This is a genomic window from Brucella oryzae (genome assembly GCF_041929965.1).
In the GTDB taxonomy this organism is placed as follows: Bacteria; Pseudomonadota; Alphaproteobacteria; order Rhizobiales; family Rhizobiaceae; genus Brucella; species Brucella oryzae.
Genome location: NZ_JBHEEO010000007.1, coordinates 113917 through 169545 on the forward strand (window position 1 = coordinate 113917; position 55629 = coordinate 169545).

Sequence of the window (55629 nt, forward strand, 5' to 3'; positions counted from 1 at the left end):
CAGATCATAGACCTGTCCTGCCGTCTTGAGCGAGGTGGAGAACATGAAAGCCAGCGGCGTGACCATGATGAGGCCACCGATGAGCAGCAATGTCCATGTCACGATGCGACCGGGCCGCAGGTTCTGGAAAGGGAGCGGTTTGTTTTGAACGGACGCTGTCATTTCTTTTCCCTCAGAATCCAGAGCTGCAACAGCGAAACACAAAGCAGGATGGTGAACAGAACGACGGTTTGCGCAGCCGCATAACCCATCGCATAGGAGGAGAAAGCCGTCTGATAGATCATCAGCACCAGCGGCTTCGTGGAGCCGAGCGGTCCGCCGGGGTCGTTCGTGGTCATGTTGTAGACCTGATCGAAGATGCGCAGGAAGCCGATCGACGAGAAAACCACGAGGAACACCGTTGTGGGCTTCAGAAGCGGGATGGTGATCTTGCGCAGGATCGCCCACTCACCAAGGCCGTCAATGCGGGCGGCTTCATAGAAAGTGTTGGGAACAGCGCGCAGGCCCGCCATGAAAATGATGATCTGGAAGCCGAGACCGGCCCAGATGGACGTCGCCATGATCGCATAGAGACCCTGATCAACCGAGCGCAGGAAACCCTGCTGCGGAAGGCCCAGTGCATTCAGGATATTATTGATGAAGCCGATGGGGGCTGGCTGATAGAACCAGCGCCAGACCCATGCCATGGCGGCAGCCGTGGTGAGGTAAGGCAGGAAATAGAGCGCGCGGATAAAGCCGTGCATGATGCGCACGCGATCCAGGAAATAGGCGATTGTAAACGCCACCACGAGGCTTATCGGCGTACCGACCAGCAGATAGGTGAAAGTGTTCCTGAACACTTTCCAGAATTCCGGATCGGCGAACAGCTTCTGGTAATTGGCGAGGCCGATGAACTTTGGCGGATTCATCAGGTCCCAGTCGGTGAGAGACAGCCAGAAGGCCTCTATCGTCGGGTAAAAGCGGATGACCGAATAGAACAGGATCGGGAGAGCGAGGAAGCTCCACACCCAGATCAACCGTCTTGTGCGCATGGAAAGGCGATCCGTCAGGCGATTGCCCGAAGGCCCGTTCGCTCTGCCGCCTGTTTCTGCAGTCATTGTCATGTTTCAAGATCCTTCGGCTACGGATGAGCCGTGCCGCGAGAAGAGCGGCGAGGCCCTGCCCCGCCGCATTTCAAGCCTGTTACTTGGCCGCGTCGAGCACATCCTGCTCGGCCTTGGCCGCCTGGTCGAGAGATTCCTTGACCGGCTGCTTTTCGAGAATGACGCGGTTGGCCATATCGACGGCGATCTGGCGCTGCTTCAGCTCATCCACGAACATGGTCGTGTGCGCATATTCCAGACCTTTGAGGAACGGGCCATAGATCGGATCTGCAAGGTTCGCTTCCGTCAGGGCCGCTGAACGGCGCGCAGGCAGTTCACCCACATCCTTCAGCCAGATTTCCATGGCTTCCGGCGAGGAGATGTAGTTCAGGAACTTCTTGGCGGCTTCGAGTTTCTCGCCGCTTGCCTTGGCGCTGATGCCGTTGGCGAAATAGCTCGCATAGTTGGAGCGCACGCCTTCCGCATTGGCCGGAAGCTCGGTCACGCCCCATTCAAAGTCCTTGATGGTGCGGAACGAACCAAGACGGAAGGTGCCGTCGATGGTCATGGCCGCCATGCCGGCGCGGAAAGCAGCCTGACCTTCATCCATGAACTTGACTTCGCCGACCTTATGTTCGGTCTGGAGACCGGTATAGAAGGCAAGCGCCTTTTCACCGGCGGCGTCGTTATAGGCGACCTTGCGGTCATTGTCGGTATAGGGCTGACCGCCGAACTGGCGCACCAGAACCTCACGCCACCAATGCTGGTCCTGCCCCGGCATGTCGAGCGTGATGCCTTCGGCCAGAAGATTGCCGGAAGCGTCGCGCTTCGTCGTCTTCTTGGCGGCTTCGACCATTTCATCCAGCGTCTTTGGCGGATTATTCGGATCGAGGCCGGCGTCGGTGAACAGCTTCTTGTTGTAGAACAGGGCCAGCGAACGCACAGCGGTCGGCAAACCGTAATATTCATCGCCGCGCTTCATCGCCGAAACGATCGGGAAGAACTCGCTTTCGATCTTGTCATGCGGGAACGTGTCCTGCGGCAATGGCTGCAGAATGCCGCCAGCCACGAACTTGTCCAGCCAGCCATAGAAAAGCTGCATCACGTCCGGGCTCTTGCCCGCCATCTTCGCTGCGATCACGCGCGTCTGATAGTCGTCGTAAGGAAATGTGACTTGCTTGACCTTGATGTCCGGATTGGCCTTCTCGAAATTCGAGATCAGCTTGTCCATCGCCTTGACGCGCGTTTCAAAGACATACTGCCAATATTCGATTTCGACAGCCTGAGCGGCATTGATCGCAAAGGTGCTGAGCCCTGCAACCAGACCTGCCAATAACAGCTTACGCATTTAAACCTCCCTAATGCCCCGCCCACCGGTACTCGAATGCGGTCGCCAGGCACGGCTGCGGCAGTGCCTCGCACAATCCGCATATTCCACCACATGCCGCGCAGATCATGCGCAGCGCCCATTTTCACTCATGCGGAAACCCACCTCCCCGACATGAGGCCGGACGGTCTTCACCACCCTGCCTTTACGGTTCAACGTTGCGGGCATTTTGTCAATAAGATAATTTAGTTGAATTAATATATTGCTGTTAAAAGCGCCTCGCGCTATCTCTTTTGACGGGAGACAGGAGGGACCATGACATCGAAACCGGATGGGCCGTCGGAAGACGAAACCGTGGCCGCAAGAGCGAGCACACAGGCTGTCACCCTCGGCAAGAATCCCGAGCGGATCCGCGATCATAACCGGCGCGTGGTGCTTGATGTCGTGCGTCGCCACGGACCACTTGGCCGAATGCATATCGCCCGCCTGACGCATCTGACCGCACAGGCCATTGCCAATATCGTCGATGAACTGGTTTCAGAAAATCTGCTCATGCAGCTGGGGCGGCTGAAAACAGGACGCGGCCAGCCGCCGATCCAGTTTGCCGTCAATCCCGAAGGCGCGATGACCATCGGCGTCGAAATGGGTTCGACGCATATGGTGACGACAGTGCTTGATCTGTCCGGCAAGCCGCGCACGCAGCATGTGCGCCCCATTCAGGATGTCAGCCCCGACAGGCTCTCCGCACAATTGCGAACGGAAGTCGATGCCGTGAAGGCTTCGTTTCCCGCGCGCCTGCTTGGCATAGGCGTGGTTATGCCTGGCCCGTTCGACATTGAAGGCATGAGTTCGGTCGGTCCGACCACCCTGCCCGGCTGGTCCGGGATCGATGCAGCAGCGGTTCTGAGCGAAGCCTGCGGCGAATCCGTTCTGGTTGAAAACGACGCCAATGCGGCGGCTGTCGGCGAGCGCCTTTTCGGTGCAGGCCATGCGATTTCCAATTTCGCCATGATTTATTTTGGTGCCGGTATCGGGCTTGGCATGATTCAGGACGGCGCACCGTTTCGCGGCGCTTTCGGCAATGCCGGTGAAATCGGTCATATCGTCATCACGCCCAACGGGCGCAACTGTGCCTGTGGCCAGAAAGGCTGTCTTGAAACCTATGCCTCTCTTCATATCTTGCGCGAAAAACTTCACGCAGCGGGCATTGAGGACACCGATTTCGACGCGCTGGAAAAGCTGCATGAAGACCGCAACCCGGTTCTGATGGGCTGGGTGCAGGAAGCCGCCGACCATCTGGCGCCAATGATTGCCATGATTGAAAACATTCTCGATCCTGAGACGATCATTCTGGGCGGCATGTTGCCCGACGCAATCATCGACGACCTGATCTGGCATATGGGTGGCCTGCCGATTTCGGTTGCAAGCCGCCGCGCACGCGCATTACCGCGCGTCATTCGCGGGCAGACGGGACAGTTCACCGCCGCCTTGGGTGCCGCATCGCTGCCGATGTTCGAGGCCATGACGCCAAAACTCGACACGAATTCGGAAATCTGACCATGCTTACCGCCCGCCAGCGCATCGAGCGCCAGAAGTCGTCCCCTGCCCTCGTCCGTCTGCACCGAGCGCTGAGCAGGCTGCGTTCAACTGTGACGCTGATGCATACGGGCGCACATCCTGACGACGAGCAGAGCGGCCTGATGGCCTATATGCGGTTCGAGCTTGGCATGCGGGTAGTGATTGCCTGTTCGACACGCGGCGAAGGCGGGCAAAATGCGCTTGGACCCGAACGTGGCGGCGCGCTTGGCGTGATCCGCAGCCGCGAAATGGAAGAGGCAGCGCGCATTCTCGATTGCGACGTGCATTGGCTGGGCCATGGCCCTGACGATTCCGTGCACGATTTCGGCTTCTCCAAGGATGGTGACGGTACATTCGCCCATTGGGGCGAGGAGAAAACTGTCGAGCGGCTGGTCCGCGCTTATCGCACCGAGCGCCCGGATATCGTGCTGCCGACCTTTCTCGACGTTCCCGGCCAGCACGGCCACCACCGCGCCATGACACGGGCTGCGGAAATGGCCATACAGCTCGCCGCCGATCCCAACGCCTTTCCGGAACATTTTGCCGAGGGACTGACGCCATGGCAGGTGGCGAAGTTTTATCTTCCTGCCTGGTCGGGCGGCGGCGACACCTATGACGACGAGCTTCCTCCACCCGATACGACATTGATGATTCATGCCGCCGGCCGTGATCCAGCGACCGGCGCTGATTTCGACCGTATCGGCGAGTGGTCACGCGCCTGCCATGCCACGCAGGGCATGGGGCACTGGCCGGAAATGCCGAAGGTTGAGTGGCCGTTGCATCTGAAATTGCCGAACAGCCATTCAGAAACGACAATCATCGACGGGCTTCCCGATACTTTGGCCGCACTTGCGGAAATCAACGGACTGGCACTTGAGAGCCGAAAGCAGCTTCGCGATGCCCATTCTTCTATTGAGCAGGCAATGACGGCTTTTCCTGATCGCGAAGCCATTGTCAAAAATCTGGTCGAGGCTGCGAAAAGTCTGAAGGCTTTTCTGACCAGCGCGCCGGAGGATTTTCTTGTGCAGCACCGGCACAGGCTGGAACGCAAGCTGCGGGAGATCGACGCCGCCCTGATCGAAGCGACCTCCCTGTTCGAGCGAGTTTATCTGGATGAGCCGATATTGCCGAGAGGCGGCGAGACGCGCCTTGTTGTCGAATATGGTCCCGGTGCGGTGGAGATTGCAGCAACGGCGGAAGCCATATTGCCGCAAGGCTGTTCGATCACCGGCGAGCATCGGATGCCGGGGCGAGAAATTCTGGCTGTTACGCTGGCAAGGGACGCGGCACTTTCTCCGCTTTTTGAACCAGCATGGCGGTCGCTCGGTGGCAATGGACAAGCCTTTATCCGGCTGAAGGCGCAGTTTGACGGGCATCTGGCAGAGTGCAGCTTCGATCTCGAAGAGCCGCTCGCCATCGTGCCGCCTGTCTCGTTGAAGATCGCCCCGCCCGCCATCGTCATATCGGGCCAACGGGGTCCATTGCCGATCGAGCTTCTGGCCCATGGCCCGGCAAAACAGATCACCTTCGCATCGTCGAACGGCTGGGAAGTCAAGGTAGACGGATCGAATGCCTTCTTGCACGGACCTTCCGATCCGGCACCTGGCCTGACCTGTCTTCCGGCATCGGTTGATGGCATTCCGGCGTGGCAAACACACATTGCCAGCTATCCGCATATTGGCAAAAATGTCTGGCGCGAGCCTGCCGTGCTGCCGATTCTGGCGCTCGACGTGAAGCTGCCCGACGCTCGCATCGGCTATATCGGCAACGGCGCTGACAATGTCGGCCTGTGGCTGAAACGTATGGGACTTGATGTCACCGATATCGAGCCGCATCATCTAGCTGGTGACCTATCAGGGTTCACGACCATCGTGGTCGGCATATTTTCCTTTGGCGTGCGCAATGACCTTGCTGCGGCAACGGAAAAGCTTCACCGCTTTGTCGAGAATGGCGGACATCTGGTGACGCTCTATCACCGGCCGTCGGATGGCTGGCATCCAGACAGGACACCACCGCGAAGACTGACCATCGGTTCCCCGTCATTGCGCTGGCGCGTTACGAACCCATGTGCGGCGGTTACGGTCCTTGCGCCCGACCATCCTCTGCTGGTCGCCCCCAACATTATCGATAGGGATGATTGGGAAGGCTGGCACAAGGAACGCGGTCTTTACTTCGCCTCTGCATGGGATGACGCCTATCAGCCGCTTCTTTCCATGCATGATGAAGGGGAACAGCCGCTTTTCGGTGCGCTTGTTTCAGCGCAGATCGGCAAGGGCCGCCACACGCATACAAGCCTCGTTCTGCACCACCAGCTCGACAAGCTGGTCCCCGGTGCATTCCGGCTGATTGCCAATCTGGTACAACCTGCGGGATAATTTCGTGATGTCGTTTTCGTGAAATATTCATGACATTCACATCCTCCTGTGAAGAATGTATTTCCCTTATATTTCATTTCACTAATTAATTTTTCTTGAGTTTCCTTCACTGGAAATTTCGCTCTATCACAGCGTGTATTCGACTCATGGAGATAAATTGTCATGCGCAATCTGGTACGTGTTTCTTTGACCGGCCTGTTCCTTGGAGCAGGTCTTGCTGGCGCTTTCGCACAAGCCACGCCGGAACAGATGGAAATGGCCTATAATGCCGCCCGCAATCAGCTTGGCGTGCTCCAGTACTGCCAGGAAAAGGGTTATACCGATGGCGGCGCCATCGAGATCCAGACGAAGATGATTGCGCTTATCCCTGCCCCATCCGACACGTCCAAGGCCGAAGTTGCCGAAGCAACCGGCAAGCAGGGCAAGGTTTCCGCGATGGGTATGGAGCAGGATATTGCCACCAGCGCAAAAGCGCAGAACATCTCTGAGGAAAAGCTCTGCCAGACCATGGCCGATGCCGTTAAGCAGGCTGGCGCTCAGCTGCCGCAGTAAGGTGGATGACAACCACCCCAGAATAGAGCCTCGCGCAAGCGGGGCTCTTTGTTCTCTGCAACCCTGCATTCAGCAATACTCAAATGTCCTTCATGGCGAAATTTCGAATTTCATTTTGTATTCAGCACTTTATTAAGCATATAGAATACTCACCTTCCGTTTACCATGCAACTTAAGAGGGTGGACATAATTGCCGGATAGTTTGCTCGCAGGTCACAGCGACCGCTAAACAAGTAAAAATGATCTCAGGAGCAACACATGACCAAGCTTATCGCACGCTTTCGTAAAAACGAATCCGGCGCAACCGCCATCGAATACGGCCTCATCGCGGCTTTGATCGCTGTCGTCATCATTACGGCAACAACGGAACTTGGTACCGCAATAAAGACCAAGTTCACGGACATCTCCACTGCAATCTCCACTGCAAGCAAGTAAAGAGCTATACCTCTTTTACAAAGAAAACCGCCCTTTGGGGCGGTTCAGATTGATTACAAACCCCTCGATTTTTGGAAGCAGTCAAAAACGAGGGGTTTTGATTCCGATTTGTTCACGTTCTGAATCTGGGACGTTCCGTGAATCTGAGGTCATTTTGACCCTGCCGGAGGTTTGTCAGCAGCCTGAACCGCCCTTTGGGGCGGTTTTCTTTTTTGGAGAAGCCATTCGCCTCGATTAGAGGCAACTTTTAAAACCGAAGCGCGTTAATCAGATGCACTCTATTCAAATCTGATCGCCTCAGTGTGGAGTTAAAATCACAGCTAAACAAGCTAACGCTCCGCAATCTTTATTGATTATGGGTTTCGTGTAGAAACGCGCATAATCCCTCTAAATAGTGGTTCGCCGCGTGGTTGTTGCGTATTCCAGCGCTGACCCCGGCTTTTCGGGAGTAGCGAACATGTCATTGAAATCCATCTTGCTGGCGCTCGGCATCGGCGTTGCCGGTCTGACGCTCAGCGGTTGCGTGTCCGAGGGCTATTACGGCTCAGGCTATTACGATCCCTATTATGTGCGTGGCGGCTATGTCGGAACGGGCGTCGTTTACGACAGCGGTCGTCATTATCGGAATTATCCGCGCTATTATCGAGGCTCCCGCTACTATCGTGACCGCGATTATTATCGTTATCGTGACCGGGATCGTCCGAGCCGTCCACCTCAAAGCAGACCGGACCGTCCACGCCCACCGCGGCCGGATCGCCCGCCGTCAGACAATGCAGGCCGTCCAAATCCGGGCAATCCATCGGTTATCCAGCATATCAAGCGTGGCCCGCACAACTGAAGCAAAAACACCCGCCGAAATCCGGCGGGTGTTTTTATAATGCAGGAGCGGTTGTCACAGCTTGATGACGTATTCCTTGCGGGTGGTTTCAAGAACCTCCCAACTTCCCCTGAAACCGGGCCTGATGACGAAACTGTCTCCGGCCTTGACTTCTCGGGTTTTGCCTCCCTCTTCGCTGACAATAGAGCGGCCCGACAGAATGTGACAGAACTCCCATTCGTCATATTCGATCCGCCACTTGCCCGGCGTGCTCTCCCATATGCCCGCAAAAAGCGTGCCTTCGGCATTTTCCTCCAGATTCCATGTGCGGAATTCCGGAGCGCCTGAAAGAACGCGCTCCGGCAAGGGCGCGCCTTCTTCCGCTTCAATGCCGATCAGGTCGAAATCTAGAAACCGGCTCATCATCTCAAGCCTTTGCGAGCGCCTGTTCCAGATCGGCGATGATGTCGTCGGCATCCTCGATGCCGATGGAAAGACGAACCACGTCCGGCCCGGCGCCTGCGGCCACTTTCTGCTCGTCGCTCAGCTGGCGGTGCGTCGTGGAAGCAGGATGAATGACCAGCGAACGCGTGTCACCAATATTGGCGAGCAACGAGAAAAGCTCGAGGCTGTCGACGAACTTCACCCCTGCGTCGTAACCGCCCTTGAGTCCGAAGGTGAACACTGAACCGGCACCCTTCGGTGCATATTTTTGCTGCAATGCGTGATATTTATCGTGCGGCAGACCAGCATAGTTCACCCAGGACACTTTTTCATGGCCGTGCAGCCATGTGGCAACTTTCAGCGCATTGTCGCTGTGGCGCTGCATACGCAGCGGCAAGGTTTCCGCGCCGGTGAGAATCTGGAACGCATTGAAGGGCGAAATGGCCGGGCCGAAATCGCGCAGGCCCAGCACTCGGGCAGCAATGGCAAAGGAGATATTGCCGAAGGTCTTGTGCAGTTCCAGACCAGCATAATCCGGGCGCGGTTCGGTCAGAAGCGGATAGTTGCCGGACTTGGCCCAGTCGAACGTGCCGCCATCGACCAGAATGCCGCCCATGGAATTGCCATGCCCGCCAATGAACTTGGTCAGCGAATGCACGACGATATCCGCGCCGTGCTCGATCGGGCGCACCAGATAGGGCGATGCCAGCGTATTGTCCACGATCAGCGGCAGGCCATTTCTGTGCGCGATTTCGGCAATGGCCTCGATATCCACCACGATGCCGCCGGGATTGGCGAAGCTTTCGATGAAGATGGCGCGCGTCTTGTCGTCGATCTGCTTCGCGAAATCGGTCGGATTGGTGGCATCGGCCCAGCGCACCTGCCAGCCGAAGGATTTGAACGACTGGCCGAACTGGTTGATCGAACCGCCATAGAGCTGGCGTGCGGCGATGAAATTATCACCCGGCTGCAATAGCGTATGGAAGACGAGAAGCTGCGCTGCATGGCCGGATGCCGTCGCCACCGCTGCCGTTCCGCCTTCAAGTGCGGCGATGCGCTCTTCCAGAACGGCGGTCGTCGGATTGGTGATGCGCGTATAGATATTGCCGAATGCCTGAAGGCCGAACAGGGAGGCCGCGTGGTCGGCATCCTCGAACACAAACGACGTCGTCTGATAGATCGGTGTTGCGCGCGCGCCCGTCGTCGGATCGGGCCGCGCCCCTGCGTGAACAGCAAGCGTTTCAATTCCGGGAGAGCGTTTTGACATCATTTCCTCCTGTGTCCCAAACCCCAATCGTGACCGGACGTTAGGCGTTGCTGACAGGAAAGCAAAGGAGGAATTTCCACCTGATCCCGGAATCGCAGAAAATAAATCCGAAAGTGCTTATCGACCGATCAGACGCGGATAGTCGATGGCCGGACAGCGGTCCATGATGACCGTCAAGCCCGCTTCCGCGGCCTTTTTTCCCGCCTCTTCGTGCACGACACCCAGCTGTGTCCACAAGACCGTCGGCCGATGCTTCATCGCCAGAACTTCGTCCACGATGCCCGGAAGCGAATAAGGTTCGCGGAAGACATCCACCATATCGACCGACTCTTGGATATCGGCCAGACGCGCCATGACTTGCTGGCCGTGAATATGCTTCCCCGCCTGCCCCGGATTGACCGGAATCACGCGATAGGCTTTGGACAGCAGGAACTCCATCACGCCATTGCTGGGCCGTTCCGGCTTCGGCGATGCGCCGAGAAGTGCAATCGTTTTCACGGAAAGAAGAATATCGCGGATCTGATCATCGGATGGATTCTGCATCTTGTCCTCTTCAATCGCCTGAGCCAGCGCTTGCATGAAAGCCGCCGCAGCCTCTATTGAATAATAAACTTTGGGAGGAATACATGAATATCAATACCGCGCAGCCTATAAGTGTCAGCCCCGTCATGAGCATCGATGAATTGCGGGCTTTCATGCAGCGCGAGTTTCCGCAGCTTGGCGATGCTTTTGAGGTGGTGGCCGTGGATGAGGGGTCGGCTACAATGCGGCTTCATGCCGATGAACAACATCTGCGCCCCGGCGGCACGGTTTCCGGCCCGGCGCTTTTCGCGCTTGCCGACGTTACCGCCTATGCCGCCATTCTGGCCCATATCGGCCCGGTTGCTCTCGCCGTGACGACCAACCTCAATATCAACTTTCTGCGTAAACCCTCCCCCGGTACGGTCGAGGCCGTGGCGCGCCTCCTGAAACTCGGCAAACGCCTTGCGGTTCTCGATATCAGCCTGACCGATGGCACGAACGGCGAACTGGTTGCCCATGCAACAGCCACCTATTCGATCCCGCCGCGATAAAAGCGCTCAAAAAAGATGCGGTATTATAATACCAATAACGTAAGTGATTGATTTTACTTGCCTTTCAAAACAGTGCGCCGAATAAAAGGCTTGACGGCCGCCCGAACATTGTGTATCGACCCGCCGGAAGCGCGTGAAAGGTAACTTTTGCACGCCCGTTCGGGTTGGAGAATATCCAACACAAGCAACAAAAAAAGCCCTGATTTTCAGGATCGGGGATCAAGTCAAGGAAGACTTCAATGGCAACTTTCTCTCAGAAGCCGGCTGAAGTGGTGAAGAAGTGGGTGCTGATCGACGCCGAAGGTCTCGTCGTCGGCCGTCTCGCAACCATCGTCGCCAATCGCCTGCGCGGCAAGCACAAGGCAACCTTCACCCCGCATGTTGACGATGGCGACAATGTCATCATCATCAATGCCGACAAGGTTGTTCTGACCGGCAACAAATATGCCGACAAGAAATACTACTGGCACACCGGCCATCCGGGCGGCATCAAGGAGCGCACTGCTCGCCAGATTCTCGAAGGCCGTTTCCCGGAACGCGTTCTCGAGAAGGCTATTGAGCGTATGATCCCGCGTGGTCCGCTCGGCCGTCGCCAGATGAAGAACCTGCGCGTTTATGCAGGCCCGAACCATCAGCATGAAGCTCAGCAGCCGGAAGTCCTCGACGTCGCAGCGCTGAACCGCAAGAACAAAGGGAATGCATAATCATGGCTGAGCAGCTCAACTCGCTCGAAGAACTCGGCACTGTTGCCAAGACCGAAGCTGCCGCTCCGGTTCATGTCCAGAAGCTGGACGCACAGGGCCGCGCTTACGCCACTGGCAAGCGCAAGGACGCCGTTGCACGCGTATGGGTCAAGCCGGGCACCGGCAAGATCACCGTCAACGACAAGGAATTCGAAAAATATTTCGCACGTCCGGTCCTGCAGATGATCCTGCAGCAGCCGATCGTCGCTTCGAATCGCGCTGGCCAGTTCGATATCGTCGCCACCGTTGCCGGTGGCGGCCTGTCCGGTCAGGCCGGTGCCGTTCGTCACGGCATCTCCAAGGCCCTCACCTATTACGAACCGGGCCTGCGCACGGTTCTCAAGAAGGGCGGCTTCCTGACCCGCGACAGCCGCGTCGTCGAACGTAAGAAGTACGGTAAGGCCAAGGCTCGCCGTTCGTTCCAGTTCTCCAAGCGCTAATATCTATCGCTTCAGAGCGAACAAAAAAGCGGGCCTTTGGGTCCGCTTTTTTGTTATGTATTCTGCGACTCAAGCCAGCACGGAGCCAGCCTAATGTCGTCCAGTCGTTTTGCAGTTACGCCGGAGCCTCCTTATCTGATCGTCACCTTTGCTTCGCAGCGTTTTACGGGCGAGGATGACGGCTATGGCGACATGGCGGTTCGGATGGGAGAACTTGCAGCGAAGCAGCCGGGCTATCTCGGCATCGAAAGCGCGCGCGACGCGGAAGGCTTCGGCATCACCAATTCCTTCTGGGCAGACGAAGACAGCATCCGTGACTGGAAGCGCGACGTGGATCACCTGATCGCGCAGAAGCTCGGGCGCGAGAAATGGTACGAAGCCTATCGCATACGCGTTGCCCGCGTGGAACGCGCTTATGGATTTGATGCCAAGAGCGAATGAAAGCGCTATGGAAGCCAGACTGTCATCCGGGAAGCGCCATGCCTTCAAAGACCATTGACCACGCGATCACTGCCCGCAGCCTGACCAGTGCCGCGACCGACCCGACCCATGCGGGCGTACTGTCCTTCATGCGGCGCGTGTACACGAAGTCGCTCAAAGGTGCGGAAGCTGTCGTCTGGGGCGTTCCGTTTGATGCCGCCGTCTCGAACCGACCCGGCGCGCGCTTCGGCCCGCAGGCGATCCGGCGGGCGTCGGCGATCTTCGACAATGATCCGCAATATCCGTTCGAGCGCGACCTTTTCGGGAATCTCGCCGTCATCGACTATGGCGACTGCCTGCTCGACTATGGCAATCACACCAAAACCCCGGCCACCATCGAGCGTGAAGCGGCGAAAATCCTGAAATCGGATGCGTTCCTGCTGACGCTCGGCGGCGATCATTTCATCACATGGCCGCTCCTTAAAGCCCATGCCGCCAAATATGGTCCGCTGGCGCTGGTGCAGTTCGATGCGCATCAGGATACGTGGTTCGATGATGGCAAACGGATCGATCACGGCTCTTTCGTGGCCCGTGCGGTGCGCGACGGCATTATCGATCCCGACCATTCGATCCAGATCGGTATCCGCACGCACGCCCCGGAAGATTGCGGCATCAAGATCATTTATGGCCATGAGGTCGAAGATATGTCGGCGGCGGCGATTGCCGATGAAGTCCTGCGTCGCACCAATGGCAGGAAGGCCTATTTGACCTTCGATATCGACTGTCTTGATCCGGCTTTTGCGCCGGGAACCGGCACACCAGTCGCAGGCGGGCCTTCTTCCGCAAAGATGCTGTCTGTCCTGCGCAAGCTGGCGGCTCTTGACTTCGTGGGCGCCGATGTGGTCGAGGTTGCACCGGCCTATGACCATGCCGATATAACAGCAATCGCGGGAGCGACGATCGCAATGTACTATTTAGGCCTTCTGGCCGAACAGAAAGAACGACGAGACTAGAGCGGTTCCGGTTTAAATGGAATCGTCGGAACCGCTCTATCTATTTGTTTTCACGCATTATCCGACGCAAAACCGCTTCGCACTTTTGCTGGAAATGCTCTAGCTCACAAAATGATTCAAGCAGCTCGAAAACTGATTCCAAGTATTGTCGTAACTTTCTGAATTCAAAGGCAAAACGCATGAAACCGAAAATCTTCATTGATGGCGAACACGGCACCACCGGACTGCAGATCCGCACCCGTTTGGCCGAACGCGACGATCTTGAAGTGATCTCCATTCCGGAAGCCGAGCGGCGCAACAAGGATTTGCGCGCCGACTATCTGCGCGCTGCCGATATTGCGATCCTGTGCCTGCCGGATGATGCCTCCAAGGAAGCGGTTTCCCTGCTCGAAGGCCATAACGCGACCCGCATCATCGATACTTCGACGGCGCATCGGGTGCATCCCGACTGGGCCTATGGTTTCGCCGAACTGATCAAGGGGCAGCGCGAACGCATTGCCGAGGCGCGTCTCGTTGCGAATCCGGGTTGCTACCCGACCGGTGCGATTGCGCTTGTTCGCCCGCTGCGCGATGCAGGCCTGCTGCCCGCCGACTATCCGGTGAGCGTCAATGCCGTCTCCGGCTATACGGGTGGCGGCAAGCAGATGATTGCGCAGATGGAAGACAAGAACCATCCGGAGCACCTTGCTGCGAATAATTTCCTCTACGGCCTACCGCTCAGGCACAAGCATGTGCCGGAACTGCAATTGCATGGCCGTCTGGATCGCCGCCCGATCTTTTCGCCTAGCGTCGGACGCTTCCCGCAGGGAATGATCGTGCAGGTTCCTTTGTTCCTGGGCGAGCTTGAGGGATCGCCGTCGCTTGCAAAGGTCCATGCCGCGCTGACGGAGCATTATGCCGGTCAGGATATTGTCGAGGTTATGCCGCTTGAGGAAAGCGCGAAACTTCCCCGCGTCGATGCGGAAGAGCTTGCCGGCAAGGACGGTATGAAGCTTTTCGTCTTCGGCACCGAAGGCGATGGAGAGGTCAATCTGGTGGCGCTGCTCGACAATCTCGGCAAGGGCGCATCGGGTGCAGCCGTCCAGAACATGAACCTCATGCTTGGCAAAGCCTGATGATGACGACACCGATATTTCCCAGCGAATGGAATATCGGTTCGTTCGAGCCTCTGGCCGATACACATTCAAGCCTCGTCTGGAAGGTCGAACGTGCCGATCATCCGGGCGAGGTTTTTGTCGTCAAGCAGTTGAAGCCAGCCGGAATGGAAGAGCTGCGCGGCGCGCATTATCTGGACTGGCAGGACGGCCATGGTGCGGCACGATTATACAGCCTCAAAGGCACGTCGATGCTGCTCGAATATGCGGGCGACTATCACCTCGATGAGCACCTGAAACGCGGCAAGGATGCCGAATGCCTGCACATATTCGGAGAGGTTTTGACCGCGCTGCATACGCCCTCTCCCGCCCCGATACCGGCTGACTTGCAGCCGCTGGACAAGCACTTTTCCGGTCTTTTTGCGGTGTCGCATGAAAGCCCGGTCTATGCGGATGGCATGGCGGTCGCAAAGCGTCTGCTGGCGACGCCGCGTGAGGCTATTCCGCTGCATGGTGACATTCACCATGAGAACATCATCAAGGGGCCACGAGGCTGGCTCGCCATCGACCCGCACGGACTTGTCGGCGATGCCGCCTTCGATGCGGCAAATATCTTCTACAATCCGCTCGACCGGGACGATCTCTGCCTCGACCTTGAACGCGCCCGGCATATGGCCGAGCATTTCGCACCGATCATCGGGCGCGAACCGGCCTATATTCTGGATTATGCCTTCGCTTATGGCTGCCTGTCAGCAGCATGGCATCGTGAAGACGGCAACGTTACGGACGAAGCGCGGGAACTGAAGATCGCCTCCGCGCTCAGACACTTGCGCCAAAAGGCTTATACCGCGTAAGCGCCCTTTGTTGCGCGCCAGTGCGCGACCGCGAAGGCCAGCACGATCAGCGCAAAGAACTGGTGCGTCAGACCCAGATGCAGCGGAACGCTCATCAAAAGCGTCGCAATGCCGATAACGGCCTGCACCAGAACAAGGCCAACCAGAACAATGGTGCGGCGCGCATGAGTGGTGCCGGGCGCCTGCTTCCAGACCTGCAGCGAATGCAGGACGGCCAGAACCAGAACTGTATAGGCGAACATGCGGTGCACGAACTGCACAGTTTTCGGGTTTTCAAACAGGTTGCGCCACCATGGCGACTGGATGAACAGATCGGACGGGATGACGGCGCCGTCCATCAGCGGCCATGTGTTATAGGTCAGACCGGCATGAAGTCCGGCGACCAGACCGCCCAGATAAATCTGCACCAAAACCGCGAACACGATCCAGCCCGCAAAGCGCTGGATCGACCTTTCCGCCGGTCGTTCACTGTAGGTGACCAGCCCACGCGCAATATAGAATACCGCTGTTATGATGATACAGGCTGTCGTCAGATGGATTGCAAGACGGTATTGGCTGACGCTGGTAAGCACGCTGAGGCCAGACGCGACCATCCACCAGCCGATTGCGCCCTGCAGGCCACCGAGCGCAAGCAGGCCCAGCATACGATATTTAAGGCCGCCCCTGAGACGCCCCGTCACCCAGAAGAAGGCCAGCGGAACAGCAACGAGAAAGCCCACGAAGCGGGCCAGCAGGCGATGCGCCCATTCCCACCAGAAAATATACTGGAATTCTTCGAGGGACATGCCCTTGTTGATCTGCTGGTATTGGGGAATCTGGCGATATTTGTCGAATTCCTCCAGCCATTCAGCGTGATTTAACGGTGGAATGACACCATGAATGGGCTTCCATTCGGTGATGGAGAGGCCCGAACCGGTCATGCGCGTGGCGCCGCCGACCATGACGATGGCGATCAACACAACGAACACCGCATAAAGCCAGTAACGCACAAGGCGGCGGTCACGATCTTCTTTCGATGATCTGGAACCCTGCCCTACACGCTGCGCCGTTGCTGCCGTCATGCGATACACCCTTCGATAATGAGCCGAAGGATACATGCCGCATCAATCCTCGAGTTACAAGCTGGCGTCACGCGACATGCCGCCGCGTTTTTGCCCTTTCACTGGCCCTTCTCACGCGCTAGTGATGAGCCGGGGAAAAGGAGAGCTGCGCTATGCCCGTTCGGCTGAAGAAACTGATCGGCACTTTTTTGCTGGTTTCACTGGTCATCGTCTATGCGGTGTTTGCAACCATCATCGCAGTGGCGCATCTCGCTGAATCGAGCGCCTGGGTGCATCTCCTTTATTTCTTCGTGACTGGCATTCTGTGGGTTCTGCCAGCCATGGGCATCATCTGGTGGATGGCGCAGCCGCCACGCAAGAAACAACATTAATCCCATTTGAGGATGCTGCAGACGATGGCGGGCGAAGTTGCAGCGCGCATTCTGACAAATTTCAGCGAGATCAGACGTCTCTGGAACGGTGCTGCCGCCATTCACGGCGCGCCGCAATCATTTGCGTGGATCAATAACTGGCGCACAATCGTCAATGCTGACAGTTTTGTCGTGGGGCTTTTTGACGGCGATGGTCCAATCCTGCTTCTGCCGCTAGAAGTCATCAGCCAGAACGGCGCGAAAATTGCGCGCTTTCCCGGCGGAAGCCACGCCAATTGCAATTTCCCATGGCTGTTGAAAGACTGTGGTGCGAACATCGAACCTAGCACGGTCCGGCAGCTGATCGACGCAATTCGCAAAATACGGCCCGATATCGATGCGCTTTCGCTGACACGCCAGCTTTCCGAACTGCAAGGCGTCGCCAATCCGCTGCTCACTCTCGGAAAAGCACCCAATCCGAATCCGGTTCTCGCCGCTTCGCTCAGTGGCGGCTTTGATGCCGTGCTTGACCGCGCCAATCGCAAGCGAAAGCTGAAAAAACATCGCCAGCACAGCCGCCGTTACGAAGAAAGCGGGGGCTGGAGAATTGCCGGGCCGCAAAGCCGCGCGGAATCCGACAATATTCTCGATCTTTATTTTGAGATGAAGGCCCAGCGCTTCAGTAAGATGGGAATTCGTGATCCTTTCGCCGATGAGAATGTGCGCAATTTCTTCAAAGCTTTCTTGGGTGAAGGATTGGCAAAAGGTCAGAATCTGAACGAGTTACGCTTTCTCGAAGTTGGCGGCACTGTGCGCTCGATCATCGGAAAACTGTTCAGCGATACAGGTCCTACCGTCGAGTTCGCTGCCATTGCAGAAGACGAGCTGATGACAGCTAGTCCGGGTGAGTTCCTCTTCTTCGAGGATATAAGCCGCAGTTGCGACGAAGGCCGTTCGATCTACAGTTTCGGTATTGGTGATGAGCCGTACAAACGAGAATGGTGCGACATCGAGCGCACGATCTATGACACGCTGGTGCCACTTTCAGTCAAGGGCAAGTTTTTCACAGCGCTGCAATCGGCCCGTAATGCGGTTGCCGGAGGCCTCAAGCGCAATCCGCGTCTGTGGGGCCTTGCCAAGACGCTGCGCAGCAGGTTCAGAGGATATTAGCAATCTGATTCAGGAACGCAGCCTAACGCCTTGTTTCCGAATCGGTTTCGTCCATCAGAATGACGACGTCTTCATAACCGCCCTGATCAAGGTCGAGAGCAGCCAGCGCAACGCCTTTGTCATCTGGATCGACGATGCTCATCACGACGGAAGCCGGTCCATCGGCGATGCGCCTTATCTGTTCCGAAGATGACGGGCCGCATTCCACCACCACAAAATCATAGACCGTTTCCAGCGCATCAAGAATGAGCGGCAGGCGGTCGGCAGAACGCATGGCGATTTCCGGGTCGGCCTCGCCCAGCGGCACGACATGAGCCTGCGAGAACCGGTCGCTATGGATGACCTCGTTAAAGCGGCGCTCGCCGGACAGAAGCTCAGTAATGCCGGGCAGATGCGCGCCGTCCAGCATGGCAAGGCCGACAGTTCCTTGCGCAGTCATGTCCACGAGAATTGCACGTTTGCCGCGGTCAGCGAATTCACGCAGCAGACGCACCGTTCCCGCCGATGCTTTATCGCCCTCGGGTGAGACGGCCACGATGCGCTTCAGCTTTCCGCCTGCGAGCAGATCGGCAACCGCCTCAACACCGTTGGGATTGCGCGGTCTCGTCTCGCGCTGCCCGATCTCACTTAGCTTGGTCCCACCTTGCTTTATCACGGAAAACTCCTCCACGGATTTCCTTGTTTCGGAAACCGTCGGCTTTGCCGCAAACGGCATGGTCCATGAACGGCGCGGCACCGCAATTGTTTCCTCGGAAACAGCATCACTGCGTTCGCCTCCGGATGGCGGCACGGCGCCAGCTTCAACGGCAGCGGCAATAACCGGCATTTCGACTTCCTCCACGGCGGCAACCCTTTGACCATCCGCCGTCACGAAAGCACGTCCGCTGAACAATTCACGCAACAGAACAAAAATCGACAGCAAGAGCAGACCGGCAGCAAAGGTCGAACCGACAATCGGCAATATCATCGGATAATAGGGAACTGCCGGGGCTTCGGCGGAAGAGAAAACCCGCGCATCCACCGGCACATAATTGCGGTCGGTGCGCGACGCGGCTTCGCGATAGCGCGTCAGATAGGTTTCCAGAAGCTGGCGCTGTGCCGCCGCCTCGCGCTCCAATGCACGCAGTTCGACTTCCTGATCGCCTGCTTGCGCGGCTTGCGCCTTCACGCGGTTCAGTTCGCGATTGAGTTCGTCCTCGCGCAGCTTTGCCGCGGAGACTTCATTATCGAGACTTGCAACAAGCTTGCGACCTTCGGCCCTGATCTGCTGATCGAGATCGGCAAGCTGGGAACGCAACGCCTTGATGCGTGGATGGCCGTCCAGAAGTGTCGTCGAAAGATCGGCAATCTGGGCATTGAGCTGGATACGCCTTTCGGCAAGGCGCTGCATCATGCCGGAGGCCACCACATCCGGCAGGGTGTCGATGGGAGCACCGGAGGCGAGCGCCTTGCGAATGCTTTCCGCCTTTGCTTCCGCCGAAGCGCGGCTGGTGCGGACCCGCGTAAGTTCGGTGGAGACTTCCGAAAGCTGCTGTGTCGCAATCGTGCTGTTGCTTTGCCCGGTCAGAAGCCCGCGCGATGCACGGTAATCCGCAACCTTCTTTTCCGCATCGCGGACGCGGTTGCGCAGGTCATCAATTTCTGGCGCAAGCCAGCCAGTGGCATCGTCGTTCGATTGCAGCTTCGCTGCCTGCTGAAACAGGATGTATTGATTGGCAAGCGCGTTGGCGACGTCCTTGGCCGTCTCTGGGTTTGCCGACGTATATTGCACCACGATCACGCGCGAAGCGGTCACAGCGAAAGCCTGCATGTTCTTGCGAAGTTTCTGTAAAACACGCTCTTCCGGGGTCAGTTGTGCGGGATCGGTCCGCATGCCGAGCATGATGAGAACGCGGGTCCACGGCTTCACTTCCGTCGTCGTGAAGGCTTCGTTGCTAGTCAGCTTAAGTTCGTCGGAAACTTTCTTGAGGAGATCACCGGAGGAGAACACCTCCACCTGGCTCTTCACGCCTTCGGCGTCGAATATGGGGCGCTCAGCTGCTGTTTCGCCATTGGGGCGGGTGTAAATGGATTCGCGAGCCTCGATCATGATGCGCGCTTCGGCACGATAATCCGGTGTCAGAAAAAGGCAGATGGCCCAGGCCGCCGCCGCCATGATAAGCGCGCCAACGACAATGAACAGCCAGTGACGACGCAGGCTGGAGAACAGCGCGCCGATATCAATATCTGCGTCCCTTGATAACGGATCGACTTCTGCCATTCCCCATTTCTCCATGGACTTCGCGAGTGCGCTTGCGCGCGTGATCGCTCTCGCCCGCGTGGGGTAAAGCCCCCCAGAATCTGGCCGAAGAGTAAACGAACAAGGTAACCAGAGAGTTAAGTAGGATAAGTTCCCAATTACCGGCGAGACATAAAGATTTTGCGTCGAACCCTGTCTTCTTTACCAGCCATTAACCCTAATCAATCGATAACGCTTGCAACCGATGTTCGTAATCGCGCTGTCAGTACCGCGTCGATTGCGTTTGTAAGAAATATTGCTTTTCGGAAGAACCGAGGCGGAAGATGACGGCGAAGACGATCCATAACAAGCGCAAAGGTCACGCTCTGCTCGTGGCGCTAGGCCTTGCCGCCTTGACGCTTTCCGCTTGCTCCAGCTATCGCCCTGCCCCGCCTGCCTTCCACGAGGCGCTGAACCAGCCTTATATGCTGGATGCGGGCGACCGCGTGCGCATTACTGTTTTCGAGCAGCCGAGCCTCACCAACACCTATAGCGTCGATCAGGCTGGCTATATAGCTTTCCCGCTCGTCGGCAGCATTCCGGCGCGTGGCAAGACATCCAAGCAGCTTGAAGGGCTCATTGCATCCAAACTGCGCGGCGGTTATCTGCGCGATCCCGATGTCAGTGCGGAAATCGACCGTTATCGCCCGATCTTCGTGATGGGTGAAGTCGGCGCCGCTGGCCAATATTCCTATGTTCCGGGCATGACCGTTCAGAAGGCCATTGCTGCCGCTGGCGGTTACAGTCCTCGCGCCAATCAGGAGAATGTGGACATCACGCGCCAGTTTAATGGCAAGGTGCTGACCGGTCGGGTGTTGATTTCCGATCCAATTCTGCCGGGCGACACGATCTATGTACGCGAACGTCTGTTCTGATGGCGATTGATGGCTGATGACACCAATGTCTCCCCACTGCGCATCGTCCACTGTTTTCGCGAACCGACCGGCGGACTCTTCCGCCACGTTCGCGATCTCGTGGGCCTGCAGACGGAAAAAGGCCACGCAGTGGGCATCGTGTGCGACGCGACGACCGGCGGGCCGCGCGAAGACACGCTTCTGGAAGAATTACGGCCAAAGCTCACGCTCGGCCTTCATCGCATTGCCATGCAGCGCCATGTCGGACTGGGCGACGCGGCAGCTGCGTACAAAGCATATCGCATCATCAAGAAATTGCGGCCGGATATATTGCACGGACACGGCGCCAAAGGCGGCGTCTATGCGCGATTGTTCGGCTCAGTCTTACGGGTTTTCAGGTCTCGCGTAGCCCGTATCTATTCACCGCATGGCGGTAGCCTGCATTTCGACCTGAAGACGCGCCGCGGCGGCGCCGTCTTTCTGGTCGAGAGGATGCTGGCTCCCATGACAGACGCAGTGATGTTTGTTTCCAACTTCGAAAAGCGTATCTATGACGAAAAGGTAGGGCGGCCCTATGGCCTCCATGCCGTTGTTTATAACGGCTTGACCGAAGACGAGTTCATCCCGGTTACCGACGCAGCCGATGCCAGCGATTTTCTCTTTGTCGGCACGATGCGCGAATTGAAGGGACCAGACCTTCTGATCCGTGCCATGGCCCGCTTGCGCGAACAGTACCAGCGCAATTTCACCGTAACGATGGTGGGAGACGGCGTGGAAAAGCCCGGTTTTATCGCTCTTGCCGACGAACTTGGAGTGTCCGGGCAGATCCGCTTTCTGCCCGGAATGGCGGCACGAGAGGCTTTCGGATTGGGGCGGATCATGGTGATTCCATCGCGCGCCGAAGCATTTCCCTATATCGTTCTGGAGGCGCTTGCCGCCGGAAAGCCCGTTATCGCCAGCAATGTCGGCGGCATTCCCGAAGTGTTCGGACCACAGTCCTCGGCACTGGTGGAGCCCGAGGACGGGGCGCTTGCGAACAAGATGCTCGGTGTTGCGGATGATCCAATGGCATTTCGCACCGCAATGCCCGACGTGGCACGGCTGCATGAGCGTTTCAGCCTGCAATCCATGGCGCACTCGATCGAGACTATCTATTACGAGGCGCATCCAGACCGGGCAGTATTGGAAGACTGACTGATACCCCCTCAGCCCACCATCGCAGCAAAGGATTCGGACGCTGAAAGCGACCGTCCGAACTGTGACCGAAACCCACCCCGCGCCACAAAGTAGATATAATGGAACGCATCAGCGCGTCCGCCAATGAGCGAGATATCTTCGCGTTGCCATTGCCAGGGCAGCATGTCTAGCTTGTCTTCGAACGGGTCCGATATAGTCGCAGACCAGAATGCAGCAATGCCATTCGGCTTTAGCGCCCTTTTCACCAGCCTCAGACCATCATCTTCATAAATGGCGCCATTGGCCGCGCGAACGGTAAAGTCTGGCCCATTATCCGTGTCCATCAATATAGTATCGTATCGGCCCGGCTCTGCGCGAAGAACATCCATCACGTCTGCAACCCGAACATCAACACGCGGATCATTCAACGGATGTTCGGCAAGATGACCTATATGGGCCCGGTTCCAGTCCACGATCTCCGGCACAAGCTCACAAACCGTCACCCTGGCATCCGGTCCGAGCAAATCGAGTGCTGCCCGAAGCGTGAAACCCATGCCAAGGCCGCCGATCAGCATATGCGACACCTGCCGTCCGTGCAGACGAAGTGATCTTTCAGCCAGCACGGTCTCGGACTGGAAATTGACATTGGACATCAATTCCAGGCCGTTATATCGAATTTCGTAGATGTGGTCGCGTTTTCGCAACAAGATTTCGTCGCCGGCATGATTGCCTGCTCTAGCCAGTTCGGCCCAAATAGTCATAATCAACCCTAGCGCGCACTCCGATAAAGCTGAAACTGGTTCGGATAAAACGCAATAAAACAAACAGTTAGTACGACCTTGCAAGGTCGCAGCGTGAATTGTTCTCATCGGGATTTTGGGTCGCTATGCGGTCAGGCGCGCAGCAACCCTATGACATCGTCCGATCTGGTTCCGATCAGGAGCGGGAAGAGTGCCGATCTGTTGACGGTAACGTGAACCGAACAGTTCGACGGCGAAATGCCGCTTGCAGCATTATCTTCCAACGGTTTCATATCATTGTCCTAGGCAATATACTCGAACAAGGCAAGCCTTGCATTTTTCTGGCTTGCGACAACTGGCGCGTCTGTAATGCAATAAAATGCTATCGGCTCCCGCCACCAATGCTGTAGCGATATGGATAGAAACCATGTTATTTTAGCTACCACTAACAATAACGGCTTTCAGTCGTGTATTTAATTGAGTGTTTACCTAAGTCAAAAGCTTGTGATGCGGTGTTTATATTCTGCTTAGGACTCTCGGTCTAATTACGAGGCTATCAATTTACGATCAGGGGCAATGTTGTGCGAGATAATGATGCGCTTTCTCCTTTTGGCCGCAAAGCCATGGAAGCCAGCGGCAAGCAGCATTCCGGGCAGGATTCCGGACAAGATTCCAAACCGCAGGCTCCAGTAGAACTCAGCCCGCTGGCACGCCAGATGGCAGAGCAATATCAGCGCGACACGTTCTCACCGCTGATGTTGAGCGGCGTGATGCGCATGGTTGAGTTCGGACTTGTCTTTTTCTCCGGCATCCTGAGCTTCCTGCTCTATGTGGGCATCGACACACATCTCAACTTCTATTATCCGCTTATCATCGTCGCGGGCGGCGCGCTTTTCGTCGTCCTAATGGAAGTCAATGACGGCTACCAGATCAATGTGCTGCGCAGCCCCGGTCGCTATCTGCGGCGCCTCATCATCAGCTGGGCCGCAGTGCTTGGAACACTTGCCATCGCCGGATTCCTGATGAAAGCTTCCGCCGATTTCTCCCGCGGCTGGTTCCTCTATTGGGCGTTGAGCGCTTTCGTCCTGCTTTTGCTTTCGCGCATCTTCATCGCCTGGAAAATCAAACGCTGGGCGCGCAATGGCACAATGGAACGCCGCGCCGTCATCGTCGGCGGCGGTCCCAATGCGGAAGCACTCATCCGCTCACTGGAACAGCAGTCCGACAACGATATCCGCATCTGCGGCATCTTCGATGACCGCGATGACAAGCGTTCGCCCCCCATCGTTGCGGGCTACCCAAAGCTTGGCAATATCAACGAACTGATCGAATTTGCCCGTATCGCTCACATCGATATGCTTATCGTGTCCCTGCCAATCAGCGCCGAAGCCCGCGTGCTGGCGCTCCTGAAGAAGCTATGGGTTCTTCCGGTCGACATTCGCCTATCCGCGCTGAACAATCACCTGCGCTTCCGCCCACGTTCCTACTCCTATGTCGGCACGGTGCCGATGCTGGATATTTTCGACAAACCCATCAACGATTGGGATTCGGTCGCCAAACGCATCTTCGACGTTGTCTTCAGCATTGTCGGCATCGTTCTTCTGGCGCCGATCATGGTTGGCGCCGCAATCGCCATCAAACTGGACAGCAAGGGACCCGTGATTTTCAAACAGAAGCGGCATGGCTTCAACAATGAAGTCATCAATGTCTGGAAGTTCCGGTCAATGTATACTGAAATGTGCGACCCTACCGCCAAGCAGGCCGTTACCAAGGACGATCCTCGCGTAACCCGCGTCGGACGCTTCATCCGCAAAGCCTCGATCGACGAACTGCCACAATTCTTCAACGTTCTTGTCGGCTCCCTGTCACTCGTGGGCCCGCGCCCGCATGCTGTCGCCGCGCATTCGCACAACGTACTTTATAATGAAGTCGTCGACGGCTATTTCGCGCGCCATCGCGTAAAGCCAGGAGTTACCGGCTGGGCGCAGATCAACGGCTGGCGTGGCGAAATCGACAATGAAAACAAGATCCGCATGCGCACAGAATTCGATCTCTACTATATCGAAAACTGGTCGCTCTGGCTCGATCTCAAAATCCTGTTCCTGACGCCGATACGGCTTCTCAACACGGAAAATGCCTATTGACCAGCGTAGCGCATAGATTTGACGGCAATCTGTCTCCAGCTACGGCTCTGCGGGCAGATGTAGCGCGCAAACGCGCGCTCAATCGCCTCATCGCCAATGCGGCAATCGGCTTTGGGGTTTTTCTGCTCGGCTTCGTGATGAGCGAACCTGCGCCTTACGAACTCTACATGGTCGGACTGATCGCGCTGGCATTGCTGTTCGGACTACGGCTGACCCGCACCAGCCTTGTGCTGCTGGCGCTTTTTGCCGTGTTCAATTTCGGCGGGATGATCTCGGTCATGCAGATGGCGGACGTCAAGAAGGCCCCGCTCTATATCGCCGTTTCTCTGTTTCTGGCTTTCACGTCCGTGTTCTTCGCTGCAGCCATCGAAGGAGACTACCGGCGGCTTAAGATTATATTCAACGCTTATCTTCTTGTCGGCATGCTTTCTTCCGTCCTCGGCATTGCCGGTTATCTGGGTCTTTTTCCTGGCGCAGAAATCTTCACGCGCTACGGACGTGCACATGGCGCATTTCAGGACCCCAATGTCTATGGGCCTTTCCTGATACTGCCGCTGACCTGGACGTTTTACCGCATCATGCGCGGGGGCCTGCGTGACGCGGTCATTTATGTGCCTTTCTGCTGTCTGCTCACGCTCGGCGTTCTGGTGTCTTTCTCGCGTGCGGCGTGGGCGATGGTTCCCCTCTCCTTCGCCATCCTGTTCGGCGTGCTTTTTCTGCAAAGCAACAGCAACCGCTTTCGGCTTCGCCTCATAGCAATTGGCCTGCTCGCAGTTGTCACGATTGTTCTCGCGATCCTCATCATTCTGCAAATTCCCGGCGTCGGTGATTTCTTCCGCGAGCGCGCGCGTCTCGAACAAAGCTATGACAGCGCAAGATTGGGACGTTTTGCACGGCATTGGCTTGGAATGATCCTTGCCACACAGCATCCGCTCGGTATCGGCCCGCTCGAATTCGCTCCGATGTTCGGTGAGGATACGCATAATATCTGGCTGAAGGCAGTGCTCGACTATGGCTGGATCGGCTTCATAGCATTTTTGACATTGACCTTTCTGACGCTCGGGATCGGCTTCAAGCTTCTGTTCCGCAATCGCCCATGGCAGCCGTTTCTTCTGGTCGCCTACGCGACCTATCTCGGACATGTTCTGATCGGCAATGTCATCGACACCGATCACTGGCGCCATTTTTACCTGCTTTTCGGAATCATCTGGGGTTGTGCAGGGCTGGAATACAGGTATCAGCTTTCACTCAAGTTCAGAGACCAGTCAGGAGAGCAGCATCTTGCAATTCGCGATATACGCCGCCGCAGCGCTGTTTGAAATTGCCGGGTGTTTCGCCTTCTGGGCATGGCTGAAACTCGACAAGTCAGCGCTCTGGCTAGCACCAGGCATGGTGTGCCTCGCATTGTTCGCCTATCTGCTGACCCTCATTGAAAGCAATGTCGCGGGCCGTGCTTACGCAGCCTATGGCGGCATCTATATCATCGCGTCGATTTTGTGGATCTGGTTTGCCGAAGGCACCCGCCCGGACCGCTGGGATGTGGTCGGCGCATGTACTGCTTTCGCCGGGACATGCATCATCCTCTTCGCGCATCGATCCTGATCGCAAGGCTCAGCCGCGGAACCGTTTTTGCTTATTATCGAGTGCGTTCGAATTCGCCGCCCCCACCAGCTTCAAAAGGCGCGACGGGCGGGGATCCACCTCGATAATCCAAACGCCATATTCGCCCGGCCTGCTACGCCATAAATTGGCCCGACGGCGCCCGTCGATCAGTATATCCTTGTCCTGCGTGCGAACCACAACGAGGCTCCCCTCCACATAACGGGGCTTTTCCTTCGTCGTTACACATTTTCCAGCTGAACGCGCATCGCTGGTGTTCTGCATATGATCGAGAACCTCGCCTATACGCAGGCTGGACCATTTCTCGCGAAAGACACTCCCTCGAAACACGTCGATTTGGCGAAGCCCGTAAAGCCGTGTCCAGTCCCGTGTCAGTCTCTGGATTGCAAGTACCCCGTCGCGATGGAAGAAAAACAACGGCAAGATATTCTCCCATACCGGTTCACGATTAACTGCCAGATGCGCCCGCCAGAAATCCAGCGTGTGAAAAAGGTGACTGATTCTCATCTCACAATAGCCCTCCCCGCTCCCAATTTATTAGGAAAGGCATACCCTCTATCGAAGGCGACAGATTGTCACAATTTATTCACAATTCTGTCACAATGAGACCGCGACTGCTTTGAGCTCTGTGTACGGTTCCGCACATGATGCGAAGTCAGTGTGCAATTTTCCGGTTTCCCCAAATTAGCCCTTGCGTGCCAAGTCGTTATAATCTACGGCTTTCCCCGGCTCGGAGCGTAGCGCAGCCCGGTAGCGCACTTGACTGGGGGTCAAGGGGTCGTGGGTTCGAATCCCGCCGCTCCGACCATTTTTCTTCCCCAAACCTCTATTTTCATACGATCTTTCCTTTGCACAGAACGTGCAAATCGGATTAGCTCCGCCATGGATTGCATGGAGGAGCTGCATGAAGAATGTTCTGATTACCGGTGGCAGCCGCGGCATCGGCCGCGCCACAGTTTTGCGCAGCGCGGCGCAAGGCTGGTCTGTGGTCCTGAACTATGCGGGGAACGAACAAGCAGCTCAGCAAACGGTGGGCGAAGCAGCAAAGCTCGGAGTGAAAGCACTGGCGATTCAGGGCGACATATCCATAGAACGGGACGTTGTTGCCATGTTCGACAGGGCAGAAACCGACCTTGGTCCGCTGAAAGGTGTCGTCCTAAACGCCGGTATCGTGGCTCAGACCATGCCTCTTGCTGATATGAGTGCTGACCGCCTGAAAAACATGTTCGACGTGAATGTTTACGGCACCTATCTGTGCGCGCGCGAGGCAGCACGCCGTTTGCAGCCGGATAGCGCCATCGTTATTGTTTCCTCCATGGCCTCACGGCTTGGATCACCCTTTGAATATGTGGATTATGCCGGGGCGAAAGGTGCACTCGATACGCTGACTACCGGTCTGGCGAAGGAGCTTGCACCGAAAGGCATCCGCGTCAATGCGGTCCGTCCCGGCCTGATCGATACCGAGATTCATGCCAGTGGCGGCAATCCGGATCGCGCAGCGCGACTAGGCGCCGCTACACCGGCCGGACGGGCCGGAAAGGCTGAGGAAGTCGCGGAAGCCATCTTCTGGCTGTTGAACGATGCCCCCGCCTATGTAACCGGAACATTTATCGACGTTGCCGGCGGGCGTTAGTACGAAACCGCCCCGACCTATTTCCCCCGCAGCTGATAGGTTTCCGCAATGTAGCGATAGCCCTCACCTTCCCGTTTGAGGTAGGCCAGCGCCGGAAACGGCATATGGTAGCCGATGAACGGAAGCCGGTCGGTCGCGATCATGTCGAACATGCGTTTACGGGTCTGGACGGCGGCTTCCTTGTCCAGATCGAAGGAAACGTGCCGTTCGGGTCGCTGCAACGTAATGACGAAATGGCTCGCCGTAACCTCTTGCCTCGCGACTGGAGAATCACTATTTACAGGGCCGTGCAGGACGACCTGCGCCAATGTTCGCATCGGGGACGGCCCCACAGGAGGATATCCTATGGCAGGGCCGATCGAACAATTCGCAATCAAGCCCATCGTTGAACTTGGTGAAATCGGCGGTCAGCCGGTTGCTTTCACCAATTCCGCGCTTTTCATGGTGCTTACGGCGCTGGGTGCGGCTGCGTTCATGTTCCTGTCGTCCCACAGGGGCACTGTCGTTCCGGGGCGCTGGCAGTCCTCGGCCGAGCTCCTCTACGAATTCGTGTCGAAGACATTGCGCGAGAACGCCGGGGAAAAAGGCATGACTTTCTTTCCCCTCGTCTTCTCGCTGTTCCTGTTTATTCTGTTTGCCAATCTGATTGGCATGTTCCCCTATGCATTCACCGTAACGAGCCACATCATCGTAACGTTTGCGCTGGCTATGCTCGTCTTCCTGACAGTGACGATCTACGGTCTCGTACGGCACGGCTTCAAATTTTTCCAGCTGTTCATGCCGGCGGGCGTGCCGGTCGTGCTGGCGCCCATCATTGTGCCAATCGAAATCATGTCCTACATTTCGCGCCCGGTCAGCCATTCGGTTCGTCTGTTCGCTGTGATGCTTGCCGGACACATCACCCTGAAGGTCTTTGCGGGGTTCGTCATCGGGTTGGGCAGCCTTGGAACGCTCGGTATGCTGACTGCCGTGCTGCCGCTGGCAATGACAGTCGCGCTGACCGCACTCGAAGTGCTGATGGCAGTCATTCAGGCTTACGTATTTACTATGCTGACTTGCATGTATCTCAACGATGCACTGCATCCGTCGCACTAGAACGTGTCGCGTTTGATCGCACCCATGGTGCTCGCTCTAGTGTGGTGGATTTGAAGCCGAAATTCGTACGCAACCTCGCTGCTGAGTGAGATGAATTTCGGATTCGCCACACTAGATTCTTTTAATTGTCGCATGTTTGCGAACGCTAAATGAATCCGATTGGCCGCAACATGCTCTAGGGCACGTCTCGGTCAGATCGACACTCTAACGGTTTGTTTAGATGCGCACTGATCAAACGACCTTGCGGGAAGGACGGCCTTCCCGCCTCATCAACGAACGGGACGGCCCGTTCAGAACCCCTGTGAGGGAACATTAAAATGGCATGGCTTTATCTGGGACTGGCCGGAATTCTCGAAGTCGTCTGGGCTTATTTTATGAAAAAGTCGGAAGGTTTTTCCCTTCTGACACCAAGCGCTATTACTATCGTGACGATGATCGGCAGCTTCATTCTGCTATCTATCGCCATGCGCAGCCTGCCGCTTGGAACGGCCTATGCAATCTGGACAGGTATCGGTGCAGTGGGTGCGTTTCTGGTGGGTATCTTCATTCTTGGTGAGGCTGCAACATTCTTCCGCGTCGCTAGTGTGACACTGATCCTCGCCGGCATCATCGGATTGAAACTCTCATCGAGCTGATCCAATCCGCTTACAAAGCAAAGGGAGGCTTCTGCCTCCCTTTTTCGTAACGCAAAGACAGATCAACGTACCTGATCAAGGAGACGCTTGCATTCGAGAAGATCGAATAGGGCCTCCTGCAGAAGTGAGCGATTATCCTTTGAAGGTCGCTTTCCATCGGCTCCGATGGGTCCATCTTCCTCGCCCTTCAACAGGCCGAAAAGCTTGCGGGCTGGCTGCGGCGCCTTGATACCGCTTGGCAGAGCCATTTCATTGTCCGCCGCTTCTTCGGCGGCACGCTTATCGGCGGCAGCCTGTTTCTGGCGTGTGATCGCCTCAATAGCCTGAACATCGCCATTGCCAAGCGCGATGATGAACTGCGCGTTGTTTTCGCGGAGCAGACGCTGCACACCCTTGATCGTGTAGCCCTGATCATAAAGCAGATGGCGAATGCCCTTGAGCAACTCCACATCGAGCGGCCGGTAATATCGGCGACCGCCACCGCGCTTCATAGGCTTGATCTGGGTAAAACGCGTTTCCCAAAAACGCAGCACGTGTTGCGGAAGATCGAGATCATCCGCTACTTCGCTGATCGTCCTGAATGCATCAGGGCTCTTGTCCATTCCACTTGCCCTTTCCAGTGGTTCCGGCTTCGCCATCACGGCGCAGCCATGCCGATCCAGATAGTTCAACTCGCTGCCAACGCGAACGCGTCTTCTACGCGAAAGATGCTTGCCACCAACGGATTTTAAAAGACGGGAAGTTAACAAACCCCAGCGTGCAGAGAGACACAGCTTAGACGTCATTCAAACCGGACGGCATTCAACACAAAACTCGTTTCGAAAAGCGTATCGCCTTTCAAAATTCAGTATTAGCGAAGCGATTCGTTCCGCTGAATTCATTATATAATATCGGGACTTTATAAGCATCCCTTCACGCAAAGCGGAATAAGGCCAGACATTGCATGGTCGACCCAGGGCAAGCCACAACCTTCACATTCCTGATGGGTCCGACAATAGAACGAAACACCGTTCTCCGCGCATGGTCGTAAACCAGACGCAAAAACGGTGTCAGTGTTTTGCAATGATGATTGCCAAAACAAAATGCTGCCCAATGGGCAGCATTTAAAAGCATATCGCTTACTTATGATAAAGCGCGATATGCTTTAACTTCTTGTTTTACGTATGTCCTTGTCCCAAAATCGGTTTCTACTTTTGGGAGACATTCTTTATTTACGGCTTTTTGCTTCGCGCTTCTGGTGTTCCTGCAGAATACGCTGCTTAAGAACGTTGGAAGCTTTGAAAGTCATCACACGGCGGGGAAGAATTGGAACCTCCTCGCCTGTTTTCGGATTACGGCCAATGCGCTCGTTCTTGTCGCGAACCTGAAATGTCGCGAAAGACGACAATTTCACGGTTTCGCCGTTGACGATAGCGTCACAGACTTCATCGAGGATCATCTCGACAAGAGCCGCCGACTCCGTTCTGGAAAGGCCTACCTTCCGGTAAACAGCCTCTGCCAGATCAGCTCGCGTGACCGTTTTACCTCCCATGACCGAACCTGCCTGGTTAGCGTTTGAACAGATAATATCCTTACGTGACAGGACGTTACACAAATAAAAGCGTAACGGTCAAGCCGCGAGTTCCCTCATGGCAAATCAAATTTGCGCTTACCAGCGCAAGAGAACCGCGCCCCACGTGAATCCACCGCCCATTGCCTCCAGCAGAACGAGGTCGCCTTTCTTGATGCGGCCGTCCGCGACAGCGGTCGCAAGAGCCAGCGGAACCGATGCCGCAGAGGTGTTGCCGTGGCGATCGACGGTGATAACCACCTTGTTTTCAGCAATATTCAGCTTCTTCGCGGAAGCGTCGATAATTCGCTTGTTGGCCTGATGCGGGACGAACCAGTCGATATCCTCGGCGGTAAGGCCGGTTTCCTCGAAGGAAGCCTCTATAACATCCGTAATCATGCCGACAGCATGTTTGAAGACTTCGCGGCCTTCCATGCGCAGGTGGCCGACCGTCTGGGTCGTGGACGGCCCGCCATCCACAAAAAGTTTTTCCTTGTGATTGCCGTCCGAACGCAGATTGGCGGCAAGCACACCGCGATCCGAGGTCAGCCCATTGCCTTCGGCAGCTTCCAGAACCAGCGCTCCGGCGCCGTCGCCGAACAAAACACAGGTCGTGCGGTCGCTCCAATCGAGGATACGCGAGAAAGTTTCCGCGCCGATGACCAGAACCCGCTTCGCCATGCCGCCGCGGATATAGAGATCGGCCGTCGTAATAGCATAGATGAACCCGCTGCAGACGGCCTGCATATCGAATGCAAAACCGCTGGTGATTCCCAATTCACGCTGGATTTCCACGGCACTTGCCGGGAAGGTATGATTGGGTGTCGAGGTCGCCAGAAGAACGAGATCAATATCGGTCGGCTGCAGACCGGCATTTTCGATTGCTGCGCGGGCCGCAGCCGTGCCGAGCGAAACAGTGGTTTCGTCATCGCCTGCAATGTGGCGCTCACGGATACCAGTGCGCTGCACGATCCATTCGTCCGAGGTTTCGATAATACCTTCGAAATCGGTATTCTTCATGACCCGCTTCGGCAATGCCGAACCGATACCCCGCACGACAGATCTTATCATCTCTTATTTCCTGTCCTTACATGCGACCCGCGCGACGACTCTGCACGCGCGCAGCCCTGAATTCTGGCCCTAGAGCGGTGGAACCGCCCAAAATAATTGTTTCGTCGCATTATCCCACGCAAAACTGCTTCGCACTTTTGCTGGAAATGCTCTAGAGCGCGTTTTGATCTGATTGGATCAGATCGGCGCTCTAATCGTTTGTTTTTACGGTCTCTTTTCCGAAAACCGTTTCATATTTTCGGGACGCGCTCTAAGCCTTCGCAGCCTCGCCGCCCTCATTCGAAACATGCGGATGACTGTGGTGGAAATGCGCCAGATCAGCCTCGATCTTTTCCAGAAGACGATTTCTCACCATGTCATAGCCGACTTCCACTGCCGAGCAAAAGCCTTCTGCATTCGCGCTGCCATGACTTTTGATGACGATTCCACTGAGACCAAGAAAGACGCCGCCATTGACCTTGTTCGGATCCATCTTTTCGCGCAGGCGATCGAACGCACCCTTGGCGAAAACATAGCCGATTTTGGCAAGAAGCGTGCGGCTCATGGCCTGACGCAACAGTTCCGCCATCTGGCGGGCGGTGCCTTCCGCGGTTTTCAGCGCGATATTGCCGGTGAACCCCTCGGTAACAACAACGTCCACCGTACCCTTGCCGATGTCGTTGCCTTCGACGAAACCGGAATAGGCCAGCCCGTCCAGCGGCGTGTCGCGCAGAATCTGGCCGGCTTCCTTAATCTCGTCGAGCCCCTTGACCTCTTCCGTGCCGACATTGAGAAGGCCGACAGTCGGCTTGCGCACTTCAAACAGGGCACGCGCCATACCGGCGCCCATAACGGCATAATCGACGAGCTGGCGCGCATCGGCACCAATGGTAGCGCCAATATCAAGCACAATACTTTCACCGCGCAGCGTCGGCCAGATGCCGGCTATCGCCGGGCGCTCGACATCCGACATCATGCGCAGGCAAAATTTGGACATAGCCATCAGCGCACCGGTATTGCCGGCAGAAATACACGCCTGGGCGTCACCGGTCTTTACAGCCTCGATAGCCTGCCACATGGACGACTTGCCCCGACCGGCACGCAGCGCCTGGCTCGGCTTGTCATCCATGCCGATCGCAACCTCGCTCGCGCGGAACTCGGATGCGGCCTTCAATTTCGGGTAGCGTGCCAGCACGGGCTCCACCTGGGCGGGGAGACCGAAAAATATGAAGCGGATGTCAGGATGACGCTCAAGCGCCTTCGCTGCGCCGGGGATGACCACTTCAGGGCCAAAATCACCGCCCATCGCGTCAATCGAAATTTTGATCACTCTTGATTATTCCTGTGCGATCCCTGTCCTACCCTGCTTTTGCAGCAGACAGGTTTTCGGCGAAAATAGTGTTTTTGCGTTTCCACACAACCAAATTCTATCAAACTCATCGTGAATTATGGCTTCTTTTGCCATTCCGAAAGTTTCGCAAACGGCGAAACGGGCTTCTCGTCACCGTCATCGTCCCCAAAAACCTTCGGCTCGCTCTCGTCAGGCAGACCCGGTTTGCGGGGATATGGATCAATGGCGAGATCGAAGAATTCCTCTGCAATCGCACCAACATCGATCTTGTCACCAGCAAAGACTTCCGGACTGTCCGCACCTTCCGCATCGAGCAGCATTTCACCGCTTTCATCAAGCTGAATTCGGGCGAGCCGTGAATTTTCCGGCACGAAGATCGTGTCGACCTCTTCGGCGACACTGTTGGTCAGCGGCTCCAGCGTCACGACGCAGGATTGAACGATTTCCGCATCGATGCGGCCACGCACCCGGATACCGTCCTTCTTCCAGGGCGTAATCAGAAATTCCGCGCTAAAAGCGTTCACGGCCTCAAGTCCATGGTCTGCCGCGAGCGCTGCACGCTCATTCTCATCCGTGCCTATTTTCACCGTTACACCCTTTTGCGGCAGGTGAAGAACCGGAACAGGATAGGTGAGCGCCGGTTTATCAGTCATTCTCATTGGCCTTTTCAGCATTGTTCATTGGCGCAAGGCCAATCTCATCGGCATCCATATAGGAAATGTCGCCTGTGGCCAAAGCATCGTCCGAAATTTTTTGCAGATGATCGCGGCAGGCCAGAACATATTCACTTAAATGGTGGGCATGCGGCCAGAATTCGAGATCCGGGCGGATATTTCGTGTAAGCGCCGCAGCCAGCGCATCCGCATCATTTGCATCCAGCGCCGCACCATAAGCCGCGACACGGCCATAAAACATGCGCGCAAGCTTCTTCATGCGTTTCGGCACACCCTGATCGCCGATACCCAGTTCACGCAGCGAATGATCGACATCCTTGAAAAACTCGTCCGCGATGTCCTGTGCCAGGTCGCCAAGCGCCTTGTTTTCCCCCTTCATGCGGTGAAGAGCGAGGAAAATATGCAAGGAAAGCATTTCATAGCGACCGAGTGGCATATCGGGCACCTGAAATTGTGCATAAAACCGTTTTTGCCGCGCCGCCGCCACGATCACCTCGTAAACGCGAAGCACAATAGCCTCGTTTGCTTTTGATTTGCGGCGGAATAGTTGGAGAATCATGTCCGTACGACCGTTCCAGTTGCATAAATAGGCAAGGTGGTTTACCGAAGTTCTCCCGACGGCGAAAGTGCCGCGCTGATTTAGAATGTATGGAGAGGTCTTTGTTGCAGCGAATTTTTCCAAGCGTACGCAAGCAGCGTGCTCTTCTCGCAGGCACGGCAATTCTCTTTTCGGCGGCTCTTGCGGGGTGCAACACTGCATCCACGCTCAATCCGTCCGAAACGCTGACAGAGGGTTACGTGCTCGACCAGGACGCGCTTGATTCGGTTCCTGTCGGCTCCAGCCGCGAGCAGGTGCTTCTGGCGCTGGGTACGCCATCCACCACCGCGACTTTCGACAATGAAGTGTTCTATTACATTTCTCAGAAGCGTTACCGCGCAGCGCAGTTCATGAAGCCGAAGATCATCGAGCGACAGATCCTCGCCATCTATTTCGACAAGGACGGCAAGGTCGAGCATATCGCCAATTACGGCCTGAAGGACGGCAAGCTGTTCGACTTCGTGTCGCGCACCACACCGACAGGCGGCAAGGACCAGACATTCCTCGGCCAGATCATTCAGGGCGTCTCCAAGGCCCCGACATCGTTGCCGGGCATGGGCTCTTCAGGCGGGCCCAACAACTGATCCGTCAAATATCTACAAAAAGAAAACCCGCCTTCACGGCGGGTTTTCTTTGTTTGAAGTTCAATCCGTCACGCCATATGCGCCAGCACAGCCAAAAGCAGAAGCGCCACGATGTTGGTAATCTTGATGGCCGGATTGACGGCTGGACCAGCGGTATCCTTATAGGGGTCGCCCACCGTATCGCCGGTCACGGAGGCCTTGTGCGCTTCCGACCCTTTCAGGTGCTTCACGCCATCGGCATCGGTAAAGCCATCCTCGAAGCTCTTCTTGGCATTGTCCCATGCGCCGCCGCCCGACGTCATGGAGATCGCCACGAACAGGCCGTTGATGATGACACCGAGCAGCGATGCGCCAAGTGCCGCGAAGGCTGCTGCCTTAGAACCTGAGATAAGCAGCACACCGAAATAGACGACAATCGGCGCCAGCACGGGCAGAAGCGACGGGATAATCATTTCGCGGATCGCCGCTCTGGTCAGAAGATCGACCGCACGCGCATAATCCGGACGTTCCTTGCCGGTCATGATCCCCGGCTTTTCGCGGAACTGGCGGCGCACTTCCTGCACCACCGCACCGCCCGCCCGGCCCACGGCCGTCATCGCCATGCCGCCGAACAGATAGGGGATCAGACCGCCGAAGATCAGCCCCGCAACCACATAAGGGTTGGAGAGATCGAAGGAGACAGGCCCCATATCGGCGAAATAGGGATAGGTCTGCCCATTGGCGGCGAAATAGGCCAGGTCGTTGGAATAGGCGGCAAAGAGCACCAGTGCACCGAGACCAGCCGAACCGATGGCATAGCCCTTGGTAACGGCCTTGGTCGTATTACCGACCGCATCGAGCGCATCGGTGGCCTTGCGCACTTCCGGATCAAGACCGGCCATTTCCGCGATGCCGCCCGCATTGTCCGTAACCGGGCCGAAGGCATCAAGCGCCACGATTATGCCTGCAATGCCGAGCATGGCAGTGACGGCAATAGCCGTACCGAACAGGCCCGCAAGCTGGTAGGTCGAGATGATGCCGCCGACGATCACGATTGCAGGCAAAGCGGTCGATTCAAGCGACACGGCGAGCCCCTGAATGACATTGGTGCCGTGGCCCGTGACGGAAGCCTGCGCGATGGAATTGACCGGACGCTTATTGGTGCCGGTATAATATTCCGTGATCACGACGATCAGGCCGGTCACGACCAGACCGATCAGGCCGCAGATGAAGAGATTGGTGCCGGTAATGCTTTTTCCAGCCACCGTCCCGATCTCACCCCAGCCGACGGTCAGCGTATTGGCAACGGCAAGGCCGGCAATGGACAGCAGGCCCGTCGCGATCAGGCCCTTGTAGAGCGCGCCCATGATGGAGCCATCCACGCTGAGCTTGACGAAGAACGTGCCTACAATCGAGGTGATTACACAGGCACCGCAGATCATCAGCGGATAAAGCATGACGCTAGGCAGAACGTCCGATCCGTTGAAAAAGATCGCCCCGAGAACCATGGTCGCGACGACCGTTACCGCATAGGTTTCGAACAGGTCGGCGGCCATGCCTGCGCAATCACCGACATTGTCGCCGACATTGTCCGCAATGGTTGCAGGGTTGCGCGGATCATCCTCTGGAATACCGGCTTCCACTTTCCCGACGAGATCGCCGCCGACGTCGGCACCCTTGGTGAAGATGCCGCCGCCAAGACGCGCGAAGATCGAGATCAGCGAAGCGCCAAAACCAAGCGATACCAGCGCATCGATAACGGTGCGGTCCGAAGGCGAGTAGCCAAGCCAAACAGTGAGAATGAAATAGTAGACGGAGACACCGAGCAGCGCCAGCCCGGCCACCAGAAGGCCGGTAATGGCCCCGGATTTGAAGGCCAGTTCAAGCCCTCCGGCGAGGCTGAGTGAAGCTGCCTGCGCGGTGCGCACATTGGCGCGAACCGAAACATGCATGCCGATGAAACCGGTGACACCCGACAGAACCGCACCGATCAGGAAGCCGATCGCGGCACTGAGCGACAGCAGATACCAGGCTGCCAGAAAAACCACGACGCCAACGATGGCAATCGTCGAATATTGTCTTGTGAGATAGGCTGAGGCACCCTCGCGGATGGCTTCAGCGATTTCCTGCATGCGCTGCGTCCCCTGATCGGCTGCAAGAACCGAACGGATCGCCCATATGGCGAAAAGGACGGAAAGCACGCCGCAGGCAATGACGAGAACTAAGACTGCCACTCCCATTTGCATAAAGGCCAACTCCCATTGAGCGCATCCCGAAAATTGTGAAACGGTTTTCGGAAACGATGCGCGGCCAATCAGACAATCGGAGCGCCGATCTGTTGCAAACAGATCGAAACGCGCTCCAGAGCTCGCGCTGGCTACCGTCAGACCGCGAGCCGCGATCATCGGCAGGCACATGCGCAGGATAGGCCCGAAAACCCCTCCCCGGACCCGATTGAGCGGCATGGAAGTGCCTGAAGCCGAATTAGAGATACCGGGCTTCAACGGTATATTTGTCGGGGAACTTACGCCTTGGAATCAATCAATTGGCGCGATTCCCTGCATTTCAGCATTCTCAATGCCGCGCGACCAACATGCGAAACGGTTTAACAAACGTCAAGTCGTTCTTTGCCAGCGTACAATGAAAGAAGGGCTGCGATTTCTCACAGCCCTTCTTTCATGTTTGTTGTTGCTTAAACCCGATCAGCGTGGCTTCACGCCGCGGCTCTCGCCACGAATGACAAATGCCAGACGATCAAGCACGGCGTTGACCAGCTTCGGCTCTTCTTCCGTATAGAATGCCTTGGCGATATCGACATATTCGGACACGATCACAGCCGTCGGTACGTCCTTGCGCGTCTGCAATTCCCATGCGCCTGCACGGAGAATGGCGCGCAACGTCGAATCGAGACGCGACAGCGGCCAGTCTTCCGTCAGTGCCTGATGGATCATCGGATCGAGCTTCAGCTGCTCATTGACGACACCGGCGACGATTGCGCGGAACCATTGCGGATCGGCATCAAGATACTGCGTGCCGTCCACTTCCTTGCCGAGACGGAAAGCTTCGTACTCAGCCACTACTTCCAGAACACCCGTCCCGGCAACATCCATCTGGTAGAGCGCCTGGACCGCAGCAAGACGGGCAACGCCGCGCTTGTTCGCCGTGCGCGGCAGATTGGGGGTCGGTCGGCCTTCGGTAGAAGAAGTCATGGTAATCAGACTCCAAACTTCTTGCGCAGGTCGATCATGGTCAGGGCAGCACGAGCGGCAAAACCGCCCTTGTCCTTGTCTTCACGACGAGCGCGAACCCATGCCTGCTCTTCGTTTTCGACGGTCAGAATGCCATTGCCGATAGCGATGCTTTCCTCGACCGCAAGATCGGTCAGCGCACGGCAGGATTCATTGGACACGATATCGAAATGATAGGTTTCGCCACGGATAACTGTGCCAAGCGCGACAAAGCCGTCATATTCGGTGCCGCCATTGTCTTCGCCATCGAGCGCGAAAGAAATAACCGCCGGAACCTCAAGAGCACCTGGAACCGTCACGACATCGTAGGTTGCCCCTGCCTCATCCAAGGCTGCCTTTGCGCCATCCAGAAGCGCGTCGGCGAGATCATCGTAGAAACGCGCTTCGACAATAAGCAAATGCGGCGCATGCGCCTCGTGCTTGGACATGAGAGACTCCATGACAAATTTTGCGGACCGCAACGATTGCGGTCAACGCTCAAAATCGGGAAATGCTGTTACAGCTTTAGAGTTTTAGGCTCTAAGCCTATTTCTGATATTGCGCAAGCCTTGCTGCGTAACGTGCCAGCTGGTCAATCTCGATATTTACCTTGTCACCCGCTTTCCGCTCGCCCCAGGTCGTGACTTCAAGCGAGTGGCGGATCAGCAGCACATCGAACTCGTTTCCGTTGACGCCATTGACCGTCAGCGAAGTACCATCAAGGGCGACCGACCCTTTCTGGGCAATGAACGGAGCCAGTTCTTCCGGCACGCGCAAGGTGAAACGCACTGCATCGCCTTCTTCCTTGCGCTCGACGATTTCGGCCTGCCCATCGACATGGCCCGAAACGAGATGGCCACCCATTTCGTCACCGAGTTTCAGCGAGCGCTCCAGATTGATGCTCCGTCCGTTCTGCCAATTGGAGATCGTGGTCAGGCGCAGCGCCTCTTCCCATGCCTCCACCTCGAACCAGCGCGCATTCGTGCCTTTTTCCGGAAGCGCCACCACGGTAAGGCACACACCGGAACAGGCGATCGACGCGCCAAGCTCGATCGTTTCGGGATCATAGGCAGTTTCAATACGCAGAAGAACGCCTTCATTCAGCGGCTTGATCCGGTCAACCTTGCCGATATCGGTTATAATGCCTGTAAACATCAGTAAGTCTTCCTTGCATATTCCGTATAGGCATCGTCACCATAGCGCGCCTGCCTCAGAATTTTGAATTCGTCTGCGATATGGGTTTCAAGCCCTTCCACGGCAACCCCGTATTCGCCACCGATTTCCATCGGCGAACGGAATATGACAAGCCGATCCACCAATCCCTCGTCCAGAAAGCTTTTCGCAACACCTGCTCCGCCCTCGACGAGAACCGAGGAAATGCCCTGCGCAGCGAGATCGTCCATCAGTTCGGGCAAGGCAATACGGCAATCATGGGCTTCGGTTGCAAGAATGCGGCAACCGGCTGCCTGCAATGCATGGCGCCGTTCCGGCAATGCCTCCTCGCCGCAGGCGACCCACAAGGGCTGGGCATTCGCGGTCTGCACGAGCTTAGAGGAAAGCGGCAGGCGCAATCCGCTGTCGAGTACCACACGAACAGGCGAACGCTGTTCCAGCCCCGGCAGGCGACAGTTCAATACCGGATCGTCGGCCAGGGCTGTTTCGATACCAATCAGGATCACATCGGTTTGCGCTCGCAGAATATGCGACTGCGCCCGCGCAATCGGTCCCGTTATCGCGACCTGCCCTACGCCCCGGCGGCCGATCATGCCATCGGCAGAAAGCGCAAGCTTCAGAATCACTTCCGGGCGTTTCTTCGCAGATCGATTCAGATAACCGGCCAGATCATCGGCAGCCTGTTGGGCGAGAATGCCGGGTACGACCTCGATGCCCGCCTCGCGCAGAATGGCAAAACCCTTTCCGCTGACGCGCTCGTCCGGGTCGGTCGCGGCAACCACGACACGCGCCACCCCTGCCCGCACAAGCGCTTCCGCACAAGGCGGCGTGCGTCCGTGATGCGCGCATGGCTCCAGCGTCACATAGGCCGTTGCACCACGCGCCTTTTCGCCCGCGTCGGCCAGAGCCTGCGGCTCGGCATGGGGCCTGCCGCCCAATGCAGTCACACCGCGCCCGACGATGACGCCATCCTTGACGATGATCGTACCAACAGAGGGATTGGTGGCGGTCAGCCCCTTGTGACGGCGAGCAAAGCGGATCGTCGCCTCCATGAAGCGAACATCATCCGAAGTTGCATTCGAAGGCGGAAATTTGCTGCCAGTCATACTCAAGCGTCCAGATCGTCCTCGGTTTCAGCAACTGTCAGTTCATCGATGACGTTGTGGAAATCGACGGCCTTGCTGAAATTACGGTAAACCGAGGCAAAGCGGATATAGGCAATATCGTCGATGCCTTTCAGCGCATCCATCGCCAACCGCCCGATTTCATCGGACGTCACCTCCGCCTCACCCGAACTTTCGAGCTGGCGGACAATACCGGAAATGGCGCGCTCCACCCGCTCATTATCGACGTCGCGCTTGCGCAGCGCCACTTCGATGGATCGTGTCAGCTTGTCACGATCAAAAGGAACCCGACGCCCGCTTTTCTTCACGACCATCAGGTCGCGCAACTGCACGCGCTCAAAAGTTGTGAAACGCCCGCCGCAGACCGAACAGACGCGGCGCCTGCGAATGACGGCACCGTCTTCCGCCGGACGGGAATCCTTCACTTGCGTATCTTCAGACTGGCAATAGGGACAACGCATGGAACTCTTTCACTCACTCTTCGAAGACTGATTCCCATAGATCATAGCTGATCTGCGCCAATCAACCTACCGAATGCGACCCACCGGATATGGGGGCAAAAAAGCCCCGCTCAACAGAGTTGAACGGGGCTTCGTGTCAATCATGGAAACAGGCTTATCCCTGGTAGCCGTACATCGGGAAGCGGTCGGTCAGGGCGATGACCTTTTCCTTTACCGCCTGTTCGACGGCGGCATTGCCTTCGTCGGAATTGGCGACTTTCAGGCCGTCGAGAACCTCGGCGATCAGCGAACCGATTTCCTTGAATTCCGCAACGCCGAAGCCGCGCGTCGTACCGGCAGGCGTGCCAAGACGGACGCCCGAGGTCACAAACGGCTTTTCAGGGTCGAACGGAATGCCGTTCTTGTTGCAGGTGATGTTGGCGCGGCCAAGCGCAGCTTCCGCCCGCTTGCCGGTTGCGTTCTTGGGACGCAGATCGACCAGCATAAGATGGTTATCGGTGCCGCCCGAAACGATGTCGAGGCCATTCGACTTCAGCTCTTCAGCCAGCGCGCGCGCATTGTCGACGACGTTCTTGGCATAGAGCTTGAACTCCGGCTTCAGCGCTTCAGCAAAGGCAACAGCCTTACCGGCGATGACATGCATCAGCGGGCCGCCCTGAAGACCAGGGAACACAGCCGAGTTGATCTTCTTGGCAATGTCGGCGTCGTTGGTGAGGATCATGCCGCCGCGTGGACCACGAAGCGATTTGTGCGTCGTCGTCGTGCAGACATGCGCATGTGGAACCGGCGAAGGATGGACACCACCGGCAACGAGGCCGGCAATATGCGCCATATCGACCATGAGATACGCACCCACTTCGTCGGCGATCTCGCGGAAACGCTTCCAGTCCCAGACGCGCGAATAGGCCGTGCCGCCTGCGAGGATGAGCTTCGGCTTGTTTTCGCGTGCGAGACGGGCAACTTCGTCCATGTCGAGCAGATGATCATCCTTGCGGACGCCATAGGACACGACATTGAACCACTTGCCGGACATGTTGACCGGCGAACCATGGGTCAGGTGACCGCCCGAATTGAGGTCGAGGCCCATGAACGTGTCGCCCGGCTGAAGAAGCGCAAGGAACACGGCCTGGTTCATCTGGCTGCCGGAATTCGGCTGAACATTGGCGAATTCGGCGCCGAAGAGCTTCTTGGCGCGTTCGATGGCCAGTTCTTCAACAACGTCGACATACTGGCAGCCGCCATAATAGCGCTTGCCCGGATAGCCTTCGGCATATTTGTTGGTGAGGATGGAACCCTGCGCTTCCAGAACAGCGCGCGAAACGATGTTTTCCGAGGCGATCAGCTCGATTTCATGGCGCTGACGACCGAGTTCGTTGCGGATTGCACCGAAAATCTCGGAATCAATGTCCTCGAGGCTTGCATTGAAGAAAACGTCGGACGACGCGTTCTTGGCGGCGGCGTTGGCTTGAGACATATTTCACACCCTCCGGGTTAGCCGGTAAAAGCTATATGGATGAGGCGCATTATCACACTTGGGAGCACAAGGCCAATGGCCGCAAAGCGAAAAGCATGTTCCAAAATGCGGCAAACCGATTTGATAATTCAACAGAGACGAAAAAGCCGCCCGGAACGGGTCCGGACGGCTTCGAAAATTCAAACTCAGGATGAGAATCAGGTGTCGGTGCCGAGTGCGAGTTCGGTCGCACCATCCATCTTGTAGATGTCATCGCGGAACTGCACCACACCATCGCCGGTAGACCAGGCGGAAATGTAGACAAAGTGCAACGGAACCGGATCAGCAAGCTGGATCGGGGTATTCGTGCCGGATTTGATCGTGCTTTCGATGTTCTGGCGATCCCAGCCGGCAGTGTTCTTCAACAGCCATACGTCGAGATCGCGCACGTTCTGGACGCGGACGCAGCCTGACGAGTCGAAGCGCATGAGCTTGTTGAAATAGCTCTTCTGCGGTGTATCGTGCATATAGACTGCGTGCTGGTTGTGGAAGTTGATCTTCGTCGAAGACATAGCGTTGATCTTGCCGGGATCCTGACGGAACATCAGCTTCACTGCATCGTCCGTATTCCAGTCGATGCTTTCCGGCGCAACTTCCTGACCGGACTGGTCGTAGAGGCGGATCTTGTTCTTCGCCAGATATTGCGGGTCTTTCCGCATCAGCGGAATGATGTCCTTCTGGATGATCGACTTCGGTGCAGTCCAGTAAGGATTGAGAATGACTTCGTGGATCTTCGAATTGAGGATGGGCGTCTGACGGTCGATCTTGCCGACAACCGCCGTATGGCGTTGCACGACGCTGCCGCCTTCAACGGCCTCGATACGTGCAGCCGGAATGTTGACCATCACGAAACGCTGTTCCTGCATACCCTGATTGGCCAGAGGCGAAAGGCGCTGCAGGTTGGTCTGGAGCTGTCCGAGGCGGGTATTTGCGTCCACATTCATGGCCGCATAGGTAAACTGCCCCATAACACCGTCGGCCGGCAGGCCATGACGGGACTGGAAGCGCTTCACGGCAGCATCGACATAGGTGTCGAAAGAACTGGAAAGCCCGGCTTCCTGCGGCAGATCGCCGGAAATCATGAGGCGCTTGCGCAGCGCCTGCACGGACGGATCGGTGACACCGATCTGAAGCTTTGCGTTGCCCGGCACGCTCGGCCAGCCACCGCGACCGGCAATATCGGTATATTGCGCTATAGCAGTCTGGAGATTGCCGACCGTCTGCGGGCTCAAAACCGGCTGGTTGGTCGCGACCCGCTGGCCGCCCGTTGCACGGGCGTCGAACTGGTCAGCCCAGTTGCCGCGGCGCGAGGATCCGATAACGTCGGTCAGAGCTTGCTGAGCATAAGCCGATGAAACCATGGCGGAGGCAGCCACGGAAAGGCCGGCGGTTGCCGCGCCGCGCAGGAAACTCCGGCGATCTACTCTGAAAGCATCGGCTGGTCTGTCGGTCTTGGTCATTTTGCTTAGTCCCAAAAGGCTAACCGCTCGCGCGGGATCTTCCCAGAGAATATCAGCAATAGGTCAACAAGGCGATAACCGGATTGCAAGCAACGCAAAGCTGCTCGCTTATCCGAAATTCGATTTCGAGCCCATTCCTGACTGAAGGTGGCACAATATTGCCCGTGCCGTTCTAAAACGCTTATGTCGTTTTTTATGGCTTAATCATGTCGCACGGCCGGAATTTCAAGCCATGCGCCTTACGATTGGGAGCTTCACAGCGCCTTATTCTTCTCAATGGCAGCCCGTTGTGACAGTTCTGCAACAAAGCTTTCCGCCAGCCAGCACTCAGTTAGTTTAGAGCCGATAGGCGATGCTGTCGTTCCAGAAACGGTCAAGGCGCTGCAGCGACTTGTTCATCGCCATGAATTCTTCGACCTGGATACCGCCGACCTGCTCGATCGATGCGATATGGCGCTCGTAGAGCGAGGCCACCTGGCTGGCGATCTCATTGCCCTTGTCGGTCAGGCTGACGCGTACCGAACGGCGGTCGACGCGCGAACGCTGATGGTGGATGAAGCCCATGTCGACAAGCTTCTTGAGATTGTACGAAACATTGGAGCCGAGATAGTAACCGCGTGAGCGCAGTTCACCGGCGGTCAGTTCCGAATTACCGATATTGAACAGCAAAAGTGCCTGCGTCGCGTTGATGTCGTTCTGGCCGTTACGGTCAAATTCGTCCTTAACGACATCAAGCAGGCGACGATGCAGACGCTCGACCAGCTGGAGTGCTTCCAGATAAAGCGAACGAAGTGCAGTTTCCGGTGTCATGAGCGGAGCGGATATGTCCGTCTTGCGCTGTGCGTTGGTCATTTCTTTTGCCTCTCTGCCGGAGCCGCATTTCATGAAACCATGATGCAGCTCTCTTCCTGTTTTATGCGGTGTATTGTTTTCACCTTGTCTGGAGAGGAATTTAGGGGAGATGCATAAAATTCGACTTAAAAGTCAGCCTTAACAGTAACTTACCGGAGAGATTGGTCATTCAGGCTTAATGTTTGCTTACTCCGCGCCATTTATGAGGCTTGATCTGAAAGCACGGTTTCAGTGCAAACATGCCGGTTTTCCGGGGCTTCGCAAGGTCGCCACATTAAACTTTCGTCATTTGAGAAGTGTGTCGATAGCAGGTAGATACGAGCCATCAACAATCTATTGGAGGGACCATGGCGCTTCGTCTTGCACAGTATTTTGTGGTCGGCGGGCTTTTAAGCTTTACCGGCTTTACGAATTTCGCTCATGCCGAACCGGTTACCACAGCTCCACAAATGACCATGTATAAAGACCCTTACTGCGGGTGCTGCGACGGCTGGGCAGACCACATGAAAGCTGCTGGCTTCAATGTCACCGTCAAGGTCGAGGAGGCGATGGACGCCGTAAAGGCAAAGTATGGCGTCGGCGCAAATCTTGCCTCATGCCACACGGCGGTGGTGGATGGGTATGTCATTGAGGGGCATGTTCCGGCCGGTGCGGTGAAGCAGTTGCTGGCAGAACGCCCGCAGGCAACGGGACTGACTGCGCCCGGCATGCCGATGGGATCGCCGGGCATGGAAATGCCGGGCCGCAAAGCCGATACCTATGATGTCCTGCTCTTCAAGGGTCAGATGACGAAGCCCTTCGCCCGCTATGAAGGCACGCAGGCGCTTTAATGCATGTCTCCCAAAAGTGGGAACCGCCTTCGCGGGGAAATCAGTCCACTGGACTGATTTCTGATCCCGCTACGATGGGATAAAGACATGCATGAGAATAAAAGCTTAAAGCGTGTCGTATGACTACGATAAAGCGCGACACGCTTTAAGAGGTCAGACCTGCAGGCTCGCACGTGCTTGCCGTCTTTTCTCGAAAAAGAGCAGAATACGAAAGACGATATAAATACCTATACAAGCCGCGTTGAACCCAACGGTCAGCGGCCTGTATTCGAAATGCCGGGAAAAAACGGAATAAATGGCGATTTCGCCGAGTGCCGCCACGAACCACAGCACAGGCCCCCAGGGCGCCCGCATCCACAATCCGGTTGCCGCAACCGGCATCAGAACAGCCAGAGCGACGACCGCGGTCTGCCAGGGCCAGGGCATCAGATCGAAACGCCAGAGAAGTCCCGGGTGAAGTCCGATCAGCCTGATCCAGTAGAAAACGCCGCTGGCCAGAGCCACGAGAGCAAGTATCCGAACGAACCATGTAAAGGCCCATTCGGTTCCGCTCGGCTGGGTATGCTGGCGCAACTCGTTCATATGCATCAAAAGGTCAGTTCCCTGTCACCCAGATTTGCAAAATAGGCATTGACCTGTTCAGGCTTCACCTCATCGAGGTTTGCCGGTTTCCACGCAGGCGCACCATCCTTGTCTATGAGCAATGCACGAACGCCCTCATAGAAATCGTGCGCTTCCAGCATCCGGTTGGCAATGCGGTATTCCATACGCATGCAATCATCGAGATCAAGTGGACGGCCGTCGGTAATCTGGCGGAACGTCACCGCGACGCTGGTTGGCGAGCGGGTGGCGATCACATTCACGATGTCCATTGCAGCCTTGTTGCCCGCTTCCGCTTCTTTTTCAAGGGCCGCCACACAATCGCCAAGCGTTGCGCCGGAAAAACACTCAGCGATGATCTGGCGCGTTTCGACCGCGGTTTCAAAATCGGGATACTGGCTGCGCGTCAATGCCGCATCAATATCGGCAGTCGCAATGATATCGTCCCGCAAATCGTGCAGATCGCTTGCGGCTACGGCGTGGGTTGCAATGCCGCTCTGCAGGCAGTCACCCCAGCGGATGCGATTGCCGGTCAGCGCCAGATAGTAGCCGAAATTGTCATGCAGATGCGGAAGGAAAGCACTGCCGCCCACATCGGGAAAGAAGCCGATGCCGGTCTCCGGCATGGCGAACATGGTGTTTTCAGTCACGATGCGATGCGAACCATGAACGGAAATACCCGCACCGCCGCCCATGACGATCCCGTTAATGAGCGAGATATAGGGCTTCGGAAAACGTCCGATCCGGGCATTGAGCCGATATTCGTCACGAAAAAACTCATAGGCAGGCGTTCCAGACCGTCCCGCCTTATAGGCCGCAACCACATCGCCGCCCGCGCAGAATGCTCGCCCTTCGCCTTCCAGAATCACACAGGCCACCTCCGGATCTTCTTCCCAGGTCTGCAATGCGCGATCCAACGCCAGAATCATTTTATGCGTGAGCGCATTAAGGGCTTCGGTCCGCGTAAGCTTCACAAGCCCCGCCTTCCCCTTGCGTTCAAAGCTGATTTCGCTGCCACCGCCGAAGTCAATCTGCATATCGTGTCTCCCGTTCCATCAAATGGGTAGAAAGTGAGACGCCCCGCGTCAATCCTGCACAGGTCAATGTTCTTGGTTTCATCACTTTTCCCATGATAAACGGTGCGCATCCGATATCAGCCTTGAGATTTCATAATCCAAGGGATCAATTCTCGGGAATAGCTTGATGACCGACCGCCAGTCCAAATACCTGCCCGCCAATATCAGCCAGCATGTCGATGACGTTACCGGCAGCAGACGTCTGCGCCGCATGCGCAAGGCCGACTGGTCGCGCAGGCTGGTGCAGGAAACCCGACTGACGGTCGACGACCTTATCCTGCCTTTCTTCCTGACCTATGGAACCGGCGTGGCGGAGCCTGTGGAAGCAATGCCCGGCGTCGAACGCTATTCGGTCGATATGGCCGTGCGCATGGCGGAAAAGGCTGCAAGGCTTGGCATTCCTGCAATTGCTCCCTTCCCGCGCGAAAAGCTGGAAGTGAAGACCGAGGACGGCGCCTTCGTCGCAAGCCCGGACAATCTGATCAATCGCGCCGTGCGCGCAATCAAGAAGGAAGTGCCGGAAATCGGCATCATCACCGATGCAGCGCTCGATCCCTTCACCACGCATGGCCATGACGGCATTTTGCGGAACGGCGAGATCGTCAATGACGAATCGGTTGCCATGGTGGTTCGCGGTGCGCTTTCGCAAGCCGAAGCCGGTGCCGATATCATTGCGCCTTCCGATATGATGGACGGCCGCGTCGGTGCCGTGCGACAGGCGTTGGACGAACATGGGTTCAGCCACCTGCCGATCATGTCCTATGCCACCAAATTCGCTTCGGCCTTCTATGGCCCTTATCGCGATGCCATCGGCACGCAGGGACTGCTGAAAGGCGACAAGAAGACCTATTATCTCGATCCGGCCAATCCGGAAGAAGCCGTGCGCGAAGCCGAGCAGGATATTGCCGAAGGCGCGGATATGCTGATGGTGAAGCCCGGCCTGCCCTATCTCGACATCATCCATCGCCTGAAGAGCGAGTTCCGTCTTCCCACCTATGCCTATCAGGTGTCGGGTGAATACGCGATGATCAGGGCCGCCGGGATCAATGGCTGGATCGACGAAGAAAAGGTCATGATGGAAAGCCTTCTGGCGTTCAAGCGCGCAGGCTGTGACGGAATCCTCACCTATTTCGCAATAGAAGTGGCTGAAAAGCTTAAGCAACAGGGCTAAGCTGCCAGTTCTTCCGGCGGGAAATCTTCAATTTTCCTTGAAACCGCCGATTTCGGTTCCCATGTTGTTGTGTGTTCCGCCGAGGTGGCGGGACAGCGCCGGTCGTTTCATTCGCCGGGCGCTTCTCTGGAAACGACTGGAAGGAACAATGTCCGACCACATTCTGCACGGCGAAGTCATGGGTCCGCGTTATGAAAGCCGCGCATTCTTTGAAGGCGTGCGCACGCGCCGCATAATGGCTTTTCTGATCGATTACCTGATTGTCTTTTTGCTCTGCATCCCGGCAGCAATCATCATTGCAATCCTCGGCATCATTACGCTCAGTCTCGGCTGGATGCTCTATGGCATCATGTTTCCGATGGTCGCGCTGTTTTATGTGGCGCGCACGCTGGGCGGGCCGCAGCAGGCCACCAAGGGCATGCAGATGATGAACATCAAGCTCGTCCGGCTTGAAGGCGGCACGGTCGATCCGATGCTCGCTATCGTTCACACGGTTTTGTTCTGGGGTCTCAATGTGGTGCTGACGCCGCTGATCCTGCTTGCGACGCTCGTTCTCGACCGCAAGCGCACGGTGCACGATCTTCTGCTTGGCACGGCTGTCATTCGTTCAGATCGATAAGCGATCGAGCAGTTCCCACTTTTCGGGATACGCTTCAGATCAAAAAAATTCAGAGCCGGCTGCGCAAAATGCCTATTGACGTTTTGTGCCGTCGGCTCAATCCTTACAAACAGTATCGTGATGGTTTCGGTATTACCATTTCGTGGATATTGAATGACCCATCAACCGCAACAGTCTCCGCAGTTCTTTCTGACAGCTCCCTCGCCCTGCCCTTATCTTGAGGGTCAGATGGAGCGAAAAGTCTTTACGCATCTGGTCGGCGACAAGGCCAACGAGATCAACGATCTTCTGACCCAGGGCGGTTTTCGCCGCTCCCAGAACATTGCCTACCGCCCGGCCTGCGAATTGTGCAGAGCGTGCGTTTCTGTGCGCATACTGGCCGGTGAATTTGAAATGACGCGCAATATGCGCCGCATCTGGAACCAGAACCGCGACCTGATCGGGCGTGTGCACAAGGCACAGCCCAGCACCGAACAATATGCGCTCTTCCGCGATTATCTCGACGCGCGCCACCGTTCCGGCGGCATGTCGGACATGACCGTTCTCGACTATGCGATGATGGTGGAGGATACCCACGTCAATACGCAGATCATCGAATATCGCAAGCGCGGGCCGGACAGTTTCATCGATCCGAAAGGCGATGGCGAACTGGTTGCCGTGGCTCTGACCGACGTGATGGCCGACGGGCTGTCGATGGTCTATTCATTTTTCTCGCCGCATATGCATGAGCGCTCGCTCGGCACCTATATGATCCTCGACCATATCCAGCGCGCACATGCGGCGGGCCTGCCGCATGTCTATCTCGGCTATTGGGTCGAAGGATCGCGGAAAATGCAATATAAGATTCGCTTCACACCGCAGGAGCATCTGGGCCCCCGCGGCTGGCAGCGGTTCGAGGGTTAGGGCGCGAGCTGTTTTTCCATCGGATATGACAGTTTCCTGCCCCACCATAACTGCGGTTCGCCTGCGGGCCTGTAGCCTATTCCCTGATAAAATCGACGCGCCGTTTCCGTGCTGACAAGGCGGGCAACCGTCACCTCGCGCAGCAAAAGGTAGCTCTCAAGCTCCGACATGAGCACCTTGCTGACACCGTGGAAGCGAAACTCCGACGCGACGTAATTCAGCAGGATTTCCCCCTTGTCCGTCGCCAGCCCGACCCCCGCCATGGCGCTGCCGATTTCGGCGACGAGCAACGATTGAAACGGCGTTCCTATCCACTTGCTCACATTTTCCGGGGTCTTGTTGGCGAGCCAAGGCAGCAGAATATCGTCGCGTCCCTCATGATCGACCGTGCAAAGCTCGGTAATGGAGCGCCTCAAAACGTCACAAATTTTGGCGGCATCGTCAGATAAAGCCGGGCGAACGTGCATGGAACCTCCTGGAGCGCGGCCTGTATGGCCGCATCCCATGTTATTCAGCAACTACCCGCAAATCGACCGCAACTTCTTGCGGCTCCGAACGATTCAGAACTTGCCCGAACGCGGGAAGCCCTTCGGGACCAGACGGCCGGCAGAGGCGCGCGCGCCGATCCATTCGACAAGCTCTTCCTTGCTGCGATTGAAGGTGCGCTCTGCCGAATCCTGCCAGGAAAGCCCTTCGGCAATCGCAAAGGTGCGGACGTCGGATACGCCGCCATCCTTGTACTTTTGCAGGCGCACGCCCTTGCCGCGGGTCATTTCCGGGATATCGGAAAGCGGGAAGACCACCATCTTGCGATTCTCACCGACGACAGCAATGTGATCGCCGGAAACGCGCTGGCACAGCTTCGCCTCGTCCGGAGCCTTGACGTTCATCACCTGCTTGCCCTTGCGGGTGTTGGCGACCGCCTCGTTTTCCGGAACAATGAAACCGTTACCCTCGTGGCTGACCAACAGCAGTTTCGCCGCCGGATCATGCACGAAGGCGGTCAGGATATCCTGATCGTTTTCCATATCGACGAGGATGCGGATCGGCTCGCCATGGCCGCGACCGCCCGGAAGCGTGTTGGCGCCGATGGTGAAGAACTTGCCGCCCGTCGTGAAGAACAGAAGCTTGTCGGTGGTCTCGGCATGGAAAGCGAGCTTGAGCTTGTCGCCCTCCTTGAACGAAAGCGTCGAGAAGTCGGCCAGATGCCCCTTCATCGCGCGCAGCCAGCCCTTTTCCGACACCACGATGGTAACAGGCTCACGCTCGATCATCGCCTGATGAATATCTTCAAGGTCATGAGTGGGCGCATTGGCAAAAGTCGTACGACGTGCGCCCAACTTGGTCTTCGGGCCAAACTTCTCGCGCACCGACTTGATTTCGGCGCTGATCTTCTTCCACTGGCGCGTGCCGGAAGCGAGCAGACCTTCGAGATCCGCCTTCTCGGCGGTAAGATCATCGAACTCCTTGCGGATTTCGAATTCCTCAAGCTTGCGCAAGGAACGCAGGCGCATGTTAAGGATCGACTCGGCCTGAACGTCGGTCAGTTCGAATGTCCGCATCAATTCCTGTTTCGGCTCATCCTCCTCGCGGATGATGCGGATCACCTCATCGAGATTAAGATAGGCGATCAGAAAGCCGCCAAGGATTTCCAGCCGTCTTTCGATCTCCGCCAGACGATATTGCGAGCGGCGGACAAGCACTTCCTTGCGGTGGTCGAGCCACTCACGCAGAACGCTGCCCAGCGACAGAACGTTCGGCACCTTGCCGTGCGACAGCACGTTCATGTTGAGCGAAACGCGGCTTTCCAGCTCGGTCAGCTTGAACAGCGATTCCATCAAAAGCGCGGGATCGACCGAACGGTTCTTCGGCTCCAGAACGATGCGGATGTCTTCCGCCGATTCATCGCGAATGTCGTCGAGCAATGGCAGCTTCTTTGCCAGCAGCAGCTCGGCGATCTTTTCGATCAGTCGCGATTTCTGCACCTGATAGGGAATTTCGGTGACGACGATCACCCAGGTGCCGCGATTGCCCTCTTCCTTCTCCCAGCGGGCACGAACGCGAAATGCGCCGCGGCCCGTGCGATAGGCGTCGAGAATATTGCCGTGCTCTTCGACAAGGATGCCGCCCGTCGGGAAATCCGGGCCGCGCACCTTGCATTTCAACAGTGCAGCCGGATCAGTCTCGGCTTCGCGCTTCAGTTCTTCCCATTGTTCCGGCGAGGTAACGAGTTCCTCCACCGGCGCGTCGGGATGATTGATGAGATAGAGTGCGGACGAGCAAAGCTCCGCCACATTATGCGGCGGAATATTGGTCGCCATGCCGACCGCAATGCCCGCCGAACCGTTTGCAAGCAGGTTCGGGAAAGCGCCCGGAAGAACGATCGGTTCTTCATCCTCTTCATTATAGGTCGGGCGAAAATCAATGGCGTTTTCGTTGATGCCTTCCAGCAGCAGCGTCGCAACTTCCGTCATGCGCGCTTCGGTGTAGCGCATGGCAGCCGCGTTATCGCCATCAATATTGCCGAAATTGCCCTGCCCGTCCACAAGCGGATAGCGCACCGCGAAATCCTGAGCCAGACGCACCAGCGCATCGTAGATCGACGCGTCGCCATGGGGATGGAACTTGCCCATCACATCGCCGACGATGCGGGCGCATTTCGCATAGGCCTGATCGGGATTGAGGCGCAACAGACGCATGGCGTGCATGATGCGGCGATGCACCGGCTTCAGGCCGTCGCGCACGTCCGGCAGCGCGCGATGCATGATCGTCGACAGCGCATAAGCGAGGTAACGTTCCTCGAGAGCCGATTTGAGGTCGACCCGCTCGATGTGTTCTTCGCCGTCATCCGGCGGAATCAGACTTTTTCCCATGTCTCTCAGTACCAACTGCGCGATTCGCCAGCAAGAGTTCAGGAGAACCAATCCAGTACATTAGTGCGTCGTGCGTCCATTTGGACGCACAAAGGTCGCCCTAACTTATTGAATCTACGCATCGTGCTTTCCAAAAATCGATTCCGATTTTTGGGCCGATGCTGTAGTGTGCAATAGTCGCAATCCTGCCGCCATTTGTGTCCTATAGAGCTGTTGGGGGCAAGTTTCCCCGGCTGCAATCGCAGGCTGAGGAAATCATGTTGTTATTGCGCATGATTTCCGCCTATGAATGCCGCGCTATACTAGAGATTAGGCAGGAGCTTCGAATGCAGGTATTCGTCAATATCAAGCCAGCGGCACGTGTTTTAGCCGCCGGTACAGCGCTTTCGCTGATTTTCGGCAGCGCGGCCATGGCGGCAGATGCCAATGCAGTCGCCGAGCGCATCAAGGCGCTCTACGCAAAACAGGGCGGCGAGCTTAGCTTTGCCAATGTTCAGGCGAATGGCTCCGACATCGTGCTTCAGGGCACCAAAATCAAGCTCCCGACGGTCGGTGAAAAAGAAACCGCCCTCGGCGACGTGACACTCCAGAACGTTCAGGATGCACCGGACGGCGGCTATAGCATCGAACAGGTCACCGTACCCGACCTCGCCTTTGCCGGTGAGGCCGACAAGAACGACAAGGCCGAGATCAAGGGCCTTGCCATGCAGAATGTCCATATTCCGTCGGAAACGGCCAAGGGGCCGCTCGACAGCATGGTCATGTATGACAAGCTGAAGATCGACGAAATCCAGTTCGGCACGCCCGGCACGGATGGCGCCACTGTAAAGGGGTTCGACCTGTCGCTCGACACGTCCAACAAGGCCGAGAAGATCGATTATGTCTGGACCATTGCCAATATCGACGCGACCTTTGAAAAGGGCGGCAAGAACCCGCTTGCACCGCTTGACATGAATACCTTCAACGGTTCGCTGAACTCCAAGGGCAGCTGGTCACCGGCTTCGGGCGACACTTCGCTGGACCAGCTGGAGCTGCAGGCAAGGGAACTCGGCAAGATCAACATCACCGGCAGCCTGGGCGGTTATGATTTGGCTTTCCTCGAAGCCGTACAGAAGACCCAGGAAAGCATGAGCAAGGCCGACGCAGACAAGGACGCTGCCGGTCTCGCCATTCTGGGCTTGGCAGAACAGCTGAATCTCAAGAACCTGTCGATCCGATTCGACAACGAAACACTGACCCAGAAGCTTCTGGATTATTATGCCAAGCAACAGGGCGCCGATGGCAAGCAGCTTGGCGAGCAGCTGAAAATGATGGTTCCGCTGATGGCGACACAGCTGAAGAACCCGGAATTCGCCCAGCAGCTCAAGGCTGCATCCGACAAGTTCTTCGACGATCCGAAGTCGCTCACCATTAGCGCGTCGCCGGACCAGCCGGTGACCTTCGCTTCCATCGTTGCTACCGCATCGCTGGACCCGACGAAGATCATCCAGCTGCTGAAAGTCAGCGTCGACGCCAACAATTAAAATGAAAAAGCCCGGTGATTTTTTTCACCGGGCTTTTTCAGATGCATAAAAAACCCGGCTCAAGGCCGGGTTTTTCTATCAGTTTTAGCTCTTTTGAACCGGAGCCAGACGGATATGAAGGTCACGCAGCTGCGCGGGCGACACATCCGAAGGCGCGTTCATCAGAAGA

At 56.6% G+C, this 55629-nt stretch carries 60 protein-coding genes, 1 tRNA gene and 1 pseudogene (2 of these 62 cut by a window edge); 30 read left to right on the top strand and 32 right to left on the bottom strand.

The window, feature by feature from the left end; all coding sequences use genetic code 11:
• From JNC70_RS09505 to JNC70_RS09515, 3 genes are all read right to left on the bottom strand, one after another.
• A protein-coding gene (locus JNC70_RS09505; protein WP_104753998.1) for a carbohydrate ABC transporter permease crosses the window boundary here: on the bottom strand, positions 1 to 162 show its start. The gene continues 690 nt to the left of window position 1, outside the view; the window shows 162 of its 852 coding nt (coding positions 1-162); it begins with the start codon at positions 160 to 162; the stop codon falls past the left edge of the window.
• Positions 159 to 1103 (bottom strand): carbohydrate ABC transporter permease, encoded by a 945-nt coding sequence (locus JNC70_RS09510; RefSeq protein WP_374788584.1) that lies wholly within the window; start codon positions 1101 to 1103, stop codon positions 159 to 161. The genes JNC70_RS09505 and JNC70_RS09510 overlap by 4 nt, the downstream gene beginning before the upstream one ends.
• 79 nt (positions 1104 to 1182) lie before the next feature.
• Complete coding sequence (locus tag JNC70_RS09515; protein WP_104753996.1) at positions 1183 to 2430, bottom strand: sugar ABC transporter substrate-binding protein; 1248 nt, start codon at positions 2428 to 2430, stop codon at positions 1183 to 1185.
• A gap of 294 nt (positions 2431 to 2724) precedes the next feature.
• On the opposite strand from JNC70_RS09515, the gene JNC70_RS09520 reads away from it, so the two are divergent.
• The 6 genes from JNC70_RS09520 (at position 2725) to JNC70_RS09545 (ending at position 8187) form a co-directional block, all read left to right on the top strand.
• A complete protein-coding gene (locus tag JNC70_RS09520) occupies positions 2725 to 3966 on the top strand; it encodes an ROK family protein (RefSeq protein ID WP_104753995.1) in 1242 nt (413 codons plus the stop codon).
• Between the two features lie 2 nt (positions 3967 to 3968).
• Positions 3969 to 6362 carry a PIG-L family deacetylase gene (locus JNC70_RS09525; protein WP_104753994.1) on the top strand — a complete coding sequence of 798 codons (2394 nt, stop codon included), beginning with the start codon at positions 3969 to 3971 and terminating at the stop codon, positions 6360 to 6362.
• 162 nt (positions 6363 to 6524) lie between these two features.
• The gene (locus JNC70_RS09530; RefSeq protein ID WP_104753993.1) at positions 6525 to 6914 is read left to right on the top strand and encodes a pore-forming ESAT-6 family protein; all 390 of its coding nucleotides are present in this window, start codon (positions 6525 to 6527) and stop codon (positions 6912 to 6914) included.
• A 258-nt stretch (positions 6915 to 7172) separates the two neighbouring features.
• The gene (locus tag JNC70_RS09535; RefSeq protein WP_104753992.1) at positions 7173 to 7349 is read left to right on the top strand and encodes a Flp family type IVb pilin; all 177 of its coding nucleotides are present in this window, start codon (positions 7173 to 7175) and stop codon (positions 7347 to 7349) included.
• Positions 7350 to 7401: 52 nt separating this feature from the next.
• The gene (locus JNC70_RS09540; protein ID WP_374788587.1) at positions 7402 to 7587 is read left to right on the top strand and encodes a hypothetical protein; all 186 of its coding nucleotides are present in this window, start codon (positions 7402 to 7404) and stop codon (positions 7585 to 7587) included.
• A 219-nt stretch (positions 7588 to 7806) separates the two neighbouring features.
• Positions 7807 to 8187, top strand: a complete 381-nt coding sequence (locus JNC70_RS09545; protein WP_104753991.1) for a hypothetical protein — start codon at positions 7807 to 7809, stop codon at positions 8185 to 8187.
• A 54-nt stretch (positions 8188 to 8241) separates the two neighbouring features.
• On the opposite strand, the gene JNC70_RS09550 is transcribed toward JNC70_RS09545, so the two are convergent.
• The 3 genes from JNC70_RS09550 to JNC70_RS09560 form a co-directional block, all read right to left on the bottom strand.
• A complete protein-coding gene (locus JNC70_RS09550) occupies positions 8242 to 8589 on the bottom strand; it encodes a cupin domain-containing protein (RefSeq protein ID WP_104754109.1) in 348 nt (115 codons plus the stop codon).
• Between the two features lie 4 nt (positions 8590 to 8593).
• Positions 8594 to 9877: an O-acetylhomoserine aminocarboxypropyltransferase gene (locus JNC70_RS09555; protein ID WP_104753990.1), complete on the bottom strand. Its 1284-nt coding sequence runs from the start codon at positions 9875 to 9877 to the stop codon at positions 8594 to 8596.
• A gap of 117 nt (positions 9878 to 9994) precedes the next feature.
• A complete protein-coding gene (locus JNC70_RS09560; protein ID WP_104753989.1) occupies positions 9995 to 10456 on the bottom strand; it encodes a CoA-binding protein in 462 nt (153 codons plus the stop codon).
• A gap of 47 nt (positions 10457 to 10503) precedes the next feature.
• Here JNC70_RS09560 and JNC70_RS09565 point away from each other — a divergent pair, with 47 nt between their 5' ends.
• From JNC70_RS09565 to JNC70_RS09595, 7 genes are all read left to right on the top strand, one after another.
• Positions 10504 to 10950: a PaaI family thioesterase gene (locus tag JNC70_RS09565; RefSeq protein ID WP_104753988.1), complete on the top strand. Its 447-nt coding sequence runs from the start codon at positions 10504 to 10506 to the stop codon at positions 10948 to 10950.
• Positions 10951 to 11189: 239 nt separating this feature from the next.
• Entirely contained in the window at positions 11190 to 11654 is a 465-nt protein-coding gene (gene rplM / locus JNC70_RS09570; protein WP_104753987.1) for a 50S ribosomal protein L13, read from the top strand.
• 2 nt (positions 11655 to 11656) lie between these two features.
• Positions 11657 to 12133: a 30S ribosomal protein S9 gene (rpsI, locus tag JNC70_RS09575; protein WP_006466519.1), complete on the top strand. Its 477-nt coding sequence runs from the start codon at positions 11657 to 11659 to the stop codon at positions 12131 to 12133.
• A 93-nt stretch (positions 12134 to 12226) separates the two neighbouring features.
• Positions 12227 to 12574, top strand: coding sequence for an antibiotic biosynthesis monooxygenase family protein (locus JNC70_RS09580; protein ID WP_104753986.1), 348 nt, complete (start codon positions 12227 to 12229; stop codon positions 12572 to 12574).
• A gap of 38 nt (positions 12575 to 12612) precedes the next feature.
• Positions 12613 to 13566 carry an agmatinase gene (gene speB / locus JNC70_RS09585; RefSeq protein WP_104753985.1) on the top strand — a complete coding sequence of 318 codons (954 nt, stop codon included), beginning with the start codon at positions 12613 to 12615 and terminating at the stop codon, positions 13564 to 13566.
• Between the two features lie 179 nt (positions 13567 to 13745).
• Positions 13746 to 14681 carry an N-acetyl-gamma-glutamyl-phosphate reductase gene (gene argC / locus JNC70_RS09590; RefSeq protein ID WP_104753984.1) on the top strand — a complete coding sequence of 312 codons (936 nt, stop codon included), beginning with the start codon at positions 13746 to 13748 and terminating at the stop codon, positions 14679 to 14681.
• Complete coding sequence (locus JNC70_RS09595; protein WP_104753983.1) at positions 14681 to 15514, top strand: aminoglycoside phosphotransferase family protein; 834 nt, start codon at positions 14681 to 14683, stop codon at positions 15512 to 15514. The genes argC and JNC70_RS09595 overlap by 1 nt, the downstream gene beginning before the upstream one ends.
• Here the strand turns inward: JNC70_RS09595 and JNC70_RS09600 are convergent.
• Positions 15502 to 16575 carry a COX15/CtaA family protein gene (locus JNC70_RS09600; protein ID WP_104753982.1) on the bottom strand — a complete coding sequence of 358 codons (1074 nt, stop codon included), beginning with the start codon at positions 16573 to 16575 and terminating at the stop codon, positions 15502 to 15504. The genes JNC70_RS09595 and JNC70_RS09600 overlap by 13 nt on opposite strands.
• Positions 16576 to 16727: 152 nt before the next feature.
• Between JNC70_RS09600 and JNC70_RS09605 the strand changes: the two genes are divergently transcribed.
• Positions 16728 to 16946: a DUF2842 domain-containing protein gene (locus tag JNC70_RS09605; protein ID WP_104753981.1), complete on the top strand. Its 219-nt coding sequence runs from the start codon at positions 16728 to 16730 to the stop codon at positions 16944 to 16946.
• A gap of 24 nt (positions 16947 to 16970) precedes the next feature.
• Positions 16971 to 18095 (top strand): GNAT family N-acetyltransferase, encoded by a 1125-nt coding sequence (locus JNC70_RS09610; RefSeq protein ID WP_104754108.1) that lies wholly within the window; start codon positions 16971 to 16973, stop codon positions 18093 to 18095.
• 22 nt (positions 18096 to 18117) lie between these two features.
• Here JNC70_RS09610 and JNC70_RS09615 read toward each other — a convergent pair whose 3' ends face one another.
• Positions 18118 to 20355, bottom strand: coding sequence for a GumC family protein (locus JNC70_RS09615; RefSeq protein ID WP_104753980.1), 2238 nt, complete (start codon positions 20353 to 20355; stop codon positions 18118 to 18120).
• A 302-nt stretch (positions 20356 to 20657) separates the two neighbouring features.
• On the opposite strand from JNC70_RS09615, the gene JNC70_RS09620 reads away from it, so the two are divergent.
• Together JNC70_RS09620 and JNC70_RS09625 are read left to right on the top strand one after the other, a co-directional pair.
• Positions 20658 to 21248 (top strand): polysaccharide biosynthesis/export family protein, encoded by a 591-nt coding sequence (locus tag JNC70_RS09620; RefSeq protein WP_104753979.1) that lies wholly within the window; start codon positions 20658 to 20660, stop codon positions 21246 to 21248.
• Positions 21249 to 21257: 9 nt separating this feature from the next.
• Complete coding sequence (locus JNC70_RS09625) at positions 21258 to 22421, top strand: glycosyltransferase family 4 protein (protein WP_104753978.1); 1164 nt, start codon at positions 21258 to 21260, stop codon at positions 22419 to 22421.
• Positions 22422 to 22432: 11 nt separating this feature from the next.
• Here the strand turns inward: JNC70_RS09625 and JNC70_RS09630 are convergent, their stop codons facing one another.
• The gene (locus JNC70_RS09630) at positions 22433 to 23164 is read right to left on the bottom strand and encodes a spermidine synthase (RefSeq protein WP_104753977.1); all 732 of its coding nucleotides are present in this window, start codon (positions 23162 to 23164) and stop codon (positions 22433 to 22435) included.
• Between the two features lie 131 nt (positions 23165 to 23295).
• Positions 23296 to 23436 carry a hypothetical protein gene (locus JNC70_RS09635; RefSeq protein ID WP_167394001.1) on the bottom strand — a complete coding sequence of 47 codons (141 nt, stop codon included), beginning with the start codon at positions 23434 to 23436 and terminating at the stop codon, positions 23296 to 23298.
• Positions 23437 to 23766: 330 nt separating this feature from the next.
• On the opposite strand from JNC70_RS09635, the gene JNC70_RS09640 reads away from it, so the two are divergent.
• The 3 genes from JNC70_RS09640 to JNC70_RS09650 are packed head-to-tail and all read left to right on the top strand — an operon-like array spanning position 23767 to position 26889.
• On the top strand, positions 23767 to 25287 hold the full coding sequence (locus JNC70_RS09640; protein ID WP_249126859.1) for an undecaprenyl-phosphate glucose phosphotransferase: 1521 nt from the start codon (positions 23767 to 23769) through the stop codon (positions 25285 to 25287).
• A complete protein-coding gene (locus tag JNC70_RS09645) occupies positions 25284 to 26606 on the top strand; it encodes an O-antigen ligase family protein (RefSeq protein ID WP_104753975.1) in 1323 nt (440 codons plus the stop codon). Before JNC70_RS09640 ends, JNC70_RS09645 begins: the two co-directional genes overlap by 4 nt.
• Complete coding sequence (locus JNC70_RS09650) at positions 26569 to 26889, top strand: YnfA family protein (protein WP_104753974.1); 321 nt, start codon at positions 26569 to 26571, stop codon at positions 26887 to 26889. The genes JNC70_RS09645 and JNC70_RS09650 overlap by 38 nt, the downstream gene beginning before the upstream one ends.
• Positions 26890 to 26898: 9 nt before the next feature.
• Here JNC70_RS09650 and JNC70_RS09655 read toward each other — a convergent pair whose 3' ends face one another.
• Positions 26899 to 27414 carry a hypothetical protein gene (locus tag JNC70_RS09655; protein WP_104753973.1) on the bottom strand — a complete coding sequence of 172 codons (516 nt, stop codon included), beginning with the start codon at positions 27412 to 27414 and terminating at the stop codon, positions 26899 to 26901.
• Positions 27415 to 27638: 224 nt separating this feature from the next.
• Here JNC70_RS09655 and JNC70_RS09660 point away from each other — a divergent pair.
• Positions 27639 to 27715 (top strand) — tRNA-Pro (locus JNC70_RS09660).
• A 96-nt stretch (positions 27716 to 27811) separates the two neighbouring features.
• Entirely contained in the window at positions 27812 to 28540 is a 729-nt protein-coding gene (locus JNC70_RS09665) for an SDR family oxidoreductase (protein ID WP_104753972.1), read from the top strand.
• A 17-nt stretch (positions 28541 to 28557) separates the two neighbouring features.
• Here the strand turns inward: JNC70_RS09665 and JNC70_RS09670 are convergent.
• Positions 28558 to 28785 (bottom strand): annotated as a pseudogene (locus JNC70_RS09670) (MBL fold metallo-hydrolase); the annotation flags it as partial.
• A 100-nt stretch (positions 28786 to 28885) separates the two neighbouring features.
• Between JNC70_RS09670 and JNC70_RS09675 the strand changes: the two are divergent.
• Entirely contained in the window at positions 28886 to 29635 is a 750-nt protein-coding gene (locus tag JNC70_RS09675) for a F0F1 ATP synthase subunit A (RefSeq protein WP_104753971.1), read from the top strand.
• Positions 29636 to 29952: 317 nt separating this feature from the next.
• Positions 29953 to 30270, top strand: a complete 318-nt coding sequence (sugE, locus tag JNC70_RS09680) for a quaternary ammonium compound efflux SMR transporter SugE (RefSeq protein ID WP_104753970.1) — start codon at positions 29953 to 29955, stop codon at positions 30268 to 30270.
• A gap of 62 nt (positions 30271 to 30332) precedes the next feature.
• Here the strand turns inward: sugE and JNC70_RS09685 are convergent, their stop codons facing one another.
• The 6 genes from JNC70_RS09685 to JNC70_RS09710 form a co-directional block, all read right to left on the bottom strand.
• The gene (locus tag JNC70_RS09685) at positions 30333 to 30872 is read right to left on the bottom strand and encodes a MerR family transcriptional regulator (RefSeq protein ID WP_010661103.1); all 540 of its coding nucleotides are present in this window, start codon (positions 30870 to 30872) and stop codon (positions 30333 to 30335) included.
• 605 nt (positions 30873 to 31477) lie between these two features.
• Positions 31478 to 31801 carry an integration host factor subunit alpha gene (locus tag JNC70_RS09690; RefSeq protein ID WP_104753969.1) on the bottom strand — a complete coding sequence of 108 codons (324 nt, stop codon included), beginning with the start codon at positions 31799 to 31801 and terminating at the stop codon, positions 31478 to 31480.
• A 117-nt stretch (positions 31802 to 31918) separates the two neighbouring features.
• Positions 31919 to 32890 carry a beta-ketoacyl-ACP synthase III gene (locus tag JNC70_RS09695; RefSeq protein ID WP_104753968.1) on the bottom strand — a complete coding sequence of 324 codons (972 nt, stop codon included), beginning with the start codon at positions 32888 to 32890 and terminating at the stop codon, positions 31919 to 31921.
• A gap of 250 nt (positions 32891 to 33140) precedes the next feature.
• Positions 33141 to 34199 carry a phosphate acyltransferase PlsX gene (gene plsX, locus JNC70_RS09700; RefSeq protein ID WP_104753967.1) on the bottom strand — a complete coding sequence of 353 codons (1059 nt, stop codon included), beginning with the start codon at positions 34197 to 34199 and terminating at the stop codon, positions 33141 to 33143.
• A 116-nt stretch (positions 34200 to 34315) separates the two neighbouring features.
• Entirely contained in the window at positions 34316 to 34873 is a 558-nt protein-coding gene (locus JNC70_RS09705) for a YceD family protein (protein ID WP_104753966.1), read from the bottom strand.
• A complete protein-coding gene (locus tag JNC70_RS09710; RefSeq protein ID WP_104753965.1) occupies positions 34866 to 35453 on the bottom strand; it encodes a ubiquinol-cytochrome C chaperone family protein in 588 nt (195 codons plus the stop codon). Before JNC70_RS09710 ends, JNC70_RS09705 begins: the two co-directional genes overlap by 8 nt.
• Positions 35454 to 35554: 101 nt before the next feature.
• Here JNC70_RS09710 and JNC70_RS09715 point away from each other — a divergent pair, with 101 nt between their 5' ends.
• Positions 35555 to 36076: an outer membrane protein assembly factor BamE gene (locus JNC70_RS09715; protein ID WP_104753964.1), complete on the top strand. Its 522-nt coding sequence runs from the start codon at positions 35555 to 35557 to the stop codon at positions 36074 to 36076.
• Between the two features lie 68 nt (positions 36077 to 36144).
• Here JNC70_RS09715 and JNC70_RS09720 read toward each other — a convergent pair whose 3' ends face one another.
• The 9 genes from JNC70_RS09720 to ldtR all read right to left on the bottom strand — a co-directional run bounded on the left by JNC70_RS09720 (position 36145) and on the right by ldtR (position 45865).
• Positions 36145 to 38301 (bottom strand): sodium-translocating pyrophosphatase, encoded by a 2157-nt coding sequence (locus JNC70_RS09720; protein ID WP_104754107.1) that lies wholly within the window; start codon positions 38299 to 38301, stop codon positions 36145 to 36147.
• Between the two features lie 456 nt (positions 38302 to 38757).
• Positions 38758 to 39264 (bottom strand): transcription antitermination factor NusB, encoded by a 507-nt coding sequence (gene nusB / locus JNC70_RS09725; RefSeq protein WP_104753963.1) that lies wholly within the window; start codon positions 39262 to 39264, stop codon positions 38758 to 38760.
• A gap of 5 nt (positions 39265 to 39269) precedes the next feature.
• Positions 39270 to 39731 (bottom strand): 6,7-dimethyl-8-ribityllumazine synthase, encoded by a 462-nt coding sequence (locus JNC70_RS09730; protein WP_104753962.1) that lies wholly within the window; start codon positions 39729 to 39731, stop codon positions 39270 to 39272.
• 97 nt (positions 39732 to 39828) lie between these two features.
• The gene (locus JNC70_RS09735; RefSeq protein WP_104753961.1) at positions 39829 to 40437 is read right to left on the bottom strand and encodes a riboflavin synthase; all 609 of its coding nucleotides are present in this window, start codon (positions 40435 to 40437) and stop codon (positions 39829 to 39831) included.
• Positions 40437 to 41561, bottom strand: a complete 1125-nt coding sequence (gene ribD, locus JNC70_RS09740) for a bifunctional diaminohydroxyphosphoribosylaminopyrimidine deaminase/5-amino-6-(5-phosphoribosylamino)uracil reductase RibD (protein WP_104753960.1) — start codon at positions 41559 to 41561, stop codon at positions 40437 to 40439. Before ribD ends, JNC70_RS09735 begins: the two co-directional genes overlap by 1 nt.
• 2 nt (positions 41562 to 41563) lie before the next feature.
• Positions 41564 to 42040 (bottom strand): transcriptional regulator NrdR, encoded by a 477-nt coding sequence (gene nrdR, locus JNC70_RS09745; RefSeq protein WP_104753959.1) that lies wholly within the window; start codon positions 42038 to 42040, stop codon positions 41564 to 41566.
• 154 nt (positions 42041 to 42194) lie between these two features.
• The gene (gene glyA, locus JNC70_RS09750) at positions 42195 to 43514 is read right to left on the bottom strand and encodes a serine hydroxymethyltransferase (protein ID WP_104753958.1); all 1320 of its coding nucleotides are present in this window, start codon (positions 43512 to 43514) and stop codon (positions 42195 to 42197) included.
• A gap of 197 nt (positions 43515 to 43711) precedes the next feature.
• Entirely contained in the window at positions 43712 to 45013 is a 1302-nt protein-coding gene (locus JNC70_RS09755; protein ID WP_104754106.1) for a L,D-transpeptidase family protein, read from the bottom strand.
• A gap of 336 nt (positions 45014 to 45349) precedes the next feature.
• Positions 45350 to 45865, bottom strand: coding sequence for a transcriptional regulator LdtR (ldtR, locus tag JNC70_RS09760; protein WP_104753957.1), 516 nt, complete (start codon positions 45863 to 45865; stop codon positions 45350 to 45352).
• Positions 45866 to 46212: 347 nt separating this feature from the next.
• On the opposite strand from ldtR, the gene JNC70_RS09765 reads away from it, so the two are divergent.
• Positions 46213 to 46695 (top strand): DUF411 domain-containing protein, encoded by a 483-nt coding sequence (locus JNC70_RS09765; protein WP_104753956.1) that lies wholly within the window; start codon positions 46213 to 46215, stop codon positions 46693 to 46695.
• Positions 46696 to 46848: 153 nt separating this feature from the next.
• Here JNC70_RS09765 and JNC70_RS09770 read toward each other — a convergent pair whose 3' ends face one another.
• The gene (locus JNC70_RS09770) at positions 46849 to 47283 is read right to left on the bottom strand and encodes a DUF6163 family protein (RefSeq protein WP_104753955.1); all 435 of its coding nucleotides are present in this window, start codon (positions 47281 to 47283) and stop codon (positions 46849 to 46851) included.
• Positions 47283 to 48332, bottom strand: a complete 1050-nt coding sequence (locus tag JNC70_RS09775; RefSeq protein ID WP_104753954.1) for an enoyl-CoA hydratase/isomerase family protein — start codon at positions 48330 to 48332, stop codon at positions 47283 to 47285. The genes JNC70_RS09770 and JNC70_RS09775 overlap by 1 nt, the downstream gene beginning before the upstream one ends.
• Before the next feature lie 166 nt (positions 48333 to 48498).
• Here JNC70_RS09775 and hemB point away from each other — a divergent pair, with 166 nt between their 5' ends.
• The 3 genes from hemB to JNC70_RS09790 all read left to right on the top strand — a co-directional run bounded on the left by hemB (position 48499) and on the right by JNC70_RS09790 (position 51064).
• Entirely contained in the window at positions 48499 to 49542 is a 1044-nt protein-coding gene (gene hemB / locus JNC70_RS09780; RefSeq protein ID WP_104753953.1) for a porphobilinogen synthase, read from the top strand.
• Between the two features lie 148 nt (positions 49543 to 49690).
• Complete coding sequence (locus JNC70_RS09785; RefSeq protein WP_104753952.1) at positions 49691 to 50161, top strand: RDD family protein; 471 nt, start codon at positions 49691 to 49693, stop codon at positions 50159 to 50161.
• A 153-nt stretch (positions 50162 to 50314) separates the two neighbouring features.
• Positions 50315 to 51064 carry an arginyltransferase gene (locus tag JNC70_RS09790; RefSeq protein WP_104753951.1) on the top strand — a complete coding sequence of 250 codons (750 nt, stop codon included), beginning with the start codon at positions 50315 to 50317 and terminating at the stop codon, positions 51062 to 51064.
• On the opposite strand, the gene JNC70_RS09795 is transcribed toward JNC70_RS09790, so the two are convergent.
• Both JNC70_RS09795 and JNC70_RS09800 read right to left on the bottom strand, forming a co-directional pair.
• Positions 51061 to 51531, bottom strand: a complete 471-nt coding sequence (locus tag JNC70_RS09795; RefSeq protein ID WP_104753950.1) for a GNAT family N-acetyltransferase — start codon at positions 51529 to 51531, stop codon at positions 51061 to 51063. The genes JNC70_RS09790 and JNC70_RS09795 overlap by 4 nt on opposite strands.
• A 93-nt stretch (positions 51532 to 51624) precedes the next feature.
• Positions 51625 to 53937, bottom strand: coding sequence for a DNA topoisomerase IV subunit A (locus JNC70_RS09800; protein ID WP_104753949.1), 2313 nt, complete (start codon positions 53935 to 53937; stop codon positions 51625 to 51627).
• 326 nt (positions 53938 to 54263) lie between these two features.
• Between JNC70_RS09800 and JNC70_RS09805 the strand changes: the two genes are divergently transcribed.
• Positions 54264 to 55460 carry an aq_1923 C-terminal domain gene (locus tag JNC70_RS09805; RefSeq protein WP_104753948.1) on the top strand — a complete coding sequence of 399 codons (1197 nt, stop codon included), beginning with the start codon at positions 54264 to 54266 and terminating at the stop codon, positions 55458 to 55460.
• Positions 55461 to 55544: 84 nt separating this feature from the next.
• On the opposite strand, the gene aspS is transcribed toward JNC70_RS09805, so the two are convergent.
• On the bottom strand, positions 55545 to 55629 hold the final stretch of the coding sequence (aspS, locus tag JNC70_RS09810) for an aspartate--tRNA ligase (RefSeq protein ID WP_104753947.1). It continues 1703 nt past the right edge of the window; 85 of the gene's 1788 nt are visible here — the last part of the coding sequence; the start codon falls outside the window, past its right edge; the stop codon is at positions 55545 to 55547.

Coding starts and splice junctions, on each gene's coding strand:
- JNC70_RS09530 (WP_104753993.1), top strand. CDS start 6,525: ATGCGCAATCTGGTACGTGTTTCTTTGACCGGCCTGTTCCTTGGAGCA.
- JNC70_RS09695 (WP_104753968.1), bottom strand. CDS start 32,890: ATGATAAGATCTGTCGTGCGGGGTATCGGTTCGGCATTGCCGAAGCGG.
- JNC70_RS09640 (WP_249126859.1), top strand. CDS start 23,767: ATGGAAGCCAGCGGCAAGCAGCATTCCGGGCAGGATTCCGGACAAGAT.
- JNC70_RS09735 (WP_104753961.1), bottom strand. CDS start 40,437: ATGTTTACAGGCATTATAACCGATATCGGCAAGGTTGACCGGATCAAG.
- nusB (WP_104753963.1), bottom strand. CDS start 39,264: ATGACTTCTTCTACCGAAGGCCGACCGACCCCCAATCTGCCGCGCACG.
- glyA (WP_104753958.1), bottom strand. CDS start 43,514: ATGTCTCAAGCCAACGCCGCCGCCAAGAACGCGTCGTCCGACGTTTTC.
- nrdR (WP_104753959.1), bottom strand. CDS start 42,040: ATGCGTTGTCCCTATTGCCAGTCTGAAGATACGCAAGTGAAGGATTCC.
- JNC70_RS09520 (WP_104753995.1), top strand. CDS start 2,725: ATGACATCGAAACCGGATGGGCCGTCGGAAGACGAAACCGTGGCCGCA.
- JNC70_RS09705 (WP_104753966.1), bottom strand. CDS start 34,873: ATGACTGATAAACCGGCGCTCACCTATCCTGTTCCGGTTCTTCACCTG.
- JNC70_RS09775 (WP_104753954.1), bottom strand. CDS start 48,332: ATGCAGATTGACTTCGGCGGTGGCAGCGAAATCAGCTTTGAACGCAAG.
- JNC70_RS09600 (WP_104753982.1), bottom strand. CDS start 16,575: ATGACGGCAGCAACGGCGCAGCGTGTAGGGCAGGGTTCCAGATCATCG.
- JNC70_RS09605 (WP_104753981.1), top strand. CDS start 16,728: ATGCCCGTTCGGCTGAAGAAACTGATCGGCACTTTTTTGCTGGTTTCA.
- JNC70_RS09560 (WP_104753989.1), bottom strand. CDS start 10,456: ATGCAAGCGCTGGCTCAGGCGATTGAAGAGGACAAGATGCAGAATCCA.
- JNC70_RS09550 (WP_104754109.1), bottom strand. CDS start 8,589: ATGAGCCGGTTTCTAGATTTCGACCTGATCGGCATTGAAGCGGAAGAA.
- JNC70_RS09790 (WP_104753951.1), top strand. CDS start 50,315: ATGACCCATCAACCGCAACAGTCTCCGCAGTTCTTTCTGACAGCTCCC.
- JNC70_RS09615 (WP_104753980.1), bottom strand. CDS start 20,355: ATGGCAGAAGTCGATCCGTTATCAAGGGACGCAGATATTGATATCGGC.
- rplM (WP_104753987.1), top strand. CDS start 11,190: ATGGCAACTTTCTCTCAGAAGCCGGCTGAAGTGGTGAAGAAGTGGGTG.
- JNC70_RS09720 (WP_104754107.1), bottom strand. CDS start 38,301: ATGCAAATGGGAGTGGCAGTCTTAGTTCTCGTCATTGCCTGCGGCGTG.
- JNC70_RS09770 (WP_104753955.1), bottom strand. CDS start 47,283: ATGCATATGAACGAGTTGCGCCAGCATACCCAGCCGAGCGGAACCGAA.
- JNC70_RS09625 (WP_104753978.1), top strand. CDS start 21,258: ATGGCTGATGACACCAATGTCTCCCCACTGCGCATCGTCCACTGTTTT.
- JNC70_RS09545 (WP_104753991.1), top strand. CDS start 7,807: ATGTCATTGAAATCCATCTTGCTGGCGCTCGGCATCGGCGTTGCCGGT.
- speB (WP_104753985.1), top strand. CDS start 12,613: ATGCCTTCAAAGACCATTGACCACGCGATCACTGCCCGCAGCCTGACC.
- JNC70_RS09675 (WP_104753971.1), top strand. CDS start 28,886: ATGGCAGGGCCGATCGAACAATTCGCAATCAAGCCCATCGTTGAACTT.
- JNC70_RS09785 (WP_104753952.1), top strand. CDS start 49,691: ATGTCCGACCACATTCTGCACGGCGAAGTCATGGGTCCGCGTTATGAA.
- JNC70_RS09800 (WP_104753949.1), bottom strand. CDS start 53,937: ATGGGAAAAAGTCTGATTCCGCCGGATGACGGCGAAGAACACATCGAG.
- JNC70_RS09610 (WP_104754108.1), top strand. CDS start 16,971: ATGGCGGGCGAAGTTGCAGCGCGCATTCTGACAAATTTCAGCGAGATC.
- JNC70_RS09620 (WP_104753979.1), top strand. CDS start 20,658: ATGACGGCGAAGACGATCCATAACAAGCGCAAAGGTCACGCTCTGCTC.
- JNC70_RS09730 (WP_104753962.1), bottom strand. CDS start 39,731: ATGTCCAAGCACGAGGCGCATGCGCCGCATTTGCTTATTGTCGAAGCG.
- JNC70_RS09630 (WP_104753977.1), bottom strand. CDS start 23,164: ATGACTATTTGGGCCGAACTGGCTAGAGCAGGCAATCATGCCGGCGAC.
- sugE (WP_104753970.1), top strand. CDS start 29,953: ATGGCATGGCTTTATCTGGGACTGGCCGGAATTCTCGAAGTCGTCTGG.
- rpsI (WP_006466519.1), top strand. CDS start 11,657: ATGGCTGAGCAGCTCAACTCGCTCGAAGAACTCGGCACTGTTGCCAAG.
- JNC70_RS09510 (WP_374788584.1), bottom strand. CDS start 1,103: ATGACAATGACTGCAGAAACAGGCGGCAGAGCGAACGGGCCTTCGGGC.
- ldtR (WP_104753957.1), bottom strand. CDS start 45,865: ATGACCAACGCACAGCGCAAGACGGACATATCCGCTCCGCTCATGACA.
- JNC70_RS09655 (WP_104753973.1), bottom strand. CDS start 27,414: ATGAGAATCAGTCACCTTTTTCACACGCTGGATTTCTGGCGGGCGCAT.
- JNC70_RS09755 (WP_104754106.1), bottom strand. CDS start 45,013: ATGACCAAGACCGACAGACCAGCCGATGCTTTCAGAGTAGATCGCCGG.
- JNC70_RS09690 (WP_104753969.1), bottom strand. CDS start 31,801: ATGGGAGGTAAAACGGTCACGCGAGCTGATCTGGCAGAGGCTGTTTAC.
- argC (WP_104753984.1), top strand. CDS start 13,746: ATGAAACCGAAAATCTTCATTGATGGCGAACACGGCACCACCGGACTG.
- JNC70_RS09555 (WP_104753990.1), bottom strand. CDS start 9,877: ATGTCAAAACGCTCTCCCGGAATTGAAACGCTTGCTGTTCACGCAGGG.
- JNC70_RS09710 (WP_104753965.1), bottom strand. CDS start 35,453: ATGATTCTCCAACTATTCCGCCGCAAATCAAAAGCAAACGAGGCTATT.
- JNC70_RS09765 (WP_104753956.1), top strand. CDS start 46,213: ATGGCGCTTCGTCTTGCACAGTATTTTGTGGTCGGCGGGCTTTTAAGC.
- JNC70_RS09580 (WP_104753986.1), top strand. CDS start 12,227: ATGTCGTCCAGTCGTTTTGCAGTTACGCCGGAGCCTCCTTATCTGATC.
- JNC70_RS09515 (WP_104753996.1), bottom strand. CDS start 2,430: ATGCGTAAGCTGTTATTGGCAGGTCTGGTTGCAGGGCTCAGCACCTTT.
- JNC70_RS09805 (WP_104753948.1), top strand. CDS start 54,264: ATGCAGGTATTCGTCAATATCAAGCCAGCGGCACGTGTTTTAGCCGCC.
- JNC70_RS09635 (WP_167394001.1), bottom strand. CDS start 23,436: ATGAAACCGTTGGAAGATAATGCTGCAAGCGGCATTTCGCCGTCGAAC.
- hemB (WP_104753953.1), top strand. CDS start 48,499: ATGACCGACCGCCAGTCCAAATACCTGCCCGCCAATATCAGCCAGCAT.
- JNC70_RS09525 (WP_104753994.1), top strand. CDS start 3,969: ATGCTTACCGCCCGCCAGCGCATCGAGCGCCAGAAGTCGTCCCCTGCC.
- ribD (WP_104753960.1), bottom strand. CDS start 41,561: ATGACTGGCAGCAAATTTCCGCCTTCGAATGCAACTTCGGATGATGTT.
- JNC70_RS09795 (WP_104753950.1), bottom strand. CDS start 51,531: ATGCACGTTCGCCCGGCTTTATCTGACGATGCCGCCAAAATTTGTGAC.
- JNC70_RS09665 (WP_104753972.1), top strand. CDS start 27,812: ATGAAGAATGTTCTGATTACCGGTGGCAGCCGCGGCATCGGCCGCGCC.
- JNC70_RS09595 (WP_104753983.1), top strand. CDS start 14,681: ATGATGACGACACCGATATTTCCCAGCGAATGGAATATCGGTTCGTTC.
- JNC70_RS09535 (WP_104753992.1), top strand. CDS start 7,173: ATGACCAAGCTTATCGCACGCTTTCGTAAAAACGAATCCGGCGCAACC.
- JNC70_RS09565 (WP_104753988.1), top strand. CDS start 10,504: ATGAATATCAATACCGCGCAGCCTATAAGTGTCAGCCCCGTCATGAGC.
- JNC70_RS09685 (WP_010661103.1), bottom strand. CDS start 30,872: ATGGACAAGAGCCCTGATGCATTCAGGACGATCAGCGAAGTAGCGGAT.